Origin of the sequence: Vibrio sp. YMD68 (genome assembly GCF_029958905.1) — a bacterium.
Classification (GTDB): Bacteria; Pseudomonadota; Gammaproteobacteria; order Enterobacterales; family Vibrionaceae; genus Vibrio.
The window spans coordinates 1-56,942 of record NZ_CP124615.1; the positions used below are offsets into that span (position 1 = coordinate 1).

Annotated in this window: 64 protein-coding genes (1 of these 64 running past the window's edge); 50 read left to right on the top strand and 14 right to left on the bottom strand. The window is 42.6% G+C overall.

Features of this window, described 5'->3' with window-relative positions; translation table 11 throughout:
* Positions 1-125 precede the first annotated feature (125 nt).
* Positions 126-785 carry an LPD1 domain-containing protein gene (locus tag QF117_RS21445; RefSeq protein WP_282389555.1) on the top strand — a complete coding sequence of 220 codons (660 nt, stop codon included), beginning with the start codon at positions 126-128 and terminating at the stop codon, positions 783-785.
* Between the two features lie 2 nt (positions 786-787).
* Here QF117_RS21445 and QF117_RS21450 read toward each other — a convergent pair whose 3' ends face one another.
* Positions 788-1,081, bottom strand: coding sequence for a helix-turn-helix transcriptional regulator (locus tag QF117_RS21450; protein ID WP_017086065.1), 294 nt, complete (start codon positions 1,079-1,081; stop codon positions 788-790).
* 934 nt (positions 1,082-2,015) lie between these two features.
* Here QF117_RS21450 and QF117_RS21455 point away from each other — a divergent pair.
* The 4 genes from QF117_RS21455 to QF117_RS21470 all read left to right on the top strand — a co-directional run bounded on the left by QF117_RS21455 (position 2,016) and on the right by QF117_RS21470 (position 4,812).
* On the top strand, positions 2,016-2,306 hold the full coding sequence (locus QF117_RS21455) for a hypothetical protein (RefSeq protein ID WP_130268193.1): 291 nt from the start codon (positions 2,016-2,018) through the stop codon (positions 2,304-2,306).
* A gap of 140 nt (positions 2,307-2,446) precedes the next feature.
* On the top strand, positions 2,447-2,995 hold the full coding sequence (locus QF117_RS21460) for a dual specificity protein phosphatase family protein (protein WP_014386789.1): 549 nt from the start codon (positions 2,447-2,449) through the stop codon (positions 2,993-2,995).
* Between the two features lie 58 nt (positions 2,996-3,053).
* Positions 3,054-4,022 (top strand): tyrosine-type recombinase/integrase, encoded by a 969-nt coding sequence (locus QF117_RS21465; protein ID WP_089204968.1) that lies wholly within the window; start codon positions 3,054-3,056, stop codon positions 4,020-4,022.
* Position 4,023: 1 nt separating this feature from the next.
* Complete coding sequence (locus tag QF117_RS21470) at positions 4,024-4,812, top strand: hypothetical protein (protein ID WP_041156844.1); 789 nt, start codon at positions 4,024-4,026, stop codon at positions 4,810-4,812.
* On the opposite strand, the gene QF117_RS21475 is transcribed toward QF117_RS21470, so the two are convergent.
* Positions 4,809-5,297 carry a hypothetical protein gene (locus tag QF117_RS21475; RefSeq protein ID WP_032073030.1) on the bottom strand — a complete coding sequence of 163 codons (489 nt, stop codon included), beginning with the start codon at positions 5,295-5,297 and terminating at the stop codon, positions 4,809-4,811. The two genes, QF117_RS21470 and QF117_RS21475, sit on opposite strands and share 4 nt — an antisense overlap.
* 2 nt (positions 5,298-5,299) lie before the next feature.
* Positions 5,300-6,244 (bottom strand): DNA-binding protein, encoded by a 945-nt coding sequence (locus QF117_RS21480; protein WP_282389556.1) that lies wholly within the window; start codon positions 6,242-6,244, stop codon positions 5,300-5,302.
* 265 nt (positions 6,245-6,509) lie between these two features.
* Between QF117_RS21480 and QF117_RS21485 the strand changes: the two genes are divergently transcribed.
* Positions 6,510-7,121, top strand: a complete 612-nt coding sequence (locus tag QF117_RS21485; RefSeq protein ID WP_053309106.1) for a DUF2913 family protein — start codon at positions 6,510-6,512, stop codon at positions 7,119-7,121.
* Positions 7,122-7,169: 48 nt separating this feature from the next.
* Here the strand turns inward: QF117_RS21485 and QF117_RS21490 are convergent, their stop codons facing one another.
* From QF117_RS21490 to QF117_RS21500, 3 genes are all read right to left on the bottom strand, one after another.
* The gene (locus tag QF117_RS21490; protein WP_130268191.1) at positions 7,170-7,850 is read right to left on the bottom strand and encodes a nuclease-related domain-containing protein; all 681 of its coding nucleotides are present in this window, start codon (positions 7,848-7,850) and stop codon (positions 7,170-7,172) included.
* A 25-nt stretch (positions 7,851-7,875) separates the two neighbouring features.
* Complete coding sequence (locus QF117_RS21495) at positions 7,876-8,538, bottom strand: hypothetical protein (RefSeq protein WP_109320321.1); 663 nt, start codon at positions 8,536-8,538, stop codon at positions 7,876-7,878.
* Between the two features lie 119 nt (positions 8,539-8,657).
* Positions 8,658-9,305, bottom strand: coding sequence for a restriction endonuclease subunit M (locus QF117_RS21500; RefSeq protein ID WP_130268189.1), 648 nt, complete (start codon positions 9,303-9,305; stop codon positions 8,658-8,660).
* A gap of 339 nt (positions 9,306-9,644) precedes the next feature.
* Between QF117_RS21500 and QF117_RS21505 the strand changes: the two genes are divergently transcribed.
* The 7 genes from QF117_RS21505 (at position 9,645) to QF117_RS21535 (ending at position 20,609) form a co-directional block, all read left to right on the top strand.
* Entirely contained in the window at positions 9,645-10,514 is an 870-nt protein-coding gene (locus QF117_RS21505) for a DNA replication terminus site-binding protein (RefSeq protein ID WP_282389557.1), read from the top strand.
* A gap of 122 nt (positions 10,515-10,636) precedes the next feature.
* The gene (locus QF117_RS21510) at positions 10,637-12,274 is read left to right on the top strand and encodes a Calx-beta domain-containing protein (RefSeq protein WP_282389558.1); all 1,638 of its coding nucleotides are present in this window, start codon (positions 10,637-10,639) and stop codon (positions 12,272-12,274) included.
* A complete protein-coding gene (locus QF117_RS21515) occupies positions 12,274-12,825 on the top strand; it encodes a DUF1566 domain-containing protein (protein ID WP_053309112.1) in 552 nt (183 codons plus the stop codon). Before QF117_RS21510 ends, QF117_RS21515 begins: the two co-directional genes overlap by 1 nt.
* A gap of 56 nt (positions 12,826-12,881) precedes the next feature.
* Positions 12,882-14,396: a UvrD-helicase domain-containing protein gene (locus QF117_RS21520; RefSeq protein ID WP_053309113.1), complete on the top strand. Its 1,515-nt coding sequence runs from the start codon at positions 12,882-12,884 to the stop codon at positions 14,394-14,396.
* Positions 14,397-14,515: 119 nt separating this feature from the next.
* A complete protein-coding gene (gene traF / locus QF117_RS21525) occupies positions 14,516-15,520 on the top strand; it encodes a conjugal transfer protein TraF (RefSeq protein ID WP_282389559.1) in 1,005 nt (334 codons plus the stop codon).
* A 1-nt stretch (position 15,521) separates the two neighbouring features.
* A complete protein-coding gene (locus tag QF117_RS21530) occupies positions 15,522-16,961 on the top strand; it encodes a conjugal transfer protein TraH (protein WP_014386833.1) in 1,440 nt (479 codons plus the stop codon).
* 6 nt (positions 16,962-16,967) lie between these two features.
* Positions 16,968-20,609: a conjugal transfer protein TraG N-terminal domain-containing protein gene (locus QF117_RS21535; protein WP_282389560.1), complete on the top strand. Its 3,642-nt coding sequence runs from the start codon at positions 16,968-16,970 to the stop codon at positions 20,607-20,609.
* Positions 20,610-20,659: 50 nt separating this feature from the next.
* On the opposite strand, the gene QF117_RS21540 is transcribed toward QF117_RS21535, so the two are convergent.
* Positions 20,660-21,046 carry a hypothetical protein gene (locus QF117_RS21540; protein WP_109320325.1) on the bottom strand — a complete coding sequence of 129 codons (387 nt, stop codon included), beginning with the start codon at positions 21,044-21,046 and terminating at the stop codon, positions 20,660-20,662.
* Between the two features lie 702 nt (positions 21,047-21,748).
* Between QF117_RS21540 and QF117_RS21545 the strand changes: the two genes are divergently transcribed.
* From QF117_RS21545 to QF117_RS21560, 4 genes are read left to right on the top strand one after another with little or no spacing between them, the layout of a single operon-like run.
* On the top strand, positions 21,749-22,006 hold the full coding sequence (locus tag QF117_RS21545; protein ID WP_032073043.1) for a helix-turn-helix domain-containing protein: 258 nt from the start codon (positions 21,749-21,751) through the stop codon (positions 22,004-22,006).
* Between the two features lie 45 nt (positions 22,007-22,051).
* A complete protein-coding gene (locus QF117_RS21550) occupies positions 22,052-22,594 on the top strand; it encodes a transglycosylase SLT domain-containing protein (RefSeq protein ID WP_014386837.1) in 543 nt (180 codons plus the stop codon).
* 25 nt (positions 22,595-22,619) lie between these two features.
* Positions 22,620-23,201 (top strand): hypothetical protein, encoded by a 582-nt coding sequence (locus QF117_RS21555; protein ID WP_069541871.1) that lies wholly within the window; start codon positions 22,620-22,622, stop codon positions 23,199-23,201.
* Positions 23,191-23,766 (top strand): FlhC family transcriptional regulator, encoded by a 576-nt coding sequence (locus QF117_RS21560; RefSeq protein ID WP_014386839.1) that lies wholly within the window; start codon positions 23,191-23,193, stop codon positions 23,764-23,766. The genes QF117_RS21555 and QF117_RS21560 overlap by 11 nt, the downstream gene beginning before the upstream one ends.
* Before the next feature lie 74 nt (positions 23,767-23,840).
* Here QF117_RS21560 and QF117_RS21565 read toward each other — a convergent pair whose 3' ends face one another.
* Both QF117_RS21565 and QF117_RS21570 read right to left on the bottom strand, forming a co-directional pair.
* Positions 23,841-24,116: a hypothetical protein gene (locus tag QF117_RS21565; RefSeq protein WP_053309117.1), complete on the bottom strand. Its 276-nt coding sequence runs from the start codon at positions 24,114-24,116 to the stop codon at positions 23,841-23,843.
* A gap of 13 nt (positions 24,117-24,129) precedes the next feature.
* Positions 24,130-25,107 (bottom strand): ParM/StbA family protein, encoded by a 978-nt coding sequence (locus tag QF117_RS21570; RefSeq protein WP_017086038.1) that lies wholly within the window; start codon positions 25,105-25,107, stop codon positions 24,130-24,132.
* Positions 25,108-25,577: 470 nt separating this feature from the next.
* Here QF117_RS21570 and mobI point away from each other — a divergent pair, with 470 nt between their 5' ends.
* On the top strand, positions 25,578-26,132 hold the full coding sequence (gene mobI, locus QF117_RS21575; protein ID WP_014386842.1) for a conjugative transfer protein MobI(A/C): 555 nt from the start codon (positions 25,578-25,580) through the stop codon (positions 26,130-26,132).
* A gap of 24 nt (positions 26,133-26,156) precedes the next feature.
* Positions 26,157-26,447 (top strand): hypothetical protein, encoded by a 291-nt coding sequence (locus tag QF117_RS21580; RefSeq protein ID WP_282389561.1) that lies wholly within the window; start codon positions 26,157-26,159, stop codon positions 26,445-26,447.
* A gap of 857 nt (positions 26,448-27,304) precedes the next feature.
* Here the strand turns inward: QF117_RS21580 and QF117_RS21585 are convergent.
* On the bottom strand, positions 27,305-27,766 hold the full coding sequence (locus QF117_RS21585) for a hypothetical protein (protein ID WP_014386844.1): 462 nt from the start codon (positions 27,764-27,766) through the stop codon (positions 27,305-27,307).
* Positions 27,767-28,166: 400 nt separating this feature from the next.
* On the opposite strand from QF117_RS21585, the gene QF117_RS21590 reads away from it, so the two are divergent.
* The 13 genes from QF117_RS21590 to QF117_RS21650 all read left to right on the top strand — a co-directional run bounded on the left by QF117_RS21590 (position 28,167) and on the right by QF117_RS21650 (position 37,593).
* Positions 28,167-28,979: a hypothetical protein gene (locus tag QF117_RS21590; RefSeq protein WP_224055963.1), complete on the top strand. Its 813-nt coding sequence runs from the start codon at positions 28,167-28,169 to the stop codon at positions 28,977-28,979.
* Positions 28,980-29,033: 54 nt separating this feature from the next.
* The gene (locus QF117_RS21595) at positions 29,034-29,423 is read left to right on the top strand and encodes a hypothetical protein (protein ID WP_053309118.1); all 390 of its coding nucleotides are present in this window, start codon (positions 29,034-29,036) and stop codon (positions 29,421-29,423) included.
* The gene (locus QF117_RS21600; protein ID WP_130268184.1) at positions 29,413-29,817 is read left to right on the top strand and encodes a hypothetical protein; all 405 of its coding nucleotides are present in this window, start codon (positions 29,413-29,415) and stop codon (positions 29,815-29,817) included. Before QF117_RS21595 ends, QF117_RS21600 begins: the two co-directional genes overlap by 11 nt.
* A gap of 173 nt (positions 29,818-29,990) precedes the next feature.
* The gene (locus tag QF117_RS21605; RefSeq protein ID WP_130268183.1) at positions 29,991-30,512 is read left to right on the top strand and encodes a hypothetical protein; all 522 of its coding nucleotides are present in this window, start codon (positions 29,991-29,993) and stop codon (positions 30,510-30,512) included.
* 81 nt (positions 30,513-30,593) lie between these two features.
* Positions 30,594-31,067: a hypothetical protein gene (locus tag QF117_RS21610; protein ID WP_014386849.1), complete on the top strand. Its 474-nt coding sequence runs from the start codon at positions 30,594-30,596 to the stop codon at positions 31,065-31,067.
* A gap of 10 nt (positions 31,068-31,077) precedes the next feature.
* Positions 31,078-31,371 (top strand): hypothetical protein, encoded by a 294-nt coding sequence (locus tag QF117_RS21615; RefSeq protein ID WP_014386850.1) that lies wholly within the window; start codon positions 31,078-31,080, stop codon positions 31,369-31,371.
* 5 nt (positions 31,372-31,376) lie between these two features.
* Positions 31,377-32,507: a hypothetical protein gene (locus QF117_RS21620; RefSeq protein WP_014386851.1), complete on the top strand. Its 1,131-nt coding sequence runs from the start codon at positions 31,377-31,379 to the stop codon at positions 32,505-32,507.
* A 2-nt stretch (positions 32,508-32,509) separates the two neighbouring features.
* The gene (sppA, locus tag QF117_RS21625) at positions 32,510-33,472 is read left to right on the top strand and encodes a signal peptide peptidase SppA (RefSeq protein ID WP_014386852.1); all 963 of its coding nucleotides are present in this window, start codon (positions 32,510-32,512) and stop codon (positions 33,470-33,472) included.
* A 12-nt stretch (positions 33,473-33,484) separates the two neighbouring features.
* On the top strand, positions 33,485-34,360 hold the full coding sequence (locus QF117_RS21630; protein WP_032073044.1) for a DsbA family protein: 876 nt from the start codon (positions 33,485-33,487) through the stop codon (positions 34,358-34,360).
* A gap of 18 nt (positions 34,361-34,378) precedes the next feature.
* Positions 34,379-35,953, top strand: a complete 1,575-nt coding sequence (locus QF117_RS21635) for a hypothetical protein (RefSeq protein ID WP_282389562.1) — start codon at positions 34,379-34,381, stop codon at positions 35,951-35,953.
* A 185-nt stretch (positions 35,954-36,138) separates the two neighbouring features.
* Positions 36,139-36,561 carry a hypothetical protein gene (locus tag QF117_RS21640; protein WP_017086025.1) on the top strand — a complete coding sequence of 141 codons (423 nt, stop codon included), beginning with the start codon at positions 36,139-36,141 and terminating at the stop codon, positions 36,559-36,561.
* 10 nt (positions 36,562-36,571) lie between these two features.
* Positions 36,572-37,081, top strand: coding sequence for a thermonuclease family protein (locus tag QF117_RS21645; RefSeq protein ID WP_053309122.1), 510 nt, complete (start codon positions 36,572-36,574; stop codon positions 37,079-37,081).
* Entirely contained in the window at positions 37,078-37,593 is a 516-nt protein-coding gene (locus QF117_RS21650; RefSeq protein WP_282389563.1) for a hypothetical protein, read from the top strand. Before QF117_RS21645 ends, QF117_RS21650 begins: the two co-directional genes overlap by 4 nt.
* A 4-nt stretch (positions 37,594-37,597) precedes the next feature.
* On the opposite strand, the gene QF117_RS21655 is transcribed toward QF117_RS21650, so the two are convergent.
* Entirely contained in the window at positions 37,598-37,873 is a 276-nt protein-coding gene (locus QF117_RS21655) for a hypothetical protein (protein ID WP_014386858.1), read from the bottom strand.
* Between the two features lie 379 nt (positions 37,874-38,252).
* On the opposite strand from QF117_RS21655, the gene QF117_RS21660 reads away from it, so the two are divergent.
* From QF117_RS21660 to QF117_RS21670, 3 genes are all read left to right on the top strand, one after another.
* On the top strand, positions 38,253-39,506 hold the full coding sequence (locus QF117_RS21660; protein WP_032073048.1) for a site-specific DNA-methyltransferase: 1,254 nt from the start codon (positions 38,253-38,255) through the stop codon (positions 39,504-39,506).
* A 25-nt stretch (positions 39,507-39,531) separates the two neighbouring features.
* On the top strand, positions 39,532-39,774 hold the full coding sequence (locus QF117_RS21665) for a hypothetical protein (protein ID WP_032073049.1): 243 nt from the start codon (positions 39,532-39,534) through the stop codon (positions 39,772-39,774).
* Positions 39,775-39,985: 211 nt separating this feature from the next.
* Positions 39,986-40,429 carry a hypothetical protein gene (locus QF117_RS21670; RefSeq protein ID WP_140055132.1) on the top strand — a complete coding sequence of 148 codons (444 nt, stop codon included), beginning with the start codon at positions 39,986-39,988 and terminating at the stop codon, positions 40,427-40,429.
* Between the two features lie 209 nt (positions 40,430-40,638).
* Here the strand turns inward: QF117_RS21670 and QF117_RS21675 are convergent, their stop codons facing one another.
* Positions 40,639-41,013: a permease gene (locus QF117_RS21675; protein ID WP_282389564.1), complete on the bottom strand. Its 375-nt coding sequence runs from the start codon at positions 41,011-41,013 to the stop codon at positions 40,639-40,641.
* 349 nt (positions 41,014-41,362) lie between these two features.
* Between QF117_RS21675 and QF117_RS21680 the strand changes: the two genes are divergently transcribed.
* The 8 genes from QF117_RS21680 (at position 41,363) to QF117_RS21715 (ending at position 50,561) form a co-directional block, all read left to right on the top strand.
* On the top strand, positions 41,363-42,472 hold the full coding sequence (locus QF117_RS21680; RefSeq protein ID WP_017086018.1) for a hypothetical protein: 1,110 nt from the start codon (positions 41,363-41,365) through the stop codon (positions 42,470-42,472).
* Positions 42,469-43,554 (top strand): AAA family ATPase, encoded by a 1,086-nt coding sequence (locus QF117_RS21685; protein ID WP_041154784.1) that lies wholly within the window; start codon positions 42,469-42,471, stop codon positions 43,552-43,554. Before QF117_RS21680 ends, QF117_RS21685 begins: the two co-directional genes overlap by 4 nt.
* 536 nt (positions 43,555-44,090) lie before the next feature.
* The gene (locus QF117_RS21690) at positions 44,091-48,242 is read left to right on the top strand and encodes an RHS repeat-associated core domain-containing protein (RefSeq protein ID WP_282389565.1); all 4,152 of its coding nucleotides are present in this window, start codon (positions 44,091-44,093) and stop codon (positions 48,240-48,242) included.
* Position 48,243: 1 nt separating this feature from the next.
* A complete protein-coding gene (locus QF117_RS21695) occupies positions 48,244-48,594 on the top strand; it encodes a hypothetical protein (protein WP_069541863.1) in 351 nt (116 codons plus the stop codon).
* 15 nt (positions 48,595-48,609) lie between these two features.
* The gene (locus tag QF117_RS21700) at positions 48,610-49,002 is read left to right on the top strand and encodes a hypothetical protein (RefSeq protein ID WP_282389566.1); all 393 of its coding nucleotides are present in this window, start codon (positions 48,610-48,612) and stop codon (positions 49,000-49,002) included.
* Between the two features lie 19 nt (positions 49,003-49,021).
* Positions 49,022-49,552, top strand: a complete 531-nt coding sequence (locus QF117_RS21705; RefSeq protein ID WP_282389567.1) for a hypothetical protein — start codon at positions 49,022-49,024, stop codon at positions 49,550-49,552.
* A gap of 83 nt (positions 49,553-49,635) precedes the next feature.
* Complete coding sequence (locus QF117_RS21710; protein WP_014386654.1) at positions 49,636-50,082, top strand: hypothetical protein; 447 nt, start codon at positions 49,636-49,638, stop codon at positions 50,080-50,082.
* 203 nt (positions 50,083-50,285) lie between these two features.
* Positions 50,286-50,561 (top strand): hypothetical protein, encoded by a 276-nt coding sequence (locus QF117_RS21715; RefSeq protein ID WP_014386655.1) that lies wholly within the window; start codon positions 50,286-50,288, stop codon positions 50,559-50,561.
* Positions 50,562-50,597: 36 nt separating this feature from the next.
* Here the strand turns inward: QF117_RS21715 and QF117_RS21720 are convergent, their stop codons facing one another.
* A complete protein-coding gene (locus QF117_RS21720) occupies positions 50,598-51,692 on the bottom strand; it encodes a hypothetical protein (RefSeq protein WP_046224237.1) in 1,095 nt (364 codons plus the stop codon).
* A gap of 231 nt (positions 51,693-51,923) precedes the next feature.
* Between QF117_RS21720 and QF117_RS21725 the strand changes: the two genes are divergently transcribed.
* From QF117_RS21725 to QF117_RS21740, 4 genes are all read left to right on the top strand, one after another.
* On the top strand, positions 51,924-52,169 hold the full coding sequence (locus tag QF117_RS21725) for a hypothetical protein (protein ID WP_046224236.1): 246 nt from the start codon (positions 51,924-51,926) through the stop codon (positions 52,167-52,169).
* Positions 52,170-52,188: 19 nt separating this feature from the next.
* The gene (locus QF117_RS21730; RefSeq protein WP_140259097.1) at positions 52,189-52,449 is read left to right on the top strand and encodes a hypothetical protein; all 261 of its coding nucleotides are present in this window, start codon (positions 52,189-52,191) and stop codon (positions 52,447-52,449) included.
* A gap of 145 nt (positions 52,450-52,594) precedes the next feature.
* Positions 52,595-53,314 carry a hypothetical protein gene (locus tag QF117_RS21735; RefSeq protein ID WP_053309210.1) on the top strand — a complete coding sequence of 240 codons (720 nt, stop codon included), beginning with the start codon at positions 52,595-52,597 and terminating at the stop codon, positions 53,312-53,314.
* A gap of 17 nt (positions 53,315-53,331) precedes the next feature.
* Positions 53,332-53,892, top strand: coding sequence for a hypothetical protein (locus QF117_RS21740; protein ID WP_140259098.1), 561 nt, complete (start codon positions 53,332-53,334; stop codon positions 53,890-53,892).
* 25 nt (positions 53,893-53,917) lie between these two features.
* Here QF117_RS21740 and QF117_RS21745 read toward each other — a convergent pair whose 3' ends face one another.
* Positions 53,918-55,153, bottom strand: a complete 1,236-nt coding sequence (locus QF117_RS21745; protein WP_069541802.1) for a GIY-YIG nuclease family protein — start codon at positions 55,151-55,153, stop codon at positions 53,918-53,920.
* Between the two features lie 271 nt (positions 55,154-55,424).
* On the opposite strand from QF117_RS21745, the gene QF117_RS21750 reads away from it, so the two are divergent.
* The 3 genes in view from QF117_RS21750 to QF117_RS21760 are tightly spaced (at most 21 nt apart) and all read left to right on the top strand, a layout consistent with a single transcriptional unit that may run on beyond the window.
* Positions 55,425-56,303, top strand: coding sequence for a hypothetical protein (locus QF117_RS21750; RefSeq protein ID WP_258521618.1), 879 nt, complete (start codon positions 55,425-55,427; stop codon positions 56,301-56,303).
* 21 nt (positions 56,304-56,324) lie between these two features.
* Entirely contained in the window at positions 56,325-56,486 is a 162-nt protein-coding gene (locus tag QF117_RS21755; protein WP_225472006.1) for a hypothetical protein, read from the top strand.
* Positions 56,486-56,942: the beginning of an AAA family ATPase gene (locus QF117_RS21760; RefSeq protein WP_282389568.1), read on the top strand. Its footprint extends 998 nt past the window's final position; only the first 457 of its 1,455 coding nucleotides appear in the window; it begins with the start codon at positions 56,486-56,488; its stop codon lies off the right edge, out of view. Before QF117_RS21755 ends, QF117_RS21760 begins: the two co-directional genes overlap by 1 nt.

The following is a 56,942-nucleotide window of genomic DNA, read 5'->3' on the forward strand; positions in this document are numbered from 1 at the left end:
ATGTATCGCCCTATATCCCCAGAAAGAAAATCGAAACGATAAGAAACATACAGCTCAGCTATGATGTTACACCAGAACAATTCATAAACACGTTCAATTTTAGAGGAGTTCAGTTTGGGAGCTCTATGCCAGACAAAGAACGTCAACTGTTTGTAAACAATAGCTTTTATGCATTCAAGGTATTAGCTCATATATTAGAGATACCAGACGGATGGATAGGGCTTGGAGGACAACTTGGCATAGCTTTCGGCGCAAGGGGGCAGGGGAAAGCAAGCGCCCATTATGAGCCAGACCTAAATATCATCAATTTGACTCGGCGGAGTGGACCTGGTGCAATTTCTCACGAGTGGTTCCACGGAGTTGATGCACTTCTGGCAAGGTCTAGAGGATATGAGGGTAAATTGATCAGTGAGTTTATTACTGGCGTAGACATGGAAAACGCACCTGATAAGTTCAGGAAAAACATTCTCCTTATGAGGAATATCATTACTAAGCAACTTTGCTCTGGTACTAAGTATTTCAATCAATCACAGAAACTGGCAGGCCAGAAGGGAGCGCGAAAATACTGGATAGAAAGAAGCGAGATGTTAGCCAGGGCTTTTGAAGCTTTTGTCCAGGACTCACTTATAAGCAAAGGAATAAGTTGTGATTGGCTTGTTATGGACACTTTACTTTCAGATGTGCCTAAAGAACATCATGACAAGCATCCTTACCCGCAAGGCGATGAACGCAAGAATTTAAACTACTCGATGTTTAATCTAATGAAAGGGATTTGGAGTAATTAGGTTTAGCTTCTTGATAAAAAGTAGTGGAGTAGAGCACCTTTTCTAATCTCCTTTTTTTTAAACTGATCAAGCATATAGAAAAAATCAACATGATCGATACCATACAAGTCAAGGAGAGCTAATGCATCAAATAGGTCAATCCCAGTATGACCATTTTCAAACTTGGAAATGAAAGATTGGTTAACACCGATATGGTTGGCCGCGTCAGCCTGAGATAAGTTGCTTTTTTTCCGAAGCTCCTTAAACAGGTCACAGACAAATAAATATTCACTTCCTCCTTTCTGATAGAAATTCACAAAACACCTTGAAAATTATCTTGTCCACGAGTTACGCATGAACATGCGCGTCAACGAAGCGACAAAATTGGATTTCTCTTGATCATTCATCCGGGAAAAGTTGGCAAGATACATTTCCCGTTGAGTTACGATTGTCATCAGATTTGCCTCTAGCGGAGATGATGAGTCAATCAATAACTGAATGCGTTCAGGGATCTCCTCGGCAGTGCTAATGTCAAAATTTGTATTGTTTAACAAGAACATGCTGTTTCACCCATAAGAACCCCGTAGGATGATACACCCAAAGGTCAATTATTCCGTGTGGAATAATTTGCAAGACTTTAGCCGAAAACCAACCGGATTGGCTGGTGGTGAAATATGCAACCTGAGAGAGGACTTTTTTGTCGCCACAAGCCAATAACTGGTGTAATATTAACCTTAAATTCTCTACTTACGAAAATGTACCTTTTCCAAAGTAGAGCTTGTAAAATTTAAAGGTCGAATAGTTTGCGACTCACTTTTCGCGCACGAGGGGCATAAAGTCACGTATAAGCATCTTTTTGAGTGGATAAAAGGAACGATAGCCGTCCTATTCTAAAACCATGATATACCGGGTGGTTTAGCAGTGGCGTTATCCATTTTGGCGAACTCTATTCTACATAGAGTTGTATGTTGGCAAACTTTATTTTACCTACACACTTTCATTTTCATATTTAGGTACAACAAGGTACGGAGGCGGAAAATCGTGGATTTAACTGAAATGGCACTAGTAGCAGCAGTACTTTCAACTCTTGGTTTTGCAGTTACCCTTATACGGCATGTCTTGTTTAAAAGGGAGTTCTATAAACTAAAAGAGGACATGAAAAAACACACTCTTGAGCACGGTGTTAACGAGGAGCTATGGATTTTATTTGTTACGCGGTCACGTAAGATGCTTAGGTTCTGGAGGTGACATATGCTAAATAAAACAAAGTTTGAAAAAGTTCTAAGTAGAGTGATCAACAAAAACAGCGCTCGTTGCTCAAAGTGCAAGCGAATGTTTACTCAGCCATGTCATACCTTTGGTGGTCTCGATGCAGAGGGCAAAGTTCATAATGTGGCTCTATGCTGTAGAGACTATATTGTAGACATGCGCCATTATGGTGTTTATACAACCCTTCCTGTTAATACAGCAGAAGGTGAACGCCAGGCCAAAGAACTATTAGATTCCCACCCCAAAGACGCAAGCAGATATTCACTGTTCTAGTGAAACAATGAGCAAAACCAAGAATGCACCATACGAACAAAGTGTAAAAGTAATTAAAAAACAGCCAGATACAAAGCTGTTTCACTAAAACAAAGACTAATCCACTTTATTGTCCCAAAAGAACATTCAAAGAGGAACCAATGTGTAACGGAAAAGTTATTTTTGTTAGCCAGAGAGAGGCTGAGACTATTCACCCAGAGCCCGGAGTAGCAATGATTTCTATCACCGATCCGGGAAAACCTTTAGCTGAACTCGGTTCCTGGGAGCTGATATACAGAGATTCTTTTTTTGATGGAGGCTATAGTGAAGACGCTATCCACATCCATAAAGATGAGTTTCGAATGCGCTATTGTTCTTATATTGATTCAGAACAGGCAGAGAAACTAAAAAATTTCATATCTCAACTAATCTCTTCTGGAGTGAATAAAATCTACGTTCACTGCTATTTTGGTCGTTCACGCAGCGGAGCTGTTGCTAAATACCTGGTGGATCAGTTTGGTTTTGAAAGCAATAAACCAATTGAGAGCCCAAATATGACTGTATATAAATTGCTATGTAATCCAGTACGGTTTGAACCCTTGATCCAGCAATATGAACAAGCTGCTAAAGCTCCTAAAGAAGAAAAGCAACCAACAATCTCCCAGAAGTTCGTAGATTTATTGATGGTAGCTTTAGGGCTTAAAAAATAATAAGTGAATGTGGCCCCCTACTCTCGATACAACGTGCATGAAAAGAAGAGAAACCAACATGGAATATCACGCTAACAACATAATAACTGCGGAACAACAAGGAGAGCTGATCACCGCAGAACAGATTAAGAGCAGTATAAAAACTAACGCGGCATCAGCCTATTTACTTAGTCTCCGCTCAAAGCTTAGCCGTCAAAAAATGGGTTACTTCCTGAATAATGTAGCCAAAATGACGGGCAACCAAAGCATGTTTCATTGTGACTGGGGGACAATGAGACGCCACCATGTTCAGGGTATTATTGACTTGCTGATTGATGCAGGAAGAGCCCCAGACACCATTAACACCTATCTTGCTGGGTTAAAAGGCGTCGCTCTTGAAGCATGGACAATGAAGCAGATTGATATGGAAAGTTATCACCATATCAAGCAAATAAAGAATGTGCGTGGCGAAAGAATTCCCAAAGGGAGAGCGCTAGAACGTCATGAAGTTGCCCAGCTTTTCAAAGTGTGTGATGAAGACTCACGATGTAAAGGAGTTAGAGATAGTGCAATTTTTGGGGTGCTTTTAGGCTGCGGTTTAAGGAGAAGTGAAATAGTGGCCCTAGATCTAGGTCATATAAATTGGCGAGAACAAGCAATTACAGTTATGGGTAAAGGTAATAAAGAACGATTGGCCTTTATGCCCGACGGAACGCTTAGAAGATTAAAATTGTGGGTTAATGATGTTCGAGGTGAACAGCCTGGGCCTCTTTTTCCAAGAATTCGACGACATGATGATGTACAAGACAGTCGAATGACAGATCAGGCAATCTACGAAATCTTGAGAACTAGACGAATGGAAGCTGGGTTAGAGCATTGCTCTCCTCATGACTTGCGTCGGACTTACGCGAACGACTTATTGGAAACTGGCGTTGATATCATGACCTTAAAGGATATGATGGGACATGCTAGCGTTACTACCACTCAACGGTATATTCGCATCAAAGATGAGCAAATGCGAAATGCAAGTAAGAGGTTGGTAATTTAACATGCTCGTATCATTCCTGACATGGTTTTTAGTTGGTTTGCTGCCCATTGTGCTGGTGGTCATTATTCAAAACCTTATTGGAAAGTTGTTAACCCCTATTGCGCTTAGCAATAAAGGCAGCCGGGGGGTGTACTTAGCTACAGCAGCTATTGGAGTGCCTATTCATGAACTCAGTCATGCTATTGCGGCGTTCCTTTTTCGGCACCGAATAACCAAAATAAAGTTTTTTGAATACACTGCTGGGCATGGCCGCTTGGGATACGTCGAGCATCAATGGAACGTGTTGTCACCGTTGCAAAATGTCGGGCTTTTCTTTATTGGTATTGCTCCTTTGATAGGAGCTGGTGCAGTCATATACTTAACTACAAAGCTAATGCTTCCAGGCTTATTGGATACGCTGGCTTGGCGCATAGTAGAAATTCCTATGGGAATAACGGGCGATCCAGTCAAAGATGCTTTCTATGCTGTGCAGTACGGCATTTCTGGTGCTGGTATTGCGATTCTGTCCGTGAGCTCGGAGCCTCAGTTCTGGCTCTGGATGCTGATCAGCAGCGTTGTGGCGTTTCACTCGACACCAAGCAAAGCTGATATGCAGAGCGCATGGAAGGGAGCGATAGCCGTAGGAGTGTTGTTAACGGGGATTGTCTTCATTTTCGAGGCTTATTATCCACTAACCGAAATGGTGGTTGGTTATTGGCTTTACAGTGTATCTATTATGTCTGCCACAATTGTATTTTCTATGCCTTGGTGGGTAATATTGCTGATGATCGCTATGGTTTCAAAACGCTAGCTTTCTGTTTTTTTAGCTGTTCTCTCAAGCAAAGCGCTTTGGCGGAGTATTGCCAACACATCAGCAACCGTCATTTTCCATCCCATAGCAAGACGTCGAATGATAAACGAACCTAATTCAGTACGTTCTTGCGGATTAAACAAACACTGTTTAACCTGCCCTGCTTCTGATAAGGATAGTGAAATCCCTTCGGGTCCATTATGTTGCAATTTGAAACCTTTGTTACGCTTAGAACCGTGATAAGCCCCCTCAGATAAACGAGCAAGGCCGAACAGTACCTGAGTAAAGCTGGTAAGCTCATACCTTGTCAACTGGACGGAAATTTTTTCCTGCCAGTTTGCATCAGTGCCAAGAAGTGGCGCAATCTCGATTGTGACCGAAGGATATTCATCCTTTTGGGTCTCTGTATACTGGAACTGAACTACAACACGCTGGTGTTTGTTATAGATTTTAAAAGCTTCACCAAACAATTTAGTTTCGCTCATAACTAATCTTTCACCTCAAGTTGCGACAATTCTTTCTTTGTACTGATATGAGCTTTGCGTTCGGAATTCAAATCAGATTCAAGTTTGCTTTTTGCTTTTGAAGTGGCCGCGTGAGCTGCTTTTTCGGTATCGAGAGCTTCGCTAATTGTCTCCAGTCGCCCCAACCCTTTCTCTGATTGCATAAGCCGCTCTTGAAGATGGTTGACTCTATCCTGAGTTGTTTGATGCGATTCTTTCTCTGCTTTTAAAGATTCACGGAGTGCTTCATTTTGAGCACTTATAGTCGCGTTTTGTGTTTCTGCTTGGGTGAGTTTTTCGCGGATATCTTTTAACTCAGAGCGTAGTTGTTCACGGTTAGATTGAGCCTCTTCTACCAGCTTACTGCTGTCCTCAAGACGCATCTCCGCTTTGGCTAAGTCTGTGGTTAATCGGTCAATCTGAGTTCGATGTTCAACAATCACCCTACTCTTTTCTTCTAGTTGATCACGCAGTGTCTGTTCAGTAGTAGTCCAAGATGATTTGGCCGCTGCATGTTGTTCGCTATGTTCCTGTGCCAACTGTTCTTTCTTTTGAACTTCAAATTGAAGGCGCTCTATTTTGCTTTCAGCATCAGCTAAGGCAGAAAGAGCCTCTGCTTCGGAACTTTTAGCAGCACGTAGCGTTTCTTCAAAGCGAGATTCAATAGCAGTTTGAAACCTGCCCATCTCTTTCATAAATGAGTCAGCAAATGCATCACTGAATCCCATTGATTCCATTAAATGAGCCTGGGATGCTTCGAGCTCTTCACGCCACTGCCTAACAAAGCCTAGAGCCGTTCCTTTGGAACCTCTGCCAAGTTCTGCGATCACTCGATTGCCGCTTATCTTTTCTCCGGAAGCATGTAGACGGTCACAGACACCTTTTACGTCTGAATAAGTCAATGCAGGACTTTGTTGCCGCTTTTCCATAATCATTTCTCTTCAAAAAAATCAAGTATACCGTCAATAGTATGCCAAATACGGTACAGTTACAAACAAGTGTACCTTTAATATGTTAGAATTGAATGGCGGTACAGTTTGATTGTTTTGTATCCAGATAAATAATCATAACGGACTGATATTTAAGGATATTATTATGATTTAAATCGAGAATGAACAGGTTGTAAGGTGTACCGATTACTGTACTTTCGGTACACCAGTTCTAAACCAACTCTTTAAGTGCGAGGTGTGATAAATGAGAAGAAAAAGTGGTGATTATCCACAATTGGTAAATGACTTAGTAATCAATACATTGTTACACCTTTATATGGAATGTAGCGATACACGTCGGTTTGTGCCTCTCCACCAGCGAAATGCGATTGTTATGCGTTATCTGAAATCCTTACTCAAAAAAGCAGCATACAAGGAGACAAGAAAAGATATTAAAGCTCTTATTTACGCTGGGCAGAAAGGTGACAAGTTGGAAGAGCAATTGTGGAGGCTCAAATCTCTTGTTAATAATTATGGCAATGATGTTGAAAAGTTTTACGGATTCCTCAACTTAATTGAGAGTACGTTAGCTATTTACAGTGAGTTATTTAAAGAAAATACTGCTGTCGTTTCGAATAGAGTTTATTTGTTAGCTGATCACATTGATAATGGCTTTGACGATAATGGGAAGCAAGTAGCCCCAATTGCTCTATCTGTAAACTCTTCAAAATGGAAGCAAATACCAGCGTTGGCCGAAGAACATGGTCATTTCTACATTGAGATTCTTGATAGTGATGAGAGTAAAGCAAACCTTTATGTTCACCCTGCCGCAATGAAAAGAGCCGTTCACAAAGAACATGAAAAGGAGTGTGACTGATGGCAGTGTAGGATGCAAACCGCTACTACACTGCCCTGAGTGCTAAGTTCAAGCACGATGTTTAGCTTTGAGGTTTTTCACATGCTTAAAGTTAGTTTTAAGCCCCTTTTCTAAACGTGCAGACTCTAGACTCTCATAAACACTATTAATGTCGATAAAAGAGCTTTCCTTGGATTGTTCATAAATATAATCTGCGGCCTTCCAACCGGATGTGAATAGTAGCTGTGGTGTGTTTTTACTCCTCCATTCGCACTCACCTACCATAACTACAATCGAGTAGAACGCTTCCTGGGGAATGCTAGGCAAAAGAGATTGAATTGCTTTCACATGCTTATAGTTTTGTCTGAACGGATTTTGAAACTTGTAGCTACGTTTAAATATCTTTTGAGTCCAAAATTGATCTGATTCCTTGCCATAAATCCAGCCTTTATAATGTTTTGTTTCAACGACAAATATTCCAGCTGGGGAAATAACAACATGGTCCACCTGAGTAGTATCTCCATCGGAAACTTCAAGAGTAACATCATCAAGTACTATGCAGTTATTACCACATTTTTTATTTAATATTTTTGATAAAGCCCACTCGCCTATTTTCCCTTTGATATGGCGTGAAAATACTTTGGCAACAAATAATAGTGTTACAGCCAAAATCAACATCCACGTTGTCGGTTGATTTAGAAGCTCTCCAAAAGCGCCAATAAATAGATTAGAAAAAAAGTCGCTCTGCATGATAGGTCCTATAATGATGAGATTTTTATAAGTTCTTATTTTCCGTGTCGTCAGATAAAACTTTGTAATAGTCAACGCTTGATGGACGAGCCATAAAATGCGCACTATTACTATCTTCTGGGTCAGGAACTATCGGTCTAAACCCGATAGTTCTGTAGAAACACTCTAATTTATATTGGCTTGTTTCGAAGTTTTCATTGAAAGAAGAAACCTGTTCAGCAATATAAGGATCATCAGTAAAGTTAGTAAACTGTAAAGGAACACACATAAGAACGGTCAAGCCTCTATTATGAGCAAAACGTCGTTCAGCATCTGAAATGATTTGTTGTGTCACTCCAAGGCCACGGAATTCTTCTTTTAAACAAATGTGATCAACGATTAAGACCTGTAGTTCTTCCAGATCCATGCCTGCATCTGCAATACAATCAGAAAATTCGTTATGATCTGAGAATAAACAAGAGTAATTGTAGAGACGAGCCTCAAGGTCTAAAGCTTCATGAATGTCTCCCCATTCATCTATAGCATGATAAACGTTAATTAGTGTAAATTGGACGCACCCAACTTTTACTTCTTCATCAGAATTGTGGTCAAAACTGAACACCTCCCCTTTGTAGACAGAGGCAAATTCGCCAGTATCTTCAAGTTGGGATGTGCATTCCATAGAATAAGTTATAGATAATGAGGGCATATGATACTTCTCCACTGCGTTATGATAAGAATTCGATTTTACACAGGCTATCGTGGCGGTTCGGTATTCCAAAATGCCCATAAAGGGCAAGTTTCGGGATGAATGAAGGCCAGACATGCTTAACCTACTTTATCTAGATAGGTTAAAGGTTGAGGTTCAAGGATATACACTAAGCCTTTGGGCGCACGGCTTAGTACATCAACAGCATTAATACTCAACTTTCTAACCTTCACCTCAAGGTTACTTAGAAGATTAATAATCTGAATCAACGCTGCCTTACACATAGTACGATCAACGTCTTCAAGCACTAAAACGCTTTGCTCCAACGTTTCTTTACCGTCGTTATGAATCTTCTCCATTATCCACTTCATCGCAATCGCTCCAGTGCCGGAGCATGGCTCATAGAAAGAAAGTTCTTGATTGTGATGGTTACTGGGCCATCCTACGAGTGCTGCGAGTAAACGCCCCAGCTCTGGTGGAGTAGGAAAGAAGTTTTGTCCTTGTTTGTAGTAACCACACTCGGAGAAAAACATGCCGAGAACGTCAATACCAGGATAGTTTCTCATGGCCGCACTCAAGATATGTGATAATTCGATAGCCGTAGGTTCCAGTTCCTTTGGCATTTTTGATGATGGAGGGTACAGCCCGGTCTGCTGATATGCCCAGTGGTCGATAAATGTATAAACAAACTCGGCAACACCCATACGATATCTAGCCGCCTCTATTACCTGAACTGCCTTGCGGATTTCGCTATGCACTTGCGACATTCATTCTCCCCTCTGTTTAAATCAACTCACAGTATCATAATATAACCCCATAAACATAGCAATTTAGACCATCATGCAACATAGGATACAGCTCCAATCCCCTCCACCACCGAGAAAACTGATAGTACACCTTTCCCCCTAACCACCTTGCTAGACCTCTCTTTTTTTCTCTCTTTTTCTCTATTTATCTCTCTCTTTCTAAATTCGGGGGCGAGCCCCGGCTCAACAAAGCCGAAGGAGGAGCTTTAGCGACGACCGAGGCTTATACCCCACTTTGCATGATGGTCTAAAAGCGACTAAAATGTAATCAATGATCCGTCAGAACAACGCAAGGTATAAATGATGAGCCAGATAAAAACGCTCTTTGACGACGTGACATTTAATCTGTCTCGTCTGAACAAACTACTAACGAGCACTATGCCAAGCATGGCGATAGTGAGCCGGATACCTCCAGTACATAAAGGCAATGAGCATGAGGTAATAAAACTCATCATGCCCGAGCACCATTCCGGCATGGCCGCTATGAAGCTGGCGGGTGAAGGCTACGTGGATCTGCACATCAAACACCCCTACTCACAGAAATCTGCCAGACGTTATGTTGGCGTGATCCACCTGCTGCCCTCTAATCCCAACAGCGCTGAGATTGTTCAGTTGGTACATAGCATCAACCAAAGCAAGGCCGACATCGAGGAGCTGGTGATCACCGAAAACAAAACCCGGCAAGCACGGTTCAAAGCAATCCATGACAATTGCCCCGGCGTCATGACAAAACATCTCTACAGGCAAATCCATTGCCTAGTCGATGCTGACGTAAAATCAGTGAAGTTTAGTTGGCAGCGAAAGGATGCTCTGCACCAACCAGACAAAGCAGATCTGCTTACCAAAATGAGTGAAGAGTTGGAACGAGCTAATTCGGAGAATGAACTACCTCTCACCCAGCTCATTAAGAAGGTCGCAAGCACTCCTGATGTAGCGCTGAGAATTCGTCGGGATGTGAAAGTGCAGCCCACGGCCAACGTTGTAAAAAACACTGGACTGAAAACCATGACAGCTCCGTTACCTATCATCATCGTGCAAGATGAACCGTTCAATACTAGGCAGATATCTTCTTTCGTGGCCGCAGTGGAAAGAAAACAGCGTTCGGACAAACAAAGCTCCACAATTTTAGGAACATTTTCTGGCCTACAAATTGAGAAAAAGAATAGCTAATTCTATGCCGTAGAAACTGGATGTATTTGCCCAAATTGGGCTTGTGCAGAGTCATAATCTATGCACAAGCCCGATTAGACTGGAAACCTCAAATAGGTCTAATGAAAGAGGGCAATACATTAATGAAACGTTCAGCATTGGCAATTGCTTTGATTGCAGCATTAAGCGGATGTGGTTCCGGTGGGGAAGATGGAGGAAGTAGTTCCAATACAAACACCAACTCAGGAGCAAAATCTGGCTCTATTAAAATTGATAACATCTCGATAAAAGAAGGAAATTCAGGTAACAGTGATGCAAAAGTGCGTGTTACTCGTAGCGGTGGTAAAGATGGTGTAATTAAAGGTAAATTCCGAACTACCCCTGGAACTGCATTATCAGATCAAGATTACCTGGAAACAGTTGGAGAATTTGAGCTTCAAGATGGCGTTGCTCGGATTGATTTGGTCATCCCTATCATTGGTGATGTAAAGGATGAAGATGATGAAACTTTCTCCGTTCAGATTTTCGATGTTTCTGGTGCCTCCAGCATAGAGAGAGATACTGCTACCGTAACAATCACCAATGATGACTCCTCTCCAGAAATATCATTTACCTCAGAAATCAGAACCACATCAGAAGGAAGTGGTCGCGTTAAAATTCCGCTACAACTAAACACTTCATCAGGAAAAGATGTAAGCGTTAGTTACGAACTCAGTGGATTAGCTATTAACGGCCAAGATTATAGTGTCATCAGTGACAGCACTATTGTTTTCCCTGCTGGAACTACTGAGCAGTTTCTTGAGTTAGATATCGTTCAAGATGACGTTCCCGAAGGCGGTGAAACAATAAAAATTAAACTTACCGAGGCTAACAATTCCACACTCAGCAAACAGTTTGAGACCAGTGTTATTATCCTTGGAGACTTAGTGTTAAACGATACTGGCGTCACCAGATATGTAAATGGGAATGACTTCGATGCCCAAGGCGCACCTAATGATCTTCCGGGGCAAGATGCTGAATTTGGCGCTGATACTGACTCACCAAACTACTTAGATGGTTATGCAGGTTTCTCTTTTACAAAATTAGACGTTTCCGGAAACCACCTTCCTCATACAGCGACGGCATGGTCATGTGTCTTGGATAACCGAACAGGGATCGTCTGGGAAAACAAAGGTGATGCAATTACTGATATTCCATCTTCACTTTCGGAAGCAGAATTCAAAGCCCTAGTAAATGATGCTTGGAGTGCCAGCAGAAACCCAAGCTCAAAGGATTATGTTCCTTACCCTTATTATCACTGGCATCAAAACTGGCAAGCTAAAAACTACCTATACACTTGGTACAGCAAAGATAGAACTAATGACGGTGGCAGTGCTGGTGGCGCTTCACTAGAATTCCAAAACCGTAATGCTCCTGTTCACAATAAGGCACAATGCGCGTTCCCTACGACAGATAACGCTGGCTATGTAAAAGTCACATCATGTAGTACCGATGACTACATTCGTGCGGCCAACGAGCTAGCCGTTTGTGGCTATAAAGATTGGCGATTACCTTCCATTGAAGAGCTACGTTCTATTGCCAATTATGAAAACAGTCAAACACTGCTCGATACCGACTATTTCTATAACTACGAAGGTGGCGCACCGATTTGGTCTGGAACCCCGAGTTCAAATGGTGAAGGTACAGCATGGTGCATGGACTCAAGCAATGGACAAGCTAAGTTGTGTCATAAACAAAGCAACTCGGCGAGCATTCGTTTAGCAAGAGGAGGGAAACAGTGATGAAGTCCAAACTAACCGTTGCGGCAAGCATTCTTTGTCTTGTAGGGATATCAACTCAAACTTACGCACAGACTTGTAAGCCAGATATTATCGCTCCCACCACCAATATAGAGCAATTTACAGTACATAAAGACGGCACAGTTACTGACGCCGCAACAGGCTTGATGTGGACTACTTGCACTATGGGGCAAAGATATAGTGCCGATAACTGCATTGGAACTCTAAAATCATTTCCTACTTGGTCTGATGCGTTACTAGCTGTGGACGACGCTAACAGCAGCAATTTACTAGGGTACTCTGACTGGAGACTACCCAACATTAAAGAGCTTGGTTCCATTGTCGAAAGGTCATGCTCAGCTCCTGCGATCAGATTGGAGGTATTCAAAAGCACCCCAAAAGTACTTTATTGGTCAAACACTCCTGACAGCAAGGTTAACCCTCAGTTGAAAGCGCGAGTTATTGATTTCAATGAAGGAACTGAGTTCGCATCGTTAGCACAATCTAATATATATCTGCGGCTAGTTCGTGACCTTAAAGAAACGTCCAACTAATTCCATCGTAAGCCCCGGATTTTATTCTGGGGCGTTCCCATAGTGAAGTACACGCGATGAACAAAACATTACCACCTGATACCCCAGAGCAAGCCCGAATCACCAACTATCAAGGAAACCAACTGATAGTTAGGGCCTATGCTGGCACGGGAAAGACAACAACCCTCATCAAATATGCTCTTGCTAACCCTCGGCTAAGAATGCTGTATATCGCGTACAACCGAGCGATAAGAGATGAAGCAGCGGAAAAGTTTCCCCGAAATGTTACGTGCAAAACCTCTCATCAACTAGCATTCGCATCTGTTGGACGTATGTTTGCGCACAAATTAGTGGGAAACATTCGCCTAACCGATATAGCACAAGCGTTAAACACTAAAAACTGGACTCTTGCAAGAGACTGCCTGGATACGCTAAATGCATTTATGTGCAGCGCAGATGACCAGATTCTATATGACCATTTCGAAAGAGCTGATACTGGATTACTACTAACAACAAAGCAAGAGAGATACGTAATAGAAGTCGTTCAAAGTGCAGAAGATATTTGGAAGAGAATGTGTGAGCCTCAAGATCCTTTCCCTATGGTTCATGATGGATACTTAAAGCTGTACCAATTATCTCACCCCAATCTATCATTGAGATACCAGGTAATCCTCTTTGATGAAGCACAGGACGCAAACCCAGTAACTAGTGACATTGTAATTAGGCAGCGCTCAAGGACTATTCTTGTTGGAGACGTCCACCAGCAAATCTATCGTTTCAGAGGTGCAAATGATGCGATGAATAACCCCCGCTTCTCGAACGCAGATCAACTCTACCTCACACATAGTTTCCGATTTGGACCTAATGTAGCGATGGTTGCCAATGCCCTTCTCGAACTTAAAGGAGAGACCAAGCCGGTAATTGGGCGCGGAGCTAAAGATCAGGTTCTTATGATGCTACCTCAAAATATCGGGCATCATGCTGTGTTACACCGCACGGTAATGGGAGTTATTCAAACTGCTTTGGGCTACACAGGCGCGGGACATAAAGTTTTTTGGGCTGGTGGTATAGATTCTTACCAAATCGACTATCTGGAAGATATCTTTTGGTTCTCACGAGAAGAAAGAGAACGTGTCAGAAACAAGCAGATACTTAATGATTATGAGGACTATCAAGAGTTCACCGAGATAGCTCGTGCGACTCAAGACAACGAGATGTTTAGAGCGATGGCAATTATCGAAGCCTACGAAGATCTTCCTGAACATCTTGCGATATTACGCCTTAACACCGTAAAAGACGAATTGGTTGCAAATGTCACGGTGTCTACCAGTCATAGAGCAAAGGGACTGGAGTGGGATTATGTCCAACTATTTGATGACTTCCCTGACGTTTTGGACCCCGAGCTAGAACCAGAGGCACGGGATGATGAGATCAACCTACTTTACGTTGCAAGCACGAGAGCCATGCGAGCACTTGCGCTTAACGCTTCAGTGGAAATGGTGATCAGGTACATCACCCATAAGCGTCAACTTGAAAAGATTCAGCAGGAAGAAGCAACTAACAATCAGTCAGAACACATAAAAACAGCCTAATCGACCAAAAATACAACAATAAAACCTCCCCTAATTGCCCTAAATGGGAGGTTTCAGATGCATTCCTTAATCCTCCCCCCCGTTACCATATGCCTGAATGGGAAAATATGTGTGGTGACATGAACAACAAGACTTTAAAGAAAGCTACTTTAGCGCTGGCATTGATAGCCTCAATGCCAAATATCTCCGTAGCAGAAGACAGTAGGCCCGGCTTTTACGATAGAAAGGCGGAAGGATGGTTTTTCTATGAAGTCGAGCCAGAAGAAAAAGAAGTACCTAAACCTAAGCCAGTAGCAGTACAACCTCCCCCACCTTCTCCTGAGCGAGAACAGATGGCCCAGAGTGAAGGACCTGAATATTTTTCTGCTGCGTGGTTTAGAGAGAACTTACCTAAATACAAAGATGCTTGGTGGGATAACCCAACCATTGAGAACGCTAAAGCTTTTGCTTACATGCAGCGGTTCGCAATGGATCGTTCAGAACAAGCGCAAGATGCATATGAACTGGCTATTTTAGGTGATCCTTATCTTGATGAAGTGTCCAGAAGACCTTATGCCACATTCGCATCTCAGCAAGTAGATAGTAAGGCTGGGAAGGAAAGGCAGACATTACTTGGGACTGTAGCAAGTCGTGTGGGTCTATTTTTCTTCTACCAGCCAAACTGCGAAATGTGCGAAATACAGGCTCCAATAGTCAAAATGCTTGAGCAAGGATATGGATTTACTGTCGTGGCAGTATCTTCTGACGGCACCCCTTTCCCAGGAAACATTTTCCCCGAGTTCAAAGTAGATAACGGCCATGCCGAACAGCTAGGTGTCGTCACCTACCCAGCTTTATTCTTAGCTTCACCAGATGGGAGTTTTGCTCCTGTTGGGCAAGGGGTAATGTCACTTCCAGATACAGCCAATCGAATTCTAGTTACTGCTCGCCGAGCAGGTTGGATCAGTGATGACGAATTCAACAAAACAAGAGCACTGGTTAATACCGACAACAACATTGCGGAAATTCTTACCGATAAAACAGGTGAGGCTTCCTTAGAAGAAATCATGACGGATGATAAAGGGAACTATATCCCGCCGGAACAATTGATGGACTTCATCCGCGAAAAAATTAAGGAGAAATAAGATGTTCAGAAAGAACAAGCTGCGGAAGAAAGCTCTCGCTATTTGCGTAGCATCCGTTCTGTGGACAGTACCGAGTATATCTACAGCTAACGGCTTAAAGTCTGAAATGGACGCCCTTTTCAATGAAATGAGCAATGTCACTCAACCAGGCGTATTTGAAACACAGCGTCGAGGGGTTCTGGCTGGTGGTCGATACACCACGAAAACACGCATATTTAATGAAAACCTAGTGTCATTCACACCTCCATCATGGAAAGCTGGTTGTGGTGGTGTTGACCTATTTGGGGGCTCATTGAGCTTTGTTAACGCAGAACAAATCGTCACTTTGCTGCGTTCGGTAGCTGCAAATGCAAAGGGATACGCATTCCAATTAGCATTGGATAACGTCTTTCCTGATGGTGCAAAATGGATAGAAAACTTCCAAAAGAAAATACAACAATTAAACCAATATTTGGGTAATTCTTGTCAACTTGCACAAGGTATCGTAAATGACGCTACCTCTTCATTCGATGTTAAACACAAAACTGACGCTTCCATTACAGCTACCACAACGGGTCTGTTTGACGATGTATTCTCATCTAAGCAAGAGCAAGGCGGTTCTACACCACTCGAACAATTGAAATCAAACAACCCAGATGAGTACAAGAAAATGATTGGTAATATCATCTGGAAGCAATTGAAGAAAAATAATGCAAACGCATGGTTCACATACGGAGACAACACATTACTAGAAGCCATAATGTCTGTGACGGGAACAGTAATAATCGGTGATATTGTTAATGATTCACACGCAAGTATTACGGAAAAAACGACACCAATCACCACTTTACCTGGCAATAAAATCCAAATTTCAGATCTAATCACTGGTAGTAACGTTGAAATATACTCATGTGGTTCAGATACTGAAAATTGCCTAAGCGCTGGGGCAACTGGTGGCGGTGTTAAAACCGTCAACATCACAGGCATAAAGAGCCAAATTGAAGATATGCTTATTGGTTCAAGTACATCTACAGGTATTATTTTCAAGTTTGCTAGTAATGCTGGAACACTATCAACTAGCGAGCAAAACTTTTTAGCTAGCTTACCTGTTGGTATAGGTGCAATCATCCGAAATCTTTCTGTTCTATCTAAAGACTCTGCAATGTTATTTGCCTCAGAGTCGTCTGGAGCGATTTCTCTAGCAATGATGTATTCATTTACTAATGAGCTTTTCAGAGCTGCATTTATTGCTATATCAAACAGTGATAGTCCTTATAAACAGCAAGCGTTGGAAGTATTACGTGAATCTCAAGCCAACATGAGAGCCGAATACTCAATTCTTACAGCTCAATATGGAGATCTCTCTTCTCAAATCGAAAAGTACAACAACCTCCTAAATAACGTTCGAAAGCAAAAATATATGTTATCGACGCTAACTAAAGCACCAAGAACAAAGGAGTAAAACTTCATGCCTGAATTTACTATTTACTCCATTGGCGACTCAGCATTTCTTGAGCAGATATTAATTGCTGTAGCCATGATCACGGGGACCAATGACTTCACCAAGATGGTCAGTGTTGGGTTGCTTATTGGTGTAGTGATGATAACCGTTCAATCTGTTTTCCAAGGGGCAAAACAGATCAATATTCAGCAAATTTTTATGGGGTGGCTACTATACGCCTGCTTCTTCGTACCGACTTCATTAGTCAAGATTGAAGATGCTTACACCGGGCAAGTTCGTCCTGTGGCAAACGTGCCGATTGGTATAGGCTTTGCCGGAGGTGTTATATCGAATGTTGGCTACACCCTAACAAAATTATTTGAGACTGGTTACGGCATTATCGTACCCAATGTTACTGAAACTCACTTTTCTGAAACACTCAAGCTACTGAATGATGTAAGACGCGGTGTGTACGATAGCGCTATTTTTACAGCCCTAAACCAAGAGCAAGGTGGTGGCTATGTTGATGTTCGTCGCTCAGTTTCTAATTACATTAGAGAATGTACGCTAACAAAAGTAGATCTCAACCTGATGAGCTTAGATGAGCTTCTAACACTCCCTTTAGATCAAGCCTTACAATTCAATTCTTCACTATACGGAACGCGTGTATATCTAAACGCGTCGAATCCCGATGGTGGTGATTTTACTTGTAGTGAGGCATGGTCTACAGCTGAGGGGGTTGGCATTGTTGGGGCATTAAATAACCTAAGTGGGTCCAATGTAAATAACGCTTTAAACAATCTACTTGGTGTAGATCCTACCTATACAGGTGTAAATGCTCTAACAAAGATAGCTGACTCATTACAAGCAGTAGGAGCAATTTCCACCTCAGCAGTAGAATATACAAAAGTCGCTCTACTAGAGCCTTTGTATTATGAAGCAGCTGCCGGACGATACCAGGACCTTCAAGACTATGGTTCTGCATTGATGATTAACCAAGCGATTCAACAGCGAAACACTCAATGGGCAGCAGAGCAATCTATGTTCATGTCAGTCGTCAGACCGATGTTAACGTTCTTTGAAGGTTTTGTTTACGCGATAACTCCTATAATGGGCTTTATCATCGTTATGGGTTCAATGGGAATGACGTTGGCAGGAAAATACTTCCAAACGGTTCTCTGGATACAGCTATGGATGCCAGTTCTATCTATAACAAACCTATTCATTCATACAGCAGCGACTAATGAAATGGCAAGCCTGTCTACACCAGGCTTAAACTCAATGTATGCATTATCCTCAACAGGAGACATTCTACAGAACTGGATCGCTACGGGGGGAATGTTAGCAGCAGCCACTCCTATTATTTCACTGTTCATAGTGACAGGATCAACATACGCATTTACCAGTCTAGCTAACAGGGTTAACGGTTCTGATCATGTCAATGAGAAAATTCAGTCGCCTGACGCTTTGAATCAAGGCCCAGTAATGAACAGTCAACCTGCATATAACCACAACCAATTTAGTGGGACGATGGCAACAGGAGCGGAAAGCATGATCAGTTCATTTTCTCTTGGCTCATCTATTGGAAGCGGGGTTAGCTCAGCAAGGGCAGTACAAAGCCAGAAGTCAGAAGCATTCTCAGACACCCTTGGCCGAGGTTTTTCTCATGGCGTATCACAAGACCAAGCATACTCCCGTCTTTCTAGCATTGGCCGAACAATCGGTTCACAAAACACTCAACAAAGCCAGTTGGTTAATCAACAAGCTAAAAGCTTCATGGATAAGTTTCAAGTTGATGATCAACATGCCGATGCTGTAAAAGGCGCGTTCGCAATGCAGGCTACAGGCTCTTTAGATGTAAAAGAAGCTGCGGCAATGGTAATGCCACTGATGGGCACCGCTCGTGCAGCAGTAAAAAATGCAGTTAAAGGTCCCTCCAAAGGAACTGGTTTGGCAACTATACCTTCTCAAGAAGATGGAGCCAAAGGCGGTGGTGGTGATATTGTAGGTCTAACTGCTCAAGCCCAGGGAAAAACGGAATCGTCTGCAACAGATACGTCAACATGGTCTGCCAGTGATGTATCGCAATTCATGAAAAATGTTTCATGGGGGAAGACTGATTCTCAGGCACTTACCAATCAATTAGCTCATGGCATTAATAGACAAGGTGGCGAATCCTTTAAACAGTCATGGGGTGATAATTTATCTCAAAATCTATCTAAGTCTGCACAAGAGCTTGTTTCTGCCACTAATGCATATACAACAATGGATCAATTGCAAAACTCTATGGGCTCGATGACAAATAGCGACTTTAAAACATTGGGTGGCGAAGTCGCTCGCTCGCCAGAAGCAATGGATTACCTCAACCAACATTATCAAAATGCACCGGACTCAGTTCGAAAAGAAGCGGCAAATCTCGAACAAAGATATCGTGGTTATGGCATGGACCCAGGTGTAGCTAAAGCGGCAGCTAGACTGACAGCTATGACAAATACCAACAACTATCAGCCAGGGCAACAAGTTGGAGGCTTCCAAGCTGCTGTTAGTGCAATCAACTTAGCTACCGGGAGAAATAGCGGATTTGAAAGCGACCCTCTACAGTACAGCGGCCTCACTCCTCCGACTGTGCCAGAGAATTTAGGGCAGACAGTTGGCAGCAACGTTGGAAGCGGTCCTGTTTTACCTTCCAATTTTAGGGAGAACACAATCAGTACGTCTGGCACAGCTCCGGTAACAGAAACGCCACCAACACCTCCTGTTACTCCGGTAACTGGCGAACATGATGCAAACCTCCAACAATTAGGCAATCTTGCAAATCAGACTAACCGAGCTGTTTCTAGCCCAGAAGAGCAAAAAGCAAGAAATAATATGCTCAATGCTTTGCCGGATATGTCATGGAGCGCTTCCACTTGGGGGGCAGTAGACAATACTGGAGACTGGTTAGCTCGAAGAGCTGAGCAAGTTGGTGGTGCAGCAGTAGCTGGTGGACAGGCGACAGCGAGCGATTTTTCAAATGCAATGGATCAGTTGCGAACCATGACACCAGAACAAAGGGACCAGTTTATCGAAGCGACTCAACGTGGTGACGACTATATATCCGAAGAGTACGGCTTTGGCGGAGAAATGGCAGTTGCAGCGGCAAAATTAGGTCGTAATGTTGTTGGCGCAGCAGCTAGCGGTTACAACGCAGCCAAAGAGTGGTTAACGGGAGAGTCGGATCTATCAGAAGCAGCGAAAGGAATGAGCTTAGAACAACGAGGGGCATTCTACGCAGCAGCGGCAGCGTCGGCAGCGGAAGCTGGCGGTAGTGCAGCAGCTAATTTCATGGAACAATATGGAGATGAATTCAAGCAAACTATGGCTGAGCTCGGGACATCGAGATACGGTTTAACAAACGAACAAGCGGCTGTTTATGCTGAATCTTTTGATACTAACCAAGATAGAATGAGTCAAGCTGTTAACAACTTAAAAATGCAGTATGCTGAAACTGATGCTAATGGTTCAGTAATGATGAATGAAGATGGCAGCCCTGTTTTATCTCAACAAAACCAAGAGTTTACAGACCAACTTGTGAATGTTTTACAAAATGCAGGTGACGCTGGAGATAGATCAGGAAGTTATCTTACTGCCGTTCGTGGCTACAACATTGCAAATCAGCAATTCGATTAATTCTTCCCTTTCACCCGAATCCAAAAGGAGCACCAAGTGCTCCTTTTTATTTAGAAGGTATTAAAAGGATTACCATTTGAATCTACATCCATACCTTTGTGGCCCATCATTGGCAAACCTGTAGCGGGATTGTGTCGTTTTTTCTTTGCGCATCTCCCAGTTCCTATTTTATTAACACCACCAGAATAAACAGCGCGCATCCCAACGAAAAGAATAAAAGCCATCATTGCTACCAATGCTACTTGCCACTGTATGTATGCGACAGCAGACCAGAAAACAATCGCTGCAAATGGACTTTTATGAACCAATAACACAAACCCCAACGTCCAGTACATTACAGGAACAGACATCAAAGCCCATCCCCAAGCAGTATCCGCTGCCATAACAAACCCCAGCAGCAACAGAAACAAACCGATAATATTAATGACATGCTTCATGCTCTTACCCTCAACGAATTTCATAATACCAATATAACACAGAATCAAATAATGCAACCATGAATCCGTCTTCTACTACTCACTTTCACATGTGAAAGTGCCTATAGCGCCATCTTCATATAGAAAAATATGAAAAATGTGACTTTCACTCAGCAAAAATGTGATGAATACGCTAAATATAATAAAGAACCATTTGTGAAATCAGTTGATTAGAATTTTATTAGTGGTTAAAATGCACCCTATTCGGTCAAATGTAATGGTTGCAATTGCATCTGATCCCATCTGCAAGTCAGAGTATTAATAAGAATCACCCTTAGGGTTAGTTGTGAATTTATTAGAAACCAGCGCCCGCTCGGTTCCTAAACCTTATTTAGCTTACTACACACACGTAGAGTACATTCCTTTTTGGTACTCTGCCTCTTCGTACCACTCCCCCGAATGGTACGCCTATAGCCCATGACTCCAACCCAACTGGGCATAAAATTCTAGCAGGTCAAAAGCACCTGCATAAAAATTAAACTTCAAATTTCAATTCGCTTACTGCAAAAAACGCTACCACGCAAGATAAAACTATTTTTAAAGTTTTTTTCTGTTGACAGGCTCACTTTATGATCCTATAAATAAGGTCATAATACGTCAAGAAATGTCAACAAACGACAAGAAAGCAACTTTAAAAAGAGTTTGGTAATAGAGAGACAAAGGATGTATTTGAATAGCGAAATTCCCCAAAACGAAGAACAGAAACGCAGTTGGATAAAGTATCAATTAAAGATACAAGGGAAATCCCTGGCATCCCTGGCAAGGGAGCACAAAACATCTCGACAAGTACTTTCTAACACTTTGTACGAACCGTCCCCGCGCTGGGAGTACGTTATCGCACAAGCGTTAAACAAAAAGCCTACTGAGATATGGCCGGAAAGATACGAAGACGGATTACCAAAAGAAAAATTGAAAGTTTAAGGGATCACCCCGAAGGACTGGCTAGGAAAATAAGGGTTTTCATATATGGCAAGGGTCAAGAAGTTTATAGCAATTACGTTGCTCGGGATGTCTAGCGTAGCAAACGCGATTGACTTAACTGGTACAGTATTCGAAAAGGCAGCAATAAAACACGGTGTAGAAGCGAAGCTTTTGTACTCTGTTGCGTTGGCTGAGTCAGCTACAGGTCGAGGTGATGGAAACATTAGCCCTTGGCCTTGGGCATTAAGGACACTCAAAGGTGGTCCTCATTACGAGACCTCTCTCGAATCAGCCAAGTTAAAACTCGATGCACTTCTCGCTCAGCACGGAAGAAATGTTGACGTAGGTATGATGCAAATCAATCTACGTTGGCATGGAGATAAAGTAAGTTCTCCAGATGAGCTCTTGGACCCTGCTAAAAACGTTGACGTCGGAGCTGGTTACTTAGCCCAGTGCATTTCGTCCGCTCCTGGAGATTTGGAGCTAGGCATCGGTCGTTATTACACCTGGTCTGATGAAGCTAGAGCAAGAAATTACGGCAGTCGAATCCTTGCCATTTATAGAAACTTGGATACTGAGGGCATTTAGGATGGACTACTCATGTTCTTACAATATGAATATTGCCTCTCTTAGTGAATCCCAGGCTGATAGAAATGTTTACGAATTTGATCTGTCTTTATGGACATTGTTGAAGCACCTAGCAGAAATCCACCCACGAGAAGTCTCGGAGCAATTTTCTCTTCCACTGGAAACAGTGGAAGCACTTGCGGATGCTACAAAGCATCAATTAGAGCTCTTATCATCAGGTGTGATCCTTTCTTTTAAGCTTTCCTCGCCAGAAAAAATCTATATCTCACACTTGGAGCAATCCTTCGATCAAATTTGTTTGACGCCTTCTTCTGACTCTGGATTTGGGGCTGCATATTGGCTGCTTATGGGAAAAGTGTCACAGCAAGACATTAATATTGCAGCGCAAACTTTCGGGGTATCAGTCAACCTTACAAAAATCGTATCTCAAGCCTCTGATAATCAACTAAGAAACTTAGCATGTAGCCAGGACATGCCATTTTCGATCAGGTTTTCACCTGAGCTGGTGAGAGAAATTCTGGACAGTGACGAACAAAGGGTTACACACCTTATTTTAAAGAAGCATCAACAATCTATAACTACAACGGGAGGCGGCAATGAGTTGTAATTCAAACTCTTTGGCCCGATGGATATCGGCTAGGAACATGGCTTTGGCTGGATACATTACCAAGATCATCATGGTAGAAACAGGGCTTACCTACAAGCAAGTACGTAGAATGTACAAAGAGCTAGAAGATGAAGGTCTTGAAATTTGCAGGAAGAGTAGAACTGCGCGTGGAGGTGCAACTTTGATTCATAGCCATACATCAAAGATTGAAGCGTCTCTATTGATGCAGCTTTATTACAATATAGCTGGCGAAGCGGCCCTTCGTTCAATAAACATTGATGCACTCCATGTGGCTTACCAAATGTATTGCGCTATTAGAAATGAGACGCCTGGAATGAAAGGAACTCGTTGGCAGATGCTCGACATCACCGATGCGTGGTGTTTAGCCCAAGAGCTGCGTTCTGGTGAAGCTATGATAGAAACTTGTCATAGCTGCAAGTGCAACTACTTCACATCAGTTAATCAAAGAACAAGTGTGGATTGCCCTTTCTGTAAAAACCAAGCATGTAGCGGAAAAAATGAAGAAGAATCGCTCACCCATGAAAGCAACTATTCTTATGCTTGATTTGCTCATTGATTAAAAAAGGGGTGATTTCTCACCCCTTTTCTATTGGAACAACGCTCTATTTACAATCTGCGTCATACACTTTGCAGCAATTTACCTTTCAACCCATTCCTAGCTTTGTCTAACTTATTATTTTTCTCTTCAACCTGCTCTTCAAGTGGAGAGCTAGAGTGTTGGACTGTAGTCATTGCCCCACCTCTAAGAGCATACATACCTAACATAGCTAAACATCTAAGACGGTCACAACGTTCCTTATGATGCATTTGAGATAGCTCTTGATAAAGCTCGGGAAATGCCTGCTCTGAGACTTTGAAATTACTAATTTTCCCATCCCAATCACTACTAGCCATATGTCCCCCTTAACTAGCCGCAGAACCAAAAACCACGAGCATTCGATGCCACTGCGTTGGAAGGAACCACAACCTTTGAATGAGGGAACAGTTCTTTTGCAGCTTCTTTGTAAGCCGAAGCTCCTCCACCAGCAAGCAACACAGCATCAGCAGCCATACCTTCTTCACGCATAGACTTCTTCATAGGCGTTAATGCATTTGGAGCAACCTTAGACGCAGCCTTATCGAAGTACTCACCAAGAGGAACTTTCGAACCGTGTAGAAGCAATTCTTTCTTATTCGAGCGGATAGCTTTTTCGATTTTTTCTAATCCAGGTCCCGTACCATAGTCCTCTTGTATTAGTCTATTTAGTTCCTGTAGAAGCATAGACATTGCTTTCAGAGACGTACCAGAAGATTGATAACGTACCTCCCCCTCTTCGAGAGCGACCCAATCAACACTAAAAAACCCAGGGTCAATAACAACTGTTCGACCTTCATTTATGATTTCTAACAGTTCCTCATCATCGCAAGAACTAACCACATCCATATACGCTCCGGCAGGCTGAGGCACGACTACAACTGATTTCACCAGCACCTTTCTTTTAGGTGAAATTTGATGCTCACCAGTAAGACGTTCAACAAGTGCATCTCTCTTAGACTTATCCATAAACTGATCAACAGGAAGACCAGTTACAAGAACATCAATCTCTGAACGTCCGCTCAAAAGTAAGCCAGCTAAAAATAAAGCCTTATACGATTTGGTTGAGGGATAATCACCATGTAGCTCTCTTTCCCAACCCTGCAATCGATCTGGCTCTACCCCAGCGACCCATTTTTCTCCGTCTATGTCCACCAGGATACAATTAGACGCGCCTCCCATTAACTGCTGAGGCATAAGCTCTGCTGGCCCAGCGCCTACAGGCAGAACTTCAACCTTAGGCTCTTCCCCCTTCTCTCCGTATGCAAGTTTTAAGTTTGAGTATCCAATATCTAGACCAAGAACAAACATGCCCCACTCCTATTAAATCAAAAAGTAATCACAAGATGGCTTTTAGATGCAATTCAGCCGATGAGAGACAATTTACATCACGACATTTACCAAGACCGCCTCCACAATTGCCCAAAAGGGGCGTTTAGATTGCTTTTCGATTAAAAAACCAAAAAAAGCAACAATCGAAGCATTTGCTCAAGACTCTTTAATAACTTCGCTGGTGTATAGTGAAATATTTATGAGTAAAAATCCTATATCTATCTGGATAAAACCGATACATAATCATAAAGAGTGCAATATCTAGGATATTGGTAACAAATTATCCAGATAGATAGAGCGTTGACAAAATTAATTCACGAGCTATCGTAAGAGAGTACCTATCTATCTGGATAAAAGAGTTAAATCCTCCAGATAGATAGGTATTTGGATAGGAATTGGTTAGGAATTTTGCTATTAGCCACGCTAAAGCCAGCTCAGGAGCCTAAGAAATGAGTACGGATAAAACCAGTAAGAAGGCAAATATAGACTGGGATCTTTTGTTAGATCCCAAAAATGAGGATGAAAGATCTGAACTGTACCTTGATGACATTGAAGCAATATCAAGAGACTTTGTTCTAGAGATACAAACCGCACTAGAGCAAGAGATGAAAGTTCTTATCGTTGAAGCAAAGAAAAGAGCAGACGTACATTGGGCATCAAACAGAATAGCCAGAGAAGAAGAGGACGAAAATAATCAATGGCGATTCGGAACTAGGGCAAGAATGAATGGAAGAAGCCTATCTGCCGAATGGTTTTTAAACCGTTTCAAGCCAGATCCAAAGGGGGGTAAATCCCAAGTGTATTCAACATACCTCAAGAAAGGGACAGGCAATCAATACGACTTGTCAGCATTCAAAAAAGCCACTGACGATGAGTTCAAGTCCATAAAAATGACCGAAGAATACTACGCAGTGCTAAGACAACGCTCAAATGTACTAATGAAGATCCGTAGGCTTCTGAATGACTACGAAAAACTTATTGATAAGCGAAAGGTTGAACTATAAGAACAATGAACCAAGGAGACCAACATGAATTCTGTATCAGCCACTGAAATGGCAAAATTAGGCAAATGTGAAAAAATGATCAAACGATCACGAGTGAGTGAAAGGATCAGCGAGAGAGCACCTAGAAAGCTCTCTAACGCTTTTAACGGAACCAGTGATACATTGCGAGGTGAATTTGCTCACTTCTCCTATGAGAGTGCCACACAGCGCTTTATGACAGACAAACAAGTTAAATGCCGTCGTGTGCTGCAACTATGTTTAAGCGGTGCGTTCGCTATGGGATTGCTATCACTAGTAGCTTTATACGCAAGTTAAGCAAGGGTAATTTGCACTCACAAGACACAGAGGAATTGGTGTTAGTACAAAACTTATCCACTTTTTCTGTGGATAAAAACATCATTTGTCACCTCACAACAAACCTTACTGATACACAGAATTTGCACGTTGTTAAGAGCCGCATTGAGACACAGCAAAGGCTTTAATGTCAGAGTCGAAATAATGACTTACAGCCTATCAGCTTGCCTCCATTAGGTGATCACCACCAAACACAACGCTGCCCTCTACAAATCACCAATCGGATACCAAACATGATTGCCAGGTAAAATTCGAACGAGAGCCTTAACAATGACGCACCAGAACATAGCGTGATAAAACGCAAATGACGCACCAGAACACACCAATCCAATTAACATACAAACCCGATCAGTTAACCGATCACACCTTATGTCTATGAATCAGTATCAAACCTACCCCAAAACCAAATTAGGGAGCTCTACCAATTAGCAACCTAAATACTCCAACAGTGCAGGTCCTAGAATAAACGAAACTACTTGCTGGTCTTGCGTTAATCCAGAAAATCAATGTGTATACTTGCCTTGCGGCCAGTTCAGAAGTCCGATTCTCAAGCATTGCGAGCTTTATTACCTTTGCAAACGTGGTATCCAGCTCACTATCGCCATACGATGAACGTCATAAAAAATCATGCAGATATGAATGTCTTGAAGATACCGAAGGCTTTATGTAATGCTTGGTACTACCTAGTTGTGTTTCCTTCGGTCCATAGGAACTGCTTTGGTGAAAGCAAAGAAGATAAATAGCACTAGAGGCTAATCAATGAATTAGAACCCGGTTTGGTGATGTTTCCGAGCACCGAAATAACATCACACATCGAATCAAGACCGGATAGACAACTCAGAACCATTACTCGCCATAACCTCCACAATACCAAACAGAGCTAACGAAAGAACAAACACTCCAGCAAGCAGTAACATAAAGTACCCTATCTCTTTGACTGCGAACTTGAGAGCTGACAACAGAGAGACCTGTTTGCCGGAAATCTTTGAGTAACCCCACTGAAATGCCAGGAACGAAGCTAGGCCGCAAAACGCAACTATACCTGCAACAACCAGAGGTTGTTCTATCAAAACATCCTTATTCAGAAAGCCTTTTGAAATCGCTACTGAGAACAATCTACCAATCAAAAACCCAGCCCCCACAGCCACTCCACTGCGAATTAAGACGACCTTAAAAGACTGGGAATAACTTAACGTTGTTCCGTTAGTACGCCGAGAAGTGTATTGCACCACCAGCGTGGATATAGCTAATCCAAAGAAAGTAATAACGACAAATTCCATACAAGGCTCTCCAAGCCAATTCTGAGCGTCCAATAAAAAGCATAGGACACTGATTTTCTTTAATCGACCGTACTGACATTTACTTTAACCAGCCGTGAATTAGTGTATTGCATCATCTTTATAAGGTCATATAATGAGCTTAAAAGGCAAGCCGAAAACGGACTTGGCTGTTCAACGTGAGATATCGAAAAGCAACCCAAAGACAACATTTAGATTGAATGATGGGTATGCATAAAAATAGATTGAATGCCGTCAAGAAAAGCAAAGTGCCTTTAAGGTAGTGTTTTGATAGATAAGGTAAAGTTGCATTGTTCACTAAAGGAACACAAAAGCAACCTAAAAACAACTTAGGAGTTAGGTAATGATAAATGGAAAACTAATAGGTTTAGGCGTGTCAATAATGTCGGTAATAATGACTGGTTGTGCGTCAACCTCCCAACCAGTGTCATACGATGAATCACACAGTCGTGCATATAACATCGCGCAGGCTGGTGGATTGTACGATGTAAGTGACAAATACGTCCCAAGAGAGAATTACGAGTCTTTGCAATTTGCAGGCAGCGCTGCGACAAACTCTCTTTTGTTTACCTCCTCCTTCGGCGCGAACCTAGATTTAACATCAGGGTTAGGATTGGGGCTTGTCACCTCTCTTTTAGAGCAGCCCGACACAGCATCCAGAAACAGCGTAATTGCATGGATGCCAAAGTCCGAAGCGTCATCCACCAAAAATGCTCAAGAAAAACTTTTGTTTGAAATGAAAACGGCCATTGAGTCAACGCTAGAAGAAATGGGATTAGAGTATGAAGCAACAAATGGCAATTCCGAACGCAAAGTAGAGTTCTACTTTCACAGTGAAGAATACGGTTGCCCCATATACAAACCAGGCATGACAAATGTAGATCTCTGCTACATAGCAACCGAAGTCTTTGAGCCCCGCGAAGCAAAGGCCCCTAGCTTTGTCGGAGTCGATGAAATTGATTCGTATGCTTTTGAATCAAACCACAGTGTTTACTACAACCGATTCCGAGTTACTCCCGGTAAAGGTAGCCATGTCCCAAGCGACAAAATATATTCACTTGTAAGCGGAAAACTTCCCTCTTGGGCTTATGTTTACGTAGCATCTGGGAACATACAGGTAGGTGAATCTAAAGTTAAAACGCCTTATATACTCGACAATGGAGAACCTCTATTGTTCATACACCCAGAGAACTAATTAGCTCTCCCCAAGCATTTTGCTTAGGGAGATTGCCTTTTTCAGGAGGTAGACATGCAGCAGCAGAAAGAACAAATTACACGCTCAACAATTTCATATAGAAACAAAAGAGCTAAAGAACAAATCCAGCACATACTCCAACTTGCCGAAAGGATTACCTCTGACGTCGAAAAGGAAAAACGAGAGTCCATGCATTTGTGTTTATGTTGCTATTACGCTCGTTCTCAACGAATAGGAGGAGCTGCGATAACATCAAAACCTTGTGGTGTTTGCGAAGAAACAATGCAGTTCGGCTCAACTGCTACTGATGCAGTCTGCGACAGCTGTGCAAAGGAACAGGGGTTATGTAAACAGTGCGGAGCAGACATTGAATTGGCGGAAAGAAGAAAGCCGTACCCTTTTGAGAATGAGATAAATAAAAAGGAAATTTCAAATGATCAATGAGGAATGGTTTTCTGAGTTAGAAACAGTTCTGTTTGTGTTGGAGGACTGTCAGGTTGACTGTGATGGAATGACTTATCTAGTAAGCCATCTTCTGAAACAAGCCAACGTTGAACACTGTTGCATGTTCGGCTATGTAACAGAAAAGTCGTCTGGAGACGTAGTAACCCCTCATTGCTGGATTACATTGCCAGGAGACTACATCGTTGATCTCAGACTTAGAATGTGGCTTGGGGATTTCGATCATATTCCCCACGGCGTATTTAAATCAAACTGCACACCAGATATCGTCTACGAAGGAAAAGGGCTAAGAGACTCAAATTTGGATGTAGACACCTTAGATATGATGTCTGACGGTAGACTTTCACATGTGAAAGTCCCCTCTTTGCTTCACTAGTGCTCCACCAGCTGCAATAGCCCCTTCTACACGGGGCTCTTCCCTGCCCTAAAAGTCTTTCACGCTACCCATTCCCTCATACCGAACCTAAATGCTTAGTACTTTCTAAGTGGCTACGTGACAAATATTTAAAGAACTATATAATGATACTATAAAGTAATCGAGAGTATCTTATGAATATAGTCTTGTTGTTAGTTTCACTGATTGTCGCTCCATTTCTAATTGCCAAAGTAGACCTATGGCGGAAAAAGCATTTGCATGAGGTGCTCAGCTGGTGGAGTGAAGAAAACATGCCAAAAGAGTTAAGAAACGCAACTCTGTTTCTTTGTGAAGAAGATGTGGCAACAACACTACCTGTACCTCTGCATGGAAGAGTCGATCAAGTTTTTTTATCAAAAAAGAAAGTCCTTATCCCTCTGGATACCAAGTTAAGGAAAGATAACAGGATCTTTGAATCGGATGTAATCCAGCTATCTGTATACCGAGTGATTCTTAAAAATCAATACAACTTAGAGGTATCCGATTACGGGTACGTTAGAACGGTTGTCCCACAGCCCGACGGAAAGAACAAGATTCGTTACATCAGAACAAAGTTACTGAATGAAAAAAAAGTCGTCTCTCTCTACTACAAATATCAGGCTATTAGGCAAGGACTAATAAAGACGTCCTGTTCGTGTGAGGGATTGTTTCATTGAGTTCTCAGTTGCCCTTATTGGGCATGTTGCCGTGAGAAGCTTTTGCTGTTTATCCGTTACTCTCATGGCAAAGGAGGGCTTATGCCATTAACAAGAATCAATAAAGCAATGATGTTGCTGATATCTATCGGCGGAGTAATTGCTGGTCTTGCAGGTAAACCTATCGTCGCCTGTACAGCATTAGGGGTAGTTCTTTGGCTTGCGGCCAAGAATGGAGGCTCAAACTCCATCATAGAAATCCGCAAAAAAGCAGCCAAATCAGCGTTCGACAATATGGATCTTGTCATTGATAACAAACGCTGGCTCGGGAAGGATGCAACGGTTGTTAAGGTTTCAAACATCACTGCGGCCAACGAGATAAAAGTGCCTTGGAACCTACAAATTCTTGCTAAATCGGTCAGAGGCACTTGGTTCACTGTAGATATGAGTGTGATTGGGAAAGACCAAATCCTAATCATGGCAATTAATGAGATTGATGAAAGCACAGTCAAGCGTCTGTTAGCGAATGATCACGACTTATACCGTCAATACTTCGGTGAACCAGAGTTGGCGTAAGGAGCGAAATGTGGAAAGAACTCAAACACCAGAAAAAAGTGAAGAAAACCTTAGTAACAAGCCATTGAATCAAGCTGGCTATGCTCAATGCCTGTTTATCCTTATCCAATCAGTGCTTTTCCCTGAGCTTGGCGCTGGTGGAGCAATGATCGCTGCCTTATGTGCAATGATGCCTTGGATGGTTATGTACGCTAAAAAAATGCCAGCACGAGTATTCGGTATGGTCATGGCATCTCTACTGCTAACCCCCTTCTATTCAATGCTATGCCTATTTGTCTTGAAGGTCATTGGAGTTGGAGTGTAGTGCGCATGGATCTATTGGCCCCATTCCTAATATCCGACTTGGAGAGACATGGCGCGAGTCAAGAGCTTATTCGTAATGCACAAAGCTTAAAACACTCGGCTTTCCGTTATAAACAAAAAGATATTGAAGAGCTGTCCAGAAAGCTTGGTATAGAAAGCCAGGAATTGATGGATGGGCATGTTCAATATATGACTTCAAGATTCACGAGGAAAATGAGCGGCATCATTTCATCATACCTAATGAAAGATACCGGACATTTCGCTATTCAATGTACAGAGCTTTGCCGAGAAGCAGAAGCACTTAGCCTTAAACGCAACCGCGAAGGAAAGCTGGTTCCGTATAGTGCAGCAAATGCTGTGGCTGTTGATCGAATGCTTGATGTCGTCATAGCCAGGGCAACGGAGCTTAAAAATAGAATAGCGGATGAGTTCTTCAACGCAGAAACTAGCTCTGTCTTCATAGAACAAAGAGAAGCTGGCACATTTTGCCCAGAAAAAAAGACTAAAAAACGTAAAGCAAGGCGAAGAAAGAGTTCACCTATTTACGTCAAAGGAAAGCCCTACGCTAGTTTAACCGAACTGGCCCAACAAACTGGTAAAGCAGAAAGGACTCTCTATTCAAGGATTAGGGATAAAGGGCTATTAAAAGCCTACCAAACCAACACTATGACAGATGAGAACTGGAACTCAGTCTTATCTGAACCACCAGCTCCAAACAAGGGCCCAAAGGCGGCCAACAAACCTATCACCTATAAAGGTGATTCCTACCCCACGTTAAACCATCTGGCCGAAGCCGCTAACTTAACGTACTCGGCTCTCTACCAGAGACTTCGACATCGAGAATTATTGGAAAAGGCACGATGTAACGAGCTTTCAGATATGGACTGGGAAAAGGTACTCAACGCTATTCCCCCTAATCGAAAAGCCGATGTTGAAATTGTGATAAATGGCAAGGGATACCCTTCCGTTGCGGCAGTCGCTACTAATTTCGGGTTAGCGGAATCCACGTTATCAGAGAGGTTAAAACAAGCCGACAAACTTGAATTAGCGAAAGAGAACAAATTAACCGAGGAAGAATGGGAGCTGTTTCTGGTTCCACCTCACCCAGGTCGAAAACAAACCACAACTAAGGAATAAACATGAGTGAAAACAATAAACCAGAAGCATGGGAAAAAGACATGATTAAAGATCTGGTCTTTACCCTCCATAAGGAACAGGTAAAAGACAGAAGATGGCGAAGAGGGATTCAGTTGATTCGCTCCCTTGGCTTTGTCCTTATGATAGTTGCATTTCTAACCGTAGCTTCAAATCCAGGAGGACTACCTTGGCAGACATCCAAAGCTGACACTCCACATGTTGCATTCATTAATATCAAAGGAGAAATCGCTGCGGGTTCACTTGCAGATGAAGATCATCTAATACCTTCCATTCAGGCTGCTTTCAAAAATCCCCATGCAAAAGCTGTCGTTCTACGAATAAACAGTCCTGGTGGAAGCCCTGTGCAAGCAGGTCGAATATACGAAGAGATTCAAGCTCAAAAAGCAGAATACCCAGAAAAACAAGTTATCGCTGTAATTGATGATATCGGTGCATCTGGTGGCTATTACATCGCCGTGGCCGCAGACAAAATTTATGCGGACAAAGCAAGTATGGTTGGCTCTATTGGTGTCATCAGTTCTGGCTTCGGATTTACCGGGCTCATGGAAAAATTGGGTATTGAAAGACGAGCTATAACATCTGGTGAAAACAAAGCTTTGTTAGACCCATTCTCCCCTCTTTCAGAAGAGATAACTAGCTTCTGGAAGGAAGTGCTATCGAAAACCCACCAGCAGTTCATCGAGCGAGTAAAAGAGAGCCGTGGTGAACGACTCAAAGCCGATCCAAAAGTGTTCTCTGGATTGATCTGGAATGGAGAGCAAGCACTTGAGATTGGGTTAATTGATGGTTTAGGAAGCCTACACTCTATTTCTCGCAATGTTATAGAAGAAACAAACCTCGTTGATTACTCACCAAGTGAAGACATCGTTAAGCGCTTAACACAACGCGCAAAAATGGAAGCTTCAACCCTGATTCATGAATTGGCAACTGTAAAAGTTTACTAAGGGCAAAATGTAATGTCAGAACAAACCACACCACAACAACAAAAATCATTCAGTCCAATGCAGAAAAAGCTACTGGCCGTTGGTGCTGCTATGACCCTAATTTTGGGAGCGTCTGTCGCTACAGTGGGATATCAAATTTACCAGACCAAAGAGTTGCTCATTCAAGAGCGCGATTCTCTCCAGTCGAAGATTACTCAACTAGAAAGTGACTATCGCTTTAAATCAGAAGAGCGCTTTAACAATGCAGTTCAAAAAGCACTGGAACATTTCGTTCAACAGAAACGCGAACAGGATATTCAGGCTAAATACGCAAAATACGAATCAGCTCCCGAACAAGTGCCTGACGATAAACGCATATATGGAAACCTGAACGCTCGATTCACGCTGGTGGAATTTTCTGACCTGGAGTGTCCGTTCTGCAAAAAATTCCACGACACACCAAAAGAAGTGGTGGATGCAAGTAACGGGAATATCAACTGGCAATGGAAACATCTGCCATTGAGTTTTCATAACCCAGCGGCTGAAAAAGAAGCGTTAGCAGCGGAATGTGTTGCTGAACAAAAAGGCAACCGTGGATTCTGGGTGTTCTTAGACGAAGTATTTGCCAAATCACAAGGCAATGGTGGTGGAGTACCTAATTTGGCAGAAGTTATTGAGAGTGTTGGTGCCGATGCTTCCCTGGTTCGAGAGTGTTTAGCTTCTGGCCGTTACGACCTGAAAATAGCAGCAGATGTGAAGCAAGCTACTGAAAATGGCATTTCAGGTACACCAGCGACTTTCATCGTAGATAACCAAACTGGGAAAACTCAGCTTATTCGTGGGGCACAGCCATCACAAGCTATCGCGGCCATCATCCGAAAAATGATGATTGAATCCGAAAACAACTAACAACAGAGGATGTAATTGATGTTAAGAAGAACAGCTTTAGCAGCTGCTCTACTATCAGTGTTGGCAGGATGTGGTGGTTCCAGTGGAGGCACTGGAACTACTTCCAATGGCAATGGTAGTGAAAGCAATAACCAAGACAACTCAACAGAAACAACAACGGTCGATAAGCGAGAATGGCAAAAAGAAGTGTTACTAAGTTCTCCAACAAGAGATGCAACACTTCCTGTCATCCAGCTACAAAACGAAAATGGTTCGGCTGTTCTATACAGTGCTTGGGTCGAAGAAGCCAACAATGGCAAACCGGATGAGCTATATGCTTCTGTAGCCCCTATTGAAGACTATGCGAATGGCAATGTACCTAACAAAGTCAAGATAAGTGCCGATATTGGTGAAATACTAAGATCAGACTGGCAACCATTCATTGTCGATGAAAACCACTACAAGAGCTCTGTTCAAATGAGCCTTTCAAATCATGGTAATGCCTATATTACATGGGTACAGAGAGACAATAGTAACAACCAGAAACTGAACGTTTCCTATTACGACGCAACAACACAAGAATGGTCCCCACCATTAGAAGTTGATCATGTACTTATGACTGACGCGGCAGCTACGAATGAGGAAAGTCGAGTAAAAATCACCGACAACACTCTCTTCACTGACCCGTCAGGACAAAGCATCGTTATCTGGCAAACTCCGATTTTTGGCTCCGATACAAATGCATTGGAAATAGCCTGGTTAAGCAACGACGGCACAAAAGCCAATATCATTGCAACGACAGAACTTTCGAGAAATATAAAAACAAACAGTGACGGTGAAGTTAAAAGTGCTATCTCGATACATTCAGTAGAAACTTCTCCTGGCGTACTTGAAATCCTAAGTATCGAAAAGGGCGCTGATGATGAAAATGATGTCCTAGCCAAACATACCGTCAAACTTGGTCCCTTCAATACGCCTGTAGTGGAACGCAGCGTTATTGATGATGATGGAGTCAAGAGTGGTTTAGCATCTATCAACACTAACCTTACTAGCTATGCGCTATGGTCTGAAAGCCGAGGGTCGGGTTCTTCTGACCTAATCGGCGTAACATGGCGTAGTGACAACAGTGGTTACTCTCCTATCTCAGGCATTCCCAATATAAGTGCCGATGCAGGGCAAGCTAGCTTAACCAATACCAATGGCGATGTTCATGCTGTATGGCGTCAACGCGACAATGTTGTTGGCAATACCATCAGAACAGAGAAGCTAATGTTTGCCACATTAGAACAATCCATAGCAAGTAACGTCACAGAGCTCAATTCAAACGGTGCTATATATCCACGTTTGTTTTCTGGAAATGACGACAAGTTATATACAACTTGGAATGGCGAGTACTTCCATATCAAAGAGGCATACATCGAATCTGGAGATATCCATTGGCAAGAAACATATCGTCCATCCTGTGACCCAACAACAGCGATTGATGACCTCTTGTGTGGTCTAGGTGTGCGGGAACGGTACAGCGCGATGGTCGATGGAGATTATGGTGCAATGTCATGGCTGAAAGATGTAAATGGCACAAAGTCAGTATTTATCTCTATCAGCACAAATTGACTTTCACATGTGAAAGCGGCCCCAGCAATTGGGGCCTTTTTGATTGGAGACTACTAAGTCCCCATCCAAAAAGGGCTTCTGGTTCAACGATGACAGTATCCGTCACAGCTATGGATCGGAATTAAATGAAAAAACAACCTAAAAACAACTTTCACATGTGAAAGTGGAATAGGTAAGGAGTGAAAATGAAACCACAAATGATGATAAAAATGGCAGCAGCCTACATGATGGCATCAGCTGTAATTTGGAGTGCTGGAGTATGGTTACTAGAACTACCCTCGCCTCTTGGTACTCAAACATGGACGACGTGGTTGGGAGGTCCAATTTTAGTTCTAGTATGCGCATCTTTCATTTCGTACTTGCTTGTAACCTATCACTCAACTGGATTGCTCTTCACTAAAATCTGGATGCTGTGCAATGTCTGCTTGTCTGGGTACAGCCTATTCATGACGTTCAATGATCTAATGCTGGCTGGTGGATGTTTAGCGATTCTCTTAGGGTCTCTTTGGTTCTTGAAGGAACTGGAGCGACCAGAAATGAAAGGGGCCTATACCGCTATTTCGGCATTACACAAACAAATGTGGAATGCTCTATCAGGACAACAGTAAGGAATTAATCATGCTTAAAAAAATTCTAGCTACCACCCTTCTCTACTTCGTTTTTAATGCACCAATTATGGCTGAAACCTTTTATGGGAAGGTGGTACGAGTCAGCGATGGTGACACTATAAAAGTCCTCACAGATGCCTCATGCACTGGCACCTATCAGTGTACCGATGGTAAAAAAGAACACCGTATTAGACTTGCAGAAATCGACACACCCGAGTCGAAACAACCCTGGGGAAAGAAAGCAAAACAAGCCCTTCTTTCTATAGTGGGTGGGAAAGTCGTTCGTGTAGAACAAACCGACGTTGATCGTTATGGCCGCATTGTTGGTCATATTTACGTCGATGATTTGTGGGTAAACGGACAACTGGTAAAAACGGGTAACGCATGGGTATACAGGCGGTATGCAAAAAGCACTGAACTGTTCTCTTACGAGCAAGAGGCAAAACAGAATGGGGTAGGCTTATGGGCATTGCCGGAAGCAGAAAGAATGCCACCTTGGGAATGGAGACGTAAAAAGTGAAACTATCCATTAACAACCAACTGGGTAGGGATGTAAGCACATTGGCTTTGAATGTATTTGGTATTTTTGTCTATATCAGCCTGATCCGGATATACCTCCACCAGCTGACGCTTCCAGAGCCACTACTTTTTGCTCTTATGTTCTCCCTTGTATTCAATATCTACTATGAGTTTAAAGCGGGGATATCCCGCTTAACCCATGTAAGAATACTGTGTACCATCATTATCTTTTGTGTTGCGGCATTCCTTGCCCAAGAGATTAGAGGTGTCTATCTAACAACTATGGCCGAACTTATAAACTACGAGAACGCAGAAGAACTCATAGGGCAAGAGTACTTAAAAGCTGCTCAAAATAGAGTTGTTGGTTACGGTGGGTGTTTTGCAGTTGGTTTGGTAACGGCGAGAATGTTGCTCTACAAAATCTTAGTTAACGTGGCAAGTAGAGTTTTGGTATTGCCTAACTATCGCGGTAACGTTTGTCCAATGTGCCAGCAACCGACACAAATCCACTAAATCCTCAGCCGACTTTCACATGTGAAAGTCGGTACTTCATCATATCACCTGACGATAGAAGCCCTTTCTCCACAAAGCATTTCATCAAAGACATACTCAAAAAAAATCGCTCTCGCTCACTAAGGATCAAAATGTTGGCGTTATGCATTTCACGATATGCAATTACCGTCATCATACTTGCTTCAAGCGGTTCTGCTTGGCCTATTACTGCTTTAATGTCTGGCAGGCTATCTAGATCCACGCCAGGCACAGCTTCGTGCAGTGTATTTAATTTAAACACTAATATTTACCCAATAAATAAGTTGCTTTCAAAGGTTCACGATAAGTAATAGTTAATATAGTAGATCTTATCAATGAACATAAAATGTTCTGTCAGAACATCGCAAGGATCTCATTATAGATAAAGAAGATCCAACTCGCACTTTCACATGTGAAAGTCTGTGGCATAAGTTGGCAGGAATCTCATATTTTACAAAACGTTACCCTAGCGAAGTCGCCATAAACTCAACAATTAATCACTTTAAAGAGCTCCCATTATCCAATTAGTTCAATTCCATCGAAGAGATATACCGACATCCCTACAGGATTTAGATGTTGCCATTTTATTTAAAGAACTATAAAATGATTCTATGAATTATTAATATTGGTCTGGAGCATAAATGAAACCAAACATGCAGGGGCAGCTGGAGCTTTTCCATGTGGAAGAAGCTTATGCACAAGCTGATGGTCCAATGACCAATGCCGAGCTATATGCGAAGGTAGCAAGTATAGCCGGGCTATCAGAGGCTGAAATCAATACTAAAGCCGAAATCGGCAAAGCCAAGGCACAACACAGCCCTATCAAAAGAAAAATTCGTTGGTTTCAGCAAACATTAAAGTCTATGAATATCATCCAAAAAGTGGACGGTGAGCGTGGCGTATGGAAGCTGGCAAACAAAAATAAAAAAGGGCTTCACGAAGCAATGGGCGAAGTAAAGCTTGTCGCATATTCAACAAATCTAGGCATCGCTATTTGGGGAAATAGCAAAAAGGTATTCACAGAGCTTGGAGAGCCAATCCACCTTTGTGTGACATCTCCTCCTTATCCTTTAAAAATCGAGCGCGGGTATGGAAATGTTAGTGAACAGGCATGGGTGGACTTTATCACCGAGTCTTTGGAACCAATTGTAGAAAACTTGGTGCCAGGGGGTTCTGTGGTACTCAACGTGAGTAACGACATTTTTGAAAGTAAACGCCCTTCACGTTCAACTTACCTTGAACGTATGGTCTTAGCTCTAAATGATCGATTAGGGCTTTCATTAATGGACCGTTGGCCCTGGATAAACACATCCAAGCCACCAGCTCCAACCCAATGGGCTTGCGTTAACCGTATGCAGCTTTGTTCCGCGTGGGAACCTGTTTACTGGTTTACGAACGACCCAGACCGAGTTCGCTCTGATAACCGAAGAGTTTTGGTAGAGCACACTGAGCAACATAAGAAATTACTCGAACAAGGGGGCGATAGTCGTATCGCTACTTACGGTGATGGTGCTTACCGATTAAGAGGGAATGCCTTTTCCAATAAAACGCAAGGCAAGATCCCTAAAAACATAATCCAACGAGGTCATCGCTGTGCTGATACATCAGCTGTAAGGAAGATAGCCAAGGAATTGGGTTTACCACCACACCCTGCAATGTTTCCTACAGACATTCCATCATTCGCTATTGAGTTCCTAACCAATGAAGATGAGCTGGTGGTTGATCTCTTTTCTGGTAGCAATAAAACCGGACTGGCAGCGGAGAGAGCGGGGCGACGTTGGGTTGCATGTGACTTAATTTTAGAGTACGTGCGAACACAAGCTGAGTTGTTTAGCTCGTTTGCTGGCTTTTGGATGAATCCTGCTTTGGCCTGTGTCGGTCGAAGTGTTAAATAAACTCGTGATTACTGGAGAGTACATTATGAACAAACCTTCAAATACACCAAGCACACTGGTTGTATCCATGCTTTGTATTTTAGTCCTAGCTCTGGAGTTTGCTGCTGTAACCCATTTTACTGGTTCTACTTCACCTTTAGATTGGGATCGCATCACGCTTATCACCGTTGCTTATTTAGCCGCAAGTACCATCTTAGGTGCCACATTTTGCTTGGTTAAAAGCAAGTTGCGTTTCAATACTCTGCAACATCAAAAAAATCTGGGATAGCAAGAATGCCAGGTCAATGCGATAAAGCAGGACTAAGCCGTTGGTGCAATAACCAGGATGTTCGACAGGTTCAGCTACGTAGCCAGGCTGCTGGTGTATTTGGTACGAACGAGTTCAAAGGGCCTGTCGTATATATGTGTAGTGAGTGTAGAAAGTCTAATAGAGGGTCTTTCAAGTTCTACACGCAACTCGAACCACAAGGAGCGAAATAGTGCAAAACCATAAAGAACAACTGTTCGAACTCATTAAGAACTCAGACAAGAAGTTTCTGGGAAACAGTTACCCTGAATACGGACAGATAGTAATCAGAGGGGCTGCTATGGGTGCGCCATATGATTTCGACCATGCTGTTGGTTATATCGTTCAAGTACGAGAGAAGCGTGGCGCATATGGCTCTGAACAATATCTTGTGCGTCATCCAAATGGAGAGCTACACACACATGAAAACCAATCCTTCTGGCTACTAAACGAAGAGCATCAAGAGCAAGCTTTAGCTTTATTTGCCCAAAAGCCAACAGAAGAGGGGGGCGATACTGTTTACACGGTAGCCGAAGGTTTTCCAGAATCCGGCTATATCATTCCTTTTAAAGAAGGTGCGCCAAAGAGCGAAAATCAGCATCTAACTATGGCAATTACTATCACGGAGAACAAATAGAATGGACCCTAAAAAGAAAGAGCTTGCGGAAATGTTCATTCAGAGTTGTATTGAGCAAGGCTTAACTATGGACGAGTCAGCTGAATTGTCAGCTCATATACTCATATCAGCTGTTAGTGCAAACGGGAAAAGTCATACGAGAATCGAGATTGCCAATCTCGGCTCAGTGGAAGTTGAATGCTAAGGGCTCTAGGAGGCAAGGATGGCTCCTAGAGAATGGCAAATCCATTGCCAGCGATATCAAAGTGTTTGTTCTTCATCACCAGACCAGAAGAAGGATTAACTATAAACCGTTGCTTTTTAATAGCAGGAGTATTTGGAACGCGCTTGATTGAAGCTGTGGCCGAAAAAACAACAAACGCCAAAAGAGCAACTACGGCAACCTGCCATGAAAAGTAAACTACGCCAGACCAAAAGACTACCACTACTACTGCATTTTTATGAACAAGCCTAAGCAGAGGCATCAACCAGAAAACAACCGCTACGCTGATTACAGCCAAACCCCATTGATTATCGTTAGTTTCAATCATAGCAACGCCAAGAAGAATCACTGCTAAAGCAACTAGGTTAAGTACGTGTCTCATTTTTCGTCTCCTTAATTGACTCTGGAAAGCTATCTCGGCATCACCGTCAAGCCCTCATTTAATTCAACTTACACTTCCATAATATCATGGAATTAAAAAATGCAACCGTGACCCAGAAACACGCTTAGCCCACTTTCACATGTGAAAGTCTTATGTAGCAATGCCTAAGAGCGTGATCTGGCTTTTCCTAAAATTAAGGTATGGTCGAACATTTCCTAAAATTAAGCTATAACGTGAAATGTAAAGCGTTCTATTGTCCTTTTTTAAGGTATAAATCACATCTATTTGGCTTGTTTTCCTCTTTTTAAGGTATGTGGTATGCTTCAAAAAAACATTACGGTATTAAAAAATGAGTAGTAACACAGACAATTTAGAAGGGTATTTCCCTGCTGAGATAGTCAACGAGGCATTTGGCAGCAGGCCATCTACTACTACGTTAATGGATTGCATCTTTTTGCCAGGTAGAATTCCGCGAGACTTAATTACAAGGATCAGTGGTAACAAGGCTGAACTTGAGCAACAGCTACTGGCACAAAAGCCTCTTCTATCCACCAGCTTGTCAAAGCCATACTGGAAGAAGGGGACTAATAAACGTGAATTCGATGCCGTTAGAATCGACGTATACAGTGCTGTCTGCTTGGCCGATGACAGACATCTACTGGAAGGGATCGTTAGTGTAGGGGGGATGTACGTAGACCTATCTGGCTTAACGCTTCGCCAGGCTATTGAGCTCGCGCAGATTAATGTCGAACTGGATAAGTTGTCACACCAATACCACAACCTTCTCGATACAAAAATGTTTAGTGGGGTATACGACTACTTCCTTTGTGATTTCACAACACTATTTGAGTTCTTGAACCTGAAAAATCAAAAGGCCAACAAGAACACGGTAATGACAAGACTTCAAAGGCTATCGCAAATGCTACTGGTCTTGGATTACGAGAAGGATGGGGAAACGCTACCTCACTACCACACGCGAATGAAGCTGGTGGACAGTAACTACATTCCTTTACTAGTACTGGATGGGATTAAAAATAAAGGATCTATCAGGGCTGATACGATCACTCATTTTATGGTCGGGGTCCATAAGACGTTCACGGCGTCTTTGCGACAAGAAGGAGCGATCAGTCGAAAACGGTTTTTAAAAGTCTACCCGCAACTGACCGGAAAACACGCTGTTACCGACTTCTGCAAGTATATTGATGCCCATAAACGTGAATACGTACATGGTAAGTATCTTAGCCAGCTTATTAAAGATTACTATGCCAACAAGGTAAGAGTGTCTAAACAACACCTAAGTCGCCATATCAATAACACTATGGCCGAAGTCATTTTAAAAAAGGATGTACTGTTGCGGGATTTTCGATTGCTACTCCAAGAGAAAGTACGTGACGATGGTAAGCAAGATATTATGTTGTTGTACCTGGGCGATGAAGAGAAAGAAGAGGTAACGATATGACAACAGTGCTCTACGATGAGGATGTGATCGCTCTAAGTGAAGAAGATATAGATGAAAATTTAGCGAGTTCGAACAAAGAACAAATTTTGAAAGGTTTGTTTCGAGGTAGTGTCGGTTTTCTGATCGCGCCACCTGATTCTGGTAAAAGTTATTTGTCCTTATCAATAGCATATGAGTTGGCTTTGCCAGAGTACCCATTAATTGGTGTAGGGGATGGTGAAAACAAAGTACTTAGAACCTTGATATGGCCGATTGAAGATTCATTGCCAGGAACACTTCCGCGCATAAAAGCACATTTGGCTGAGTTCTCCACCAGCATCAAAGAGCGATTGAAATCGAGCATTGGGATATACAAGCATTCCGATCCAATTTGTAGTTCAGGCTCATCTAAACACACTAAAGAGTGGGAAGATGCATCCAGAGCACTGGAGAAACTTATTGCCACAGCAAAAGAGTACGATTTAGTAATCATAGATACATTGCGCGATGCTATTGGTTCGGCTGATGTTGTAGTCGATGACTATTACATCAGAATTGTTTTGGAAAGGATTGCCAATGAAGCAGATGTTGCTGTTCTTGTGGTTCACCATCCGACAAAAGATGTGAGCAGAGGGAAGGACATCATAAACAGTGTTTCTGGCTCTGGTTTATCATCCACACTCTCAAAGTCAAAGCTTCATCTGTATTTAGATCAGTTGATAGACAAGAAAGATGGAACGGTACAAGAGACTCGTTTGCGTCATATCAAAGCTAACTATGTGCCTTTTGACCAGCAGTGGAGAAAACCGATAAGGCTGCACTGGAGTAACAATTCACTATTGCACGTTGATCAAGAAGTCGTTATCCAACTTAGAAATGATCAATTAGACGGTGATAGTGAGAATGAGAAAAAGCCAGGAGCAGATAAACCAGTTAAAAGACGGTTATCGCGTCTTTCAGAAGAGCCAGGATTGATACACAGAGATGACTCCCTTCTATCTGAGGAATCGAAGCGCTTGGCCCAACAAACCAGTCATGGCCCATTTGGTGGTGGCATGGCATCAGAGCTCTCCGAACTTCGTACTGGTAAGCCCTCCAAGTAATCCAATTCCTTAAATTAAGCTATTGCTTTAACGCCTTTTTCCTAAAATTAAGCTATATATACGGATTAAGGCGTTTCCTCATTTTAAGCTTAGATATAGGTGTGTTTCCTAATATTAAGCTATGTGATAGAGATGAACTTCCTAATATTAAGCTTCAATTTCCTAATGTTAAGCTTTAGCTTACAGAAACAAAGCTTAAAGTTAGGAAATTTCCTGATATTAAGCTACCTAACACGCTGCATGATCTTATGATCCTATGGATCTATATATGATCAGTAGCGTTCACCGCTGATGCGGCTTCGCTGATCACTCAACTTCGTTTCACTGCTATGAGCAGTAAAACAAAGTCGAGCGATTCAATTAAAACCCGCTTCCATATTAGCCATTGTTTCATGTCTGTATGCGCCCGTATAGGGCAGTTAAGCATGAAGTTAATCTCTTTGATTAAGTTGATAATAAAGTCCGTGTAGAAGGTAATTAATGGACTTTAGAAACCAGTGGATCATTTTCATACTAACTTAATCGCAAGAGCTTGTTTGTTAGCACTTATAGTTCCTAGTGCTGTTTCTGCTCAGTGGCGTATCAATGCCAGTGGTAGTTCAGAAATTGATGCAATGAGATTTGATCTCCCAGAGCAAGCGCATGAATTTTTAAGGGACTATAGAATTAACGAGCTCGCAAGCACACACAGCTATGTGAGTGAAAAGCTATACCCGAGTGAAACGTATAGTGATGGAAGACTAATCTCATGGCTGTGTATGCATCGTAGTGATGCTCCAGGTAGTTATGACCCTGACACTTGTTACTTTGGAGCTCTCTCTGGAACTACACTGACAAAATTCATAATTCCTGGGGAGATGACTGATTCACCACTTCTCAATAGAGATCTTGGTAAACCAGAAACAGAACTGTGCGTTGGAAACCCTATCAACCTAGCTACTGGTAATAAATATCAGCAAGAAACCGATTATGTAAGCGCTGGTATGGAGCCTCTTGTATTCACAAGACATTACAACAGCCAGTTAGCTTTGAGTGGTAAACAAAGCGATGTTGGTATTGGATGGAGCCATAACTATTCAAACAAAGTGATTTTTGACAAAGAAAGTCACGGAGAGAATATGGTTGTCTTGCATCGGCCAGATGGGAAAGAGTTAGCATTCTACCGGACAAATACGGTTTGGATGCCAACATGGAAAAGTGATGATCGGTTATACAAAGATTCTGGTTGGAGATATCAGAGAGCTGATGGTGTTGTCGAACTATATGATAGTAATGGTCAGTTGATACGTATTGTTCATCCATCGGGAAATGAGTTGGATCTGAATTATACCAACGGTAAGTTAGACTCTGTTTCTGACAGTTTTGGCCGGACTTTAAGGTTTAGTTATGATCAAGGGAAGATCATAAAGATGATCGACCCTGCTGGACAAACCTTCTCTTACGATTATTCGAATGAATTGTTAGTTGCAGTACATAAACCGGATGCCAATCAGCGACGTTACCACTATGAAGACAGTTTAAACCCAAGCCTTTTGACTGGCCTTACGGATGAAAAGGGAAGCAGATTTGCTACGTGGTCTTATGATCCTTCGGGTCGCGCTGTTCTGAGCGAACATAGCAGTGGTGTTGATAGGACAAGTGTTACATACAACCCTGATGGCTCAGTTACGGTAACGAATGCTCTAGGTCACGAACAACATTATCTGTTTAGTCGTTATAACGGAAAATTAAAGCCTGACAGTATACAGGGTGCTGCATGTACTGGCTTTACTGGTGGTACGAAGTCGTTTGGCTACGATACCAACGGTGAGTTGAAGTCTATTATCAATGAAGAAGGCCAATCATTCTCTTACCAATATGACCAAAGAGGACTTGAAATTTCGAGGACAAGCTCGACTGGTGATACGATCACAACACAATGGCATTCAGAGTTCCCAAAACCAACCAAAATTACATCGTCATACTTGGTCCAAGAATTTACCTATGACGACCACCAGCGGCTGTTAACGCTTAAATTGATTGACCGAACCAACTCAGATGTCAGGCAGTGGACATTTGAATATTATCCAGACTCTCTCGGTGTTCCTGGACAACTGAAATCAGTGGATGGTCCTCGGGTGGATGTTGATGATGTAACGCGCTTTGAATACGACGCTCAAGCCAACCTAAGCCGAGTTATCAACTCTCTTGGGCACGTAGTGTCATTTGACAATTACGATGCTCATGGAAGGGCTCAGAGCGTCACAGATGCCAATGGAGTAAGCTACTCGCTTAACTACAACACGTTAGGTCAATTGATTTCTTCTACTGGTCCAGACGGAACTACATTGTACTCTTACGATGAATCAGGACTCTTGGTATCTATCACCTTACCAACCAACAGCACTTTCACTTATGAGTACGATGCTGCTCAGCAGCTTATGGCCGTGATTGATGCAAATGGAAATAGACAAAGCATTAATCGAGATTTACTAGGAAATATTGAGCAAGTTGAGCTGAAAGATAACAGTGGTATTGCTCACTGGAAGCAACTGCATAGTTACACTTTGAATGGTTGGCTTTCGTCAACAACAAATGGAACGGGCAATGTTTATACCTATTCCTATGACAAGACAGCCAACCTGACTGGCAAAGTTGATCCTTCTGGAAATGCTTATGCCTACCGCTATGATGGTTTTAGCAACCTGCTCCAATCAATTGACCCTGTTAACCGCGCCACTGCAATGCAGTATAACGATAATGCCTTAGTAACGAGAGTCACTGATCCAAGAGGGCGGAGAACTTACTATTCATACAACGGATATGGCGATGTTCTCTCAGTACAAAGCCCAGACACAGGCACGGCTCATTACACTTATGACAAGGCTGGAAACCTGATCGGTAAAACAGATGCCAAAGGTCAGGTTTTCACTTATCACTACGACGCGCTTAATCGCCTTTCTTCAATCACTGTGGATGGTCAACCTAATGCTAGTGTGACATTCCGCTACGATGAGCCAGAAGCGCTGTATGGGGTAGGGCAGCTTACTTCCATTACAGACGCTTCTGGCGTATCAAAATACAGTTACACAGCCAGTGGTGAGATAGCCAGCCAAGAACTAATTGTGGATGGCCGCACCTTGTTAACCAATTACACCTATGATGGTGCAGGGCAGTTGGCGAGTATCGAGTACCCGAGTGGCCGCAAAGCGGTATATCAGCGAAATGTAGCTGGTGAGGTCATTGGCGTTACATTGAAGAATGGTGTTAACAGCAGAACATTAGTCTCTGACTTGGTACGGAAACCTTTTGGGCCTGTAACTGATCTGACTCATGGAAATGGGCTTTGGGAAGAGCGCCAGTACGATATGAACTATCAATTGGAGTCTGTACAGGTTGCTGGTGCAATGCACCGCAGTTATCTCTATACGGCCAATAGCAATGTCGATTCAATTACAGACTTAATGGATAGTGGCTATAGCCAAACTTTCAATTACGACAAGCTGAGCCGCTTGATTGAGGCTACTGGTGGTTACGGGACCCGAGAGTACACCTACAACTACAACGGCAACCGGACGGCTATCTACCGTGACGGCGTGAAAGATTCGTACAGCATTGTGTTCAATAGCAATCGTCTAACCAAAACAAGTATTGGCTCGATCACCTACAGCTATGATGCAAACGGAAACACGATTGGCCGAGGAACGGATGTCTTTGTCTATGATGCTTTCAATAGATTGACTGAGGCTACGGTCAATGGCGAAACATCAACCTATCACTATAACAGCGCTCATCAACGGGTGAGGAAGTCAGCTGGTGGCGTGGATGTGCTTTATGTTTACGGCCTCGATGGCGAGTTATTGGCCGAGGTGGATGCCGGAACCGGGCAAACCCTGCGAGAATATGTCTGGCTTGACGGCCAGCTGGTGGCTTACCTAGTCGATGGCACCGTCTACCACGTCCATAACGATCATTTGGGTACGCCGCAAGCATTGACCGATGAGACCGGAGCCACGGTATGGAAAGCCAGTTACTCTCCGTTCGGCAAAGCGACTGTCACGACAGAACAAATCAAGTTCAACTTGCGTTTCCCCGGCCAGTATTACGATGCAGAGACAGGGCTTCACTACAACTGGCATCGTTACTATGACCCGGCACTTGGCCGTTACTTGCAATCAGACCGCCTTGGCTTGTTCGATGGAGTGGATACCTATGGGTATGTTCGCGCAAACCCTTTAAGGCTAATTGATCCTACTGGGGAATATGGGCTCGCGGGTGCGGCCTATGGACTGATCTCTGGGGGAATAGGTGGCTACATTTCAGGTGGGTGGCAAGGCGCATTAGCTGGAGCTGGCACTGGTGCATTAGTTGGTTTCGTTAATATATTTGGAGCACACTCTGCCGGAGCGGCAGCTGGTGCGGGTATAGCCAGCCTGCTTGGTCAAAGTGCTGGTCTATATGTTTCAGGAAAGGATGTTACTGATTACTGTAATTATGATTTTTCCGCTGTGGCTGGAGCTGCGCTGGGAGGGGCTTTAGGAGGACCTCTAGGAAGTACAATAGGGCGTTATATTAGCCCTTATCGCTTTACAATCATTGGACGTCCATTAAGTTCATCAGGGATAAATAAAATTCCGGGAAATACTGTTGGCTCTGTGGTTGAAGGTGTTACCGTTGGCTCGGGTGAATTATTTGGTAAGGGGTTTTAATATGATGTGGATTGTTACGGCCATGTACTTTGTTGTTGTATCAGGTCTTTTATTAGTAGGGTTCGTTGTTTATGGGAAAACTCTATTTTTCCTGGGTAGGTCCGGTGCCTTTGCTAAATATGTGGGGGGGGTTATTGTTTACGTGTTGTTTGCGTGTGTATTGGTTGCACCGTTATTTATTGCCCCCGTGTTTATTAATGGGTGGCGTGAAGCTTTTAATTCTAATGTGGTTTATGCAGTTTATTTTATGGTGCTTTTTGTTTTAGCAGCATTGCCGGGTGGGCTGTATTTCAAAAAGAATTTCTTATCTCGTCTGAGAAGGCTTGGCTACTTTAAGAAAAGGCAGTATTGAGAACGGCTTGAAATATTGCCACCAGCGGTTAAGCCTGCTGGTGGCGTGGATGTGCTCTATCTTTATGGCCTAGATGGCGAGTTATTGGCGCGGCTTTGGGGACAGCTTTTGGAAATCAATAACTGGGTAGATATGTTTTTATATACATTTATGACGGTTGGCGTTGTGTTTATTGCGTTTCCTACAGGGATAAGATGTATATATGTTGGGTGTGTGGCTTTATTTAAACACAGGGTAATTAAATTCGATAATAGGAGCAGGCTTACTATTTATTCGAAAACATCAATAGAAATGATTCTTGCGGGGGTACTCTGTGTGGCAGCTTCTATTTGGTTCTTGTTCTTCGACAAGGGTGGGCACCTATTCCATTACCCAGCGGAAGTAATGAGGTTCTTCGCTGGAACATAAGGCGGGTGACGCTGGTGGCGTGGATGTGCTTTATGTTTACGGCCTCGATGGCGAGTTATTGGCCGAGGTGGATGCCGGAACCGGGCAAACCCAGCGCGAATATGAATATCAAGGAGATAAAATGGCTAGTCAGTATCAATACAATTCATTTTTAATAGGGAAAGACACATTTACCACCAGCAAAGTAGAGCTTTGTGAAGATGAGGTAAGACAATCGAAGCCACAGTATCAGTTAATTTGTTTCGGTAGTTCTTCCCGGTATCCTCTATGGATAGAACTAGGGACTAACCAACTAGTTGGTGGTAATTATCATTGTTTCTATAATGATGATGAACTAAAAGCGTTGTACACGTTATTTCAGCAAGATGCGCAACGACAAGGTTATTCTGACCAGAAGCAAAACTGTTGGGCTAAAACACCTAATCCTTTTCCTATCGAGTTTCTTGAGGGGATGCCACAAAGTCTATGGGCTTACTTTTACGAAAGTGGCCGTAGACAAGCCGCTTGTGAAAAAAGCGTTGAGGAATTACTACCCATGTTCGAAAAGTGATAAGTGCTTGACTGAATGTAATATTTAGCTTGAAAATCAGTCGAGTAAATAATGCCACTTTGAACAATGTAACAGGAACAAGAATGATGAAGAAAATTGGACTACTGCTAGCGACGTTAACTGCATTTTCAGCTCAAGCGGATGTTTTCCCTAAAACAGAAGTTGATGCGTATCTAATGGCGATGCACTCTATGGCCCCAGTTAACGCGAAATACACCATTCAATACAAGGCCGCAGTGGAAAGTAGCTGTAAGACAAAGCTTAGTATTGAACAATTAAGCTCACGCGACTTTGCCAATGTTGTACAAGCGCTTGTTAGTAGTGAAACCGTTGACCGCTTAGGGCTTGATGCTAGTGGTGGTTCCCTCACTGACACGCTTCAACTGGTAGGGGCTAATATTAATTGTTCCGACCTAAGTGCCCCGTATAAAGCGGTACTGAGTGATGTTGAGTTCAACAAGAAGCATCAGCATTTGTCGAAGGTACTGCACACTTGGGATCAAGTTGTTACTGAAAGTCAGTTGAACTAATTGTGCTATATTGCTGGGGGATGTGTTTGAGACTTTGGACAATTAGTTAAAGTTTGTGCAAAATTACATCACTGACCTGGCTGATGGCGTTTCTGCTTCGAACCTCAGCTTATTACTTATCGTGCCCCAGCAATAAAACCTCTTTGATTTCCCCCTTTAAATCGACATAATGAGCATATGTAGTCAACATAATGGTGATATGTATGTCTGGAGTCGTTTTTCATCAAGTAAAAGAAGGTGAGTTCCGCCGTCTCGCGGAGACTCGAACAATGACCAAACTAATTGCGCAGGAATCTAAACTGCATCCTAACAAGTTTCATTTGGTTGGGATTGATAGTGGTAAAGGAATCGCGTATGCAATTAGACATGGAAGAACCAGTGACTTGAGAGTGTGGAGGCTTGATATCCTGGTAAATCAGGTTAGAGACATGGGGTTTGAGAATATAGAAGTACAACTCATAAACAAAACCCACGCATGAAGCATGGGCTAATAGTCTTAACATGCCGAAAGGCACTTATTTTTCAAGAATATAATCACGAAAATCGTGGTTCTCAATTTCCAACTTCCCACGCTCTGGGCTGTAAATTAGCTCAAGCGACTTCAATCGTGTGACTGCATTTTTCACCGACCATTTTGTAACGTCTGTTTCTGGGTCGCCAGTGAAAGCTTTCACTTTGTCTAGTCCTGCTTTGGTATAAAGACCTTTTGACTCATTGGCAGCAACAAGCTTTAGGATCGCCACTTCGATAGGTTTCAGTTGTTCGTATGTTTTTGAAAAGTGGTCCTCTGACTCGATACGATCAACGTCATAACGATGGACACCAATATCTAGGTCATGAACCATGTTCAGGGCCATATTCTTTAACATTTCAACAAACCGAGCGGGAGCGCGATTTTGTTTGATTAAGATTTCTAGGGCTTTGTGTTTGTCGAGTTCGACACCACCAGTGACATTTTTGAATGCGGCCAACTCGAATTCAACGAAATCCATATCCAGCTCTTCAAATATCTGGGTCTGGCTGGAGTTGTAGAATGGAGCCTTGTTGTCTTTGAATAAGCGACTTAACCCCTCTCTACTGGAACCTGTGAAGATGCATTTGACGTTGTTATCCTCTCTGTTCACTACAAAACTGCGTAGAGCTGCCGTAAACGAGTCAAATTCTTTGCGAGTAGCCAAATGCTGAACTTCGTCAAGTAACAGCAAAACAGGCATATCCAGCTCGTTTAAGCGTTGAAATACAGCGAACAAATCAGCTCTCAATTCTCCCTGAGAACGCTCTACTTCAACTTTGCCACCAGCTGCACTAAAACCTAACTTTTTGAAGTTGAGAGCTTTGCCAAGCTTATGTAGAAATCCTTCATTCCTTTCACAAGCATCAATGACGGATTTAATGAAGATGCCTTCTGGGTCGTCTTTTTGCATCCAAAAATCTACATAGATAGGTAAGACACCAAGTTCACGAGCCATAGGAATGATATCTTTTTGAATGAATTGAGTTTTTCCTCGCTTACGTGGAGCGAAGATTGAAACACGTTGAAGAAGACCTTTGTCCATCCCGTTAAGGATAAACGTAGCAAGCTGTGTACGAGGATAATGCCAGATATCCATTGTCGTGCTCCTTTGGTAAAATGTGTTATCAATGATACCACAAAATAGAATTGTGGTAGATTATTTAACACAACCAACCACAAATAGGATTGCCATCCTAAAGCAGATCACTCTTTTACTAAGTAGCTCTTTGTCATGTCCCTCAATTTGCCCAAAAAAGGGCAAGTTCTCATCTCTTAAAAAAATGTCATGTCGGTACACTAAGAGCATGATGCTCTGGAGATTGATCTTATGGATATGATAAACGGCTGGCTATATGAAGTTCAGAGAGCCCTTGATAGTTCTTTAGGTGATATACCCTTTGATTGGCGCTGGATTGCTGCTGTGATTGGGTTCTTTTTAATATGGAGGCTGTTCTCTTTTGGCTTTGCCATCGTTAAGTTTGTCATCGTTGCGGCAATAGCTGCTGCCATTTATGCTGCTGTTGTTGGCGATTCGGCAGGACTTGCTGGTGGTGGTAGTTTCTTTGGATTCTAGTACAGTTTGGTAGCTAAATATGAGCATTCTGATATCGGATGGAAGTGAAACGCTCGATGCAGCAACCGCAATTTCTGAGTTGCCAGATTCGTACACGGGTCATTGTTCTGTCGTAACAATCAATGAAGAAATAGTTGCCACTGTACCTAACCCTCAAATTGCATTTTCTATTGCGTGTTACGCGATTGGAACAGAAGGGGGTTATGGAAGTGTTTATGTTCGTCCGGCCAAAGACGGTGAAATTCTCACCCATGCAGATTTTGACAGTTGGGCGTACTAGCTGGACTTCTACTTAGACTTTCACATGTGAAAGTGGAGGGGAGGGGTTGCGTTTTCAAAAAGCATGATAAAGTAAGTATGAATATTAACTAAATGAGGTCCTTACGGCGATGCCGGAAGGGATCTTAAATACCGGAGATAAGACTATGATGATTCTAACCACTCTTTCTGAAAAACTAGATGACCAAACGAGCCGAGTATTCTGGCGTGTGGGCACTAAACGCAGTGGAATTCTTGATGTGAAAATCGACTTTTCCCATGAAGATTCTGATTTGATTTCAGAATTATCAGCCATTCAATACCTACTCTTTGAAGAAAAAGTAATGGGTCGAGAGCCGGGTTCTGGTTCTGGCTACAAACTCGTTGTGTCAAAGGGAGCAATCAAAAAGCTTGCCCGTGGTAAATCTACGAAAAAACATGCACAAAAGTTTGCAGCATTTCTTCAAAACCGAATGGCTGGAGTGCAAATAGAGGTATCACAAAGTCGTGAGTTCATGGCCGACCCAAAATCATGTGTACCAGTGCTCTTAGATGCAAATCGTCAGGAATATGCAAATACGCATGATGCCGTTGAAACACCAGCAATGGGGACCGTTTATGTTACCGCTCACGCTGTTGATCAGTATAAAGAGCGATTGAGCACTGGAGATCCCAAAAAACCCTGGGCAAGTTTAGTAAATCGACTTAAACATCCTGAGTTGAGAATTCGAAATTTGCCTGCAAATGTTTTGGCCCATAAAGCGAAAAAATACGGTACTGCCGACAATGTAGAAGCTTGGGGGCATCCAACTTCCAAATTCACATACCTTATTGTTAACGATAATGGACGTCGCACCTTAGTAACTGTTTTTGAGCGCGAACAATAACCTTGGAAGGAATAAAATTGGATATTGAAGTACTTAAAAAAAGAGTCACACCAGAACTAGAACGAAACATTCTAGATTGGAAAAAGAAGCCGGAAAGTCACTTTACCGGATTCAATGAGCAACCTTTGGAGTGGGGCTCCCGTGTTATTGGTAATGCAGTGATGTTCGGTCTCACGGACAGTCACGGTATGATCTTTATGCCAAACATTAGTTGCGATTATAAAGTGAAGAAAGAACGGTATACCCTTGGTTGGGTTGAAGGGATTTCTATGTATGGTGGGGGCATCGCAATCGTTCAGCATTTTGCTTTGAATGAAAAAATCACCGGTATGGGTTTAGGGACCGCGTTATTTGGTGCAATAGCCAGGTTTTTGAAGTCACACAATGCGATAGCAATTGAGTTTCGAGAGAACCATTCCTCCAAAATTGAACACTATCGCTCGTTTTTTGGAAAGTTAAACGTGCCAGAAGTAAAACGCGGCGTTTGGCGATTTGAGTTATACCCTTACCATGAAGTGCCAGAGAAAGTTCGTATGTTTCATGAGACACTCAAAAATCCCAATAAACACCAATGGTAAAAGCAAAACCGCACAGAGCTGAGCATTAGATTCGACCTGCTTGGTGAGCCATAGCTTGTTTTACTTTTTGAATCGTATTTACGCTATATCCAGTCTCTCTGCTGGTGGGCCTTATACCCATCCCTTTCTCTAAACACTCTATGATTTTGGGATACTCTGCCAGTATCTCAGAATCTGATTTCTTTTTTCTACCTGCTGAGGCTGGGCATCTACTTATGGATAAGTCCAGTTCAGGTGGGTAATAGGGTGCGATCTGCCCATATGTAGTCATATCGTCCACCAGCTGCTCAAGTGCTGTACCTGGGATATGAAAGAACTCTCGATGACTGCCCAATGATAATAAGTGCTGAGCAAAATGGTGATGGATAAGTCGTTCTAATCTCCCTCCGTGGCTAATTTCACAGAGGACCTCAGAGGTGAAGACTTTTCCATAAGAGGACAGCATTGAGTGAACTTCGCGTAATCGTTCTTCGGTTGGTCTTGTTGTCATACCTATCTTTATGAAGCTCTCTGGGCACCCTGAGATTGCAGCTGAGAATCTAAACACATATAGCCTTTGATTATTCAAGCTGTGATATTTTGCGTTTAACATTGGTAGGAAATCAGGACAGAGTAGTGCAACTTTACGATAGTAAGCATCAAACCAATAACGTTGAGCAGATTCATACTGACTGAACTTATCTAGCTTTGAAAGCTTGTTCATATGATATTTTCTATTTATCGACGTTGAAACGATCGTTCTTGAATCAGACCATTTATCAACGAGGTTGTGACCAGTAAGAGGTTGTAGTGCATTCAATATGTCTATCAAAAATGATGACGGCTCACCTTCATCATTGATTAGCGATTTCCGCAGCGCGATCAAGCGCTCAGTCGCTTTCACCACATCATTAGAGTGGCGCTCTCCGTCATAATTAACAGACAATATTTGCATGGCCTCTAGCCGTTGGATTGCCTCCCGCATTCCAACCCAGCCATAAATCTCTTTGTGTTTATACCGCTGCCTGCGCTCCAGGTACTTTAGCTCATTAGCATCAAGAAGCTCGAAATGATCAAAGGTTGGTAGTTCTGTATATTTGGCGGCTTGTTCAGATATGCGGCAAGTTTTACCATCATGGGCAAAATGATGTTCCTTTAGTGTTCCTTTTTTAGCAATCAGCTGCTGCTTACAGTAAGGACAGTACAAGGCTGTTTTTCCACTATCTACTTCATCTATCCCTATCCATTTTCCTTTTTGATTTACCCCAAAAGTAAGAAACATCAGTAGCTCCGCGTATCATGATACATAATTGGTAAGCTTATACTCTGTATCATGATACGGTCAAAAATATTTGAAGCGGCTTTGACTTTCACATGTGAAAGTGGGGAGTAATGTTTACAGAATCATTTAATGATATTAAAATGGGGTAAATCAGTTGAAACTGTCCATATAAGGACTCGCAACGTGTGTCTTTGGTCTTTGTAAGATGAAAGAATAAAAAGTCATAACGGAAAGTGAGTAGGTCATGATGAAGACGATAAGGAGATGGAGTTTGCGAAATACAATAGCTGCTCTTATGTTGGCGGGAAGCTGTGCATCAGTTCAAGCTAGTGACTTTGTTACTGGAGTCGCGGTTGGAATGATGGCGAGTGATGATAAGGCCCAAGAAGAAGCGCCTCAGTCCCGCATCACTATCAGATATAACGAAGACGGTTTAGAAGAGCGTACTGAGCTAATTGACTGGGATAAATGGCGGTTAGATCCAAGCTCCGGAAAGTTTTTAGCATGTCCAGGTGACGACAACTTCTATCGCACGTATGGAGATAGAAAAAAGTGCCGGACACCAGCTGGTGGCTTTAATGGCTTCTTAGGTGGATTGGAAGATTATCCAGAAGTCTGGCTAGATGACTACCTGGCTTATAACACAGGTAAAAAAGCTCACATCACCATGAGTGAGGTCATTGACGCGAAAAGGCCACAACTCAAGGTTACTTACCAAGTCGGAGATGACATTGATCTAGTGAAGTTTCAATCTGTTCTAGACAAACAATTTTCAGCGATGAGTGAGGCGAAATCGGGTTTTGATTTCGATTTTTCATGGGGTGTTGGTGCTGGATTTGCTTTTGTTGTTACAGCTGTCATAGGTTTTGGCATCCATAGAAGCGAACAGTCCTCTAATTCGGCATATTCATCATCTCGCACAGCAAATGGTAGTAGTCGCACATCGAGACACTCCTCTCCAGCAAGAAACCATAGAACCTCAGGCTCAAGAAGAGGCGGAACTGGTTCTCGTACAAACCACAGTGATGACTTCATGACAGGAGTGGTTGTGGGTTCAATGATGTCTTCTTCAACCAGCAGTGATTCAAGTAGTTCTGATTCAAGTAGTGGCAGCAGTTCCAGTTCATCGGACTCAAGCTGTTGCGATTAATCATTCAATAAGGAGTGGCTAGTGACTAAAAGCAATATGAATGGTGTGAAACACAAGTTTGTAAAATCAGATGTCCGTGATTTAGAAAAAATATCTCAAACGGCGGGGCAAGTGCTATTGGCTAATTGCCAATTCCGTGTGGTTTTTTCTGGAGAGCAGACGAAGGAAGTTAAGGGCGCGTAATGAATAATCAAAAGTATATGGACCAGTTAGCTGTGCCAATTAAGCTTTCTTTCCCGGTGATTAACGTCAGCACGTTTGAGCTTGGCCGCGCAGAGACAGTCTTTGAACTGGTTGCAAAAAATGTAGGGAAGGCATTTGTGAAGATGCCTTTTAAGAAACTACCAGATCCAAATACGTTAAAAGCATTCGTAGCAGAAGCGACAAAGGACAACAAGAATGGCGTAGTCGTGTTCGACACGTTCTTTCACGAACGAATGAAGGCTAACCATGAAACTATGCCTGCTCTCAAATCATCGCTTTTTTATCTTGAGAACGAAGGCATAAATTACATCATTGCTGGTAAGGAACAGATGAGTGATGAGTTTGTTTACCATATCGACTTACCCGCTATGGATGATGAAGAGATCATTGAGCTCTTAAAAACTTGCGAACAGTCAATTCAGGAAAGTGGTGTAT

Excerpts from the sequence above, each read along its gene's own strand:
- QF117_RS21490 (WP_130268191.1), bottom strand. The coding sequence starts at position 7,850 with ATGCAGAGCGACTTTTTTTCTAATCTATTTATTGGCGCTTTTGGAGAG.
- QF117_RS21710 (WP_014386654.1), top strand. The coding sequence starts at position 49,636 with ATGATGAAGAAAATTGGACTACTGCTAGCGACGTTAACTGCATTTTCA.
- QF117_RS21715 (WP_014386655.1), top strand. The coding sequence starts at position 50,286 with ATGTCTGGAGTCGTTTTTCATCAAGTAAAAGAAGGTGAGTTCCGCCGT.
- QF117_RS21515 (WP_053309112.1), top strand. The coding sequence starts at position 12,274 with ATGAAGTCCAAACTAACCGTTGCGGCAAGCATTCTTTGTCTTGTAGGG.
- QF117_RS21560 (WP_014386839.1), top strand. The coding sequence starts at position 23,191 with ATGAGTTGTAATTCAAACTCTTTGGCCCGATGGATATCGGCTAGGAAC.
- QF117_RS21445 (WP_282389555.1), top strand. The coding sequence starts at position 126 with ATGCCAGACAAAGAACGTCAACTGTTTGTAAACAATAGCTTTTATGCA.
- QF117_RS21465 (WP_089204968.1), top strand. The coding sequence starts at position 3,054 with ATGGAATATCACGCTAACAACATAATAACTGCGGAACAACAAGGAGAG.
- QF117_RS21520 (WP_053309113.1), top strand. The coding sequence starts at position 12,882 with ATGAACAAAACATTACCACCTGATACCCCAGAGCAAGCCCGAATCACC.
- QF117_RS21745 (WP_069541802.1), bottom strand. The coding sequence starts at position 55,153 with ATGTTTCTTACTTTTGGGGTAAATCAAAAAGGAAAATGGATAGGGATA.
- QF117_RS21605 (WP_130268183.1), top strand. The coding sequence starts at position 29,991 with ATGAATATAGTCTTGTTGTTAGTTTCACTGATTGTCGCTCCATTTCTA.
- QF117_RS21640 (WP_017086025.1), top strand. The coding sequence starts at position 36,139 with ATGAAACCACAAATGATGATAAAAATGGCAGCAGCCTACATGATGGCA.
- traF (WP_282389559.1), top strand. The coding sequence starts at position 14,516 with ATGAACAACAAGACTTTAAAGAAAGCTACTTTAGCGCTGGCATTGATA.
- QF117_RS21585 (WP_014386844.1), bottom strand. The coding sequence starts at position 27,766 with ATGGAATTTGTCGTTATTACTTTCTTTGGATTAGCTATATCCACGCTG.
- QF117_RS21485 (WP_053309106.1), top strand. The coding sequence starts at position 6,510 with ATGAGAAGAAAAAGTGGTGATTATCCACAATTGGTAAATGACTTAGTA.
- QF117_RS21665 (WP_032073049.1), top strand. The coding sequence starts at position 39,532 with ATGAACAAACCTTCAAATACACCAAGCACACTGGTTGTATCCATGCTT.
- QF117_RS21550 (WP_014386837.1), top strand. The coding sequence starts at position 22,052 with ATGGCAAGGGTCAAGAAGTTTATAGCAATTACGTTGCTCGGGATGTCT.
- mobI (WP_014386842.1), top strand. The coding sequence starts at position 25,578 with ATGAGTACGGATAAAACCAGTAAGAAGGCAAATATAGACTGGGATCTT.
- QF117_RS21460 (WP_014386789.1), top strand. The coding sequence starts at position 2,447 with ATGTGTAACGGAAAAGTTATTTTTGTTAGCCAGAGAGAGGCTGAGACT.
- QF117_RS21720 (WP_046224237.1), bottom strand. The coding sequence starts at position 51,692 with ATGGATATCTGGCATTATCCTCGTACACAGCTTGCTACGTTTATCCTT.
- QF117_RS21685 (WP_041154784.1), top strand. The coding sequence starts at position 42,469 with ATGACAACAGTGCTCTACGATGAGGATGTGATCGCTCTAAGTGAAGAA.
- QF117_RS21600 (WP_130268184.1), top strand. The coding sequence starts at position 29,413 with ATGATCAATGAGGAATGGTTTTCTGAGTTAGAAACAGTTCTGTTTGTG.
- QF117_RS21660 (WP_032073048.1), top strand. The coding sequence starts at position 38,253 with ATGAAACCAAACATGCAGGGGCAGCTGGAGCTTTTCCATGTGGAAGAA.
- QF117_RS21645 (WP_053309122.1), top strand. The coding sequence starts at position 36,572 with ATGCTTAAAAAAATTCTAGCTACCACCCTTCTCTACTTCGTTTTTAAT.
- QF117_RS21635 (WP_282389562.1), top strand. The coding sequence starts at position 34,379 with ATGTTAAGAAGAACAGCTTTAGCAGCTGCTCTACTATCAGTGTTGGCA.
- QF117_RS21590 (WP_224055963.1), top strand. The coding sequence starts at position 28,167 with ATGTCGGTAATAATGACTGGTTGTGCGTCAACCTCCCAACCAGTGTCA.
- QF117_RS21610 (WP_014386849.1), top strand. The coding sequence starts at position 30,594 with ATGCCATTAACAAGAATCAATAAAGCAATGATGTTGCTGATATCTATC.
- QF117_RS21580 (WP_282389561.1), top strand. The coding sequence starts at position 26,157 with ATGAATTCTGTATCAGCCACTGAAATGGCAAAATTAGGCAAATGTGAA.
- QF117_RS21735 (WP_053309210.1), top strand. The coding sequence starts at position 52,595 with ATGATGATTCTAACCACTCTTTCTGAAAAACTAGATGACCAAACGAGC.
- QF117_RS21535 (WP_282389560.1), top strand. The coding sequence starts at position 16,968 with ATGCCTGAATTTACTATTTACTCCATTGGCGACTCAGCATTTCTTGAG.
- QF117_RS21695 (WP_069541863.1), top strand. The coding sequence starts at position 48,244 with ATGATGTGGATTGTTACGGCCATGTACTTTGTTGTTGTATCAGGTCTT.
- QF117_RS21595 (WP_053309118.1), top strand. The coding sequence starts at position 29,034 with ATGCAGCAGCAGAAAGAACAAATTACACGCTCAACAATTTCATATAGA.
- QF117_RS21620 (WP_014386851.1), top strand. The coding sequence starts at position 31,377 with ATGGATCTATTGGCCCCATTCCTAATATCCGACTTGGAGAGACATGGC.
- QF117_RS21570 (WP_017086038.1), bottom strand. The coding sequence starts at position 25,107 with ATGTTTGTTCTTGGTCTAGATATTGGATACTCAAACTTAAAACTTGCA.
- QF117_RS21500 (WP_130268189.1), bottom strand. The coding sequence starts at position 9,305 with ATGTCGCAAGTGCATAGCGAAATCCGCAAGGCAGTTCAGGTAATAGAG.
- QF117_RS21680 (WP_017086018.1), top strand. The coding sequence starts at position 41,363 with ATGAGTAGTAACACAGACAATTTAGAAGGGTATTTCCCTGCTGAGATA.
- QF117_RS21565 (WP_053309117.1), bottom strand. The coding sequence starts at position 24,116 with ATGGCTAGTAGTGATTGGGATGGGAAAATTAGTAATTTCAAAGTCTCA.
- QF117_RS21475 (WP_032073030.1), bottom strand. The coding sequence starts at position 5,297 with ATGAGCGAAACTAAATTGTTTGGTGAAGCTTTTAAAATCTATAACAAA.
- QF117_RS21675 (WP_282389564.1), bottom strand. The coding sequence starts at position 41,013 with ATGAGACACGTACTTAACCTAGTTGCTTTAGCAGTGATTCTTCTTGGC.
- QF117_RS21495 (WP_109320321.1), bottom strand. The coding sequence starts at position 8,538 with ATGCCCTCATTATCTATAACTTATTCTATGGAATGCACATCCCAACTT.
- QF117_RS21540 (WP_109320325.1), bottom strand. The coding sequence starts at position 21,046 with ATGAAGCATGTCATTAATATTATCGGTTTGTTTCTGTTGCTGCTGGGG.
- QF117_RS21725 (WP_046224236.1), top strand. The coding sequence starts at position 51,924 with ATGGATATGATAAACGGCTGGCTATATGAAGTTCAGAGAGCCCTTGAT.
- QF117_RS21510 (WP_282389558.1), top strand. The coding sequence starts at position 10,637 with ATGAAACGTTCAGCATTGGCAATTGCTTTGATTGCAGCATTAAGCGGA.
- QF117_RS21505 (WP_282389557.1), top strand. The coding sequence starts at position 9,645 with ATGATGAGCCAGATAAAAACGCTCTTTGACGACGTGACATTTAATCTG.
- QF117_RS21455 (WP_130268193.1), top strand. The coding sequence starts at position 2,016 with ATGCTAAATAAAACAAAGTTTGAAAAAGTTCTAAGTAGAGTGATCAAC.
- QF117_RS21545 (WP_032073043.1), top strand. The coding sequence starts at position 21,749 with ATGTATTTGAATAGCGAAATTCCCCAAAACGAAGAACAGAAACGCAGT.
- QF117_RS21630 (WP_032073044.1), top strand. The coding sequence starts at position 33,485 with ATGTCAGAACAAACCACACCACAACAACAAAAATCATTCAGTCCAATG.
- QF117_RS21730 (WP_140259097.1), top strand. The coding sequence starts at position 52,189 with ATGAGCATTCTGATATCGGATGGAAGTGAAACGCTCGATGCAGCAACC.
- QF117_RS21470 (WP_041156844.1), top strand. The coding sequence starts at position 4,024 with ATGCTCGTATCATTCCTGACATGGTTTTTAGTTGGTTTGCTGCCCATT.
- QF117_RS21555 (WP_069541871.1), top strand. The coding sequence starts at position 22,620 with ATGAATATTGCCTCTCTTAGTGAATCCCAGGCTGATAGAAATGTTTAC.
- QF117_RS21480 (WP_282389556.1), bottom strand. The coding sequence starts at position 6,244 with ATGGAAAAGCGGCAACAAAGTCCTGCATTGACTTATTCAGACGTAAAA.
- QF117_RS21530 (WP_014386833.1), top strand. The coding sequence starts at position 15,522 with ATGTTCAGAAAGAACAAGCTGCGGAAGAAAGCTCTCGCTATTTGCGTA.
- sppA (WP_014386852.1), top strand. The coding sequence starts at position 32,510 with ATGAGTGAAAACAATAAACCAGAAGCATGGGAAAAAGACATGATTAAA.